We start from the raw sequence: 52,613 nt of genomic DNA on the forward strand, positions 1-52,613 counted from the left end.
GACGGGCGCGGCCGGACGCGCGGGCTGCGGCTTCCTCTGCACCGGCTTCGGTTCGGGCGGTTTGGGTTCCGGCTTCTTCTCCGGCGGCGGCGGAATGTCCACCGGCGGCGGCTCGTCCGGCGGCGGCAGCTCGACCTTGGCCAGCGGGAACTCCGGCGGCGGCAGGTCGGGCGGCGGCGGATCGACAACGGTTGCCAGTTCGACCGGTGGCGGTGGAATCTCAACCGGCGGCGGCGGTTCGGCGTTCTCGATCTCGGGCTGCGGCGGATCTTCCGACGGCACCATGCGCACTTCCATGGGTGCCACATCGCCCACGATCATCTTCACCGGCTCGACCTGGGTCAGCGCCCAGCCGCCGCCGACATGGAAGAAGATAACGAGCGCCAGGATTCCGCGCCGCGCCGCCGTCGACATCGGCTCGCGCGACGGCCCCGGCGGGCCTGGCGGCACGGCCGGCGGAATCGAGGAAGCAGACTTCTCCATCACGATCGTTGCTTACAGTTGAAGCGGACTGACGGCGAGTGCCACCGTAACGGCCACGGATACTGCGAAAATAGTGATGCCGACCATGCGCCGCCGGTGGGTCTCCCACCACAGGATGGCGCCGCTGATCGACAGGAAGATCATGCTGCCGGCAAGAGTATCGATCAACAGGATCCACGGCACAGGCATCGCCGTGCCCTTGTGCAGGTTGGTCAGGGTCGCAATGAAGCCGTTCTGTGTGGTGCGCACGGAGATCGACTTGTTGCCGACCCAGTACTCGGCCTGCACCAGATGATTGGGACCGCCGAAGTTCATCACCCAGCGCTCCGGTTGCTGCAGGGGACGCGCAGCGCCCTCCCCGCCGCCACCGCGCTCGGCTCCGCCCCGCTCGGCGCCACCACGTTCGCCACCGCCACGCTGACCACCGCCGGCCGCGGTGCCCGCCGGACGTTCGGTCCAGGCCACGGGCCGCGCCCGCTCGACGCGCGCGTTGTTGGGCGGCCGGTCGATCTTCAGCGTCTCCTGCAGCCAGGCGCCCATCATCTCGATGGTGTTGGGCGCGGGATCGGGCAAGGCGAGTTGCGCGTTGACGATCTTCTGGTCAGGCAGATCGAGCTTCAGCGTGCTGCGATGATTGAGCCAGATGCCGCTCAGGCCGAAGATCAGCCCCAGCAGCGCGCCCCACAGGCCGAACCAGCCGTGGGTCTTGCGCACCCAGCGCACGAAGGTCAGGCGCCGGTTCACCTTGTTGCTCTTTGCGGCCGTGGCGGACGCGACGGTCATCAGGTCTCGCTCCACTGCCGTACGAGGTTGTGATAGCAGCCGATCAGCGACCGCCGCGCCAACTCGTCGGCGTTGGTTTCGTTCAGCCGTTGGATGGCGTTGTCCATGTCGTGCAGCAAGGATCTCTGCATGTCGTCGCGGATCAGGCTCTGCGTCCAGAAGAAGCAGGCCGTGCGCACCCCGCGTGTGATCGGTGCCACCGAATGCAGGCTGGTCGCCGGATAGACCACCATGTCGCCGGCCGCCAGCTTGATGCTGTGCTGGCCGTACGTGTCCTCGATCAGCAGCTCGCCCCCGTCATAGTCTTCGGGATTGCTGAGGAACAAGGTGGCGGACACGTCGGTCCTGAGCTTTCGCCCGGTGTGCGGATTGATGCGCACGCTGCCGTCGACATGCGGGCCGAACTTCATGCCCTCGCCGTAGCGGTTGAACATCGGCGGATAGATCTCGTTTGGCAGCACGGCGCTGATGAAGATCGGATGGACCTCCAGCGCCGCGCCTACGATACGCTGGCACGCGATCGCCGTTTCAGACCGCTCGTCGATCTGCTGGTTGAACTTCACCGGGGCGCCCTGGTAGCCGGCGGTCACGCGACCGTCGACCCAGGAATTGGAGCGCTCCAGGCGCTCGCGCAGGCTGACAAGCTGCGCGGCGTTGAGGACTTGGGGAACACAGACCAGCATGACGGGCGGCGGCTTCCGTCGATCACAGGCGGTAGTTCAGCGTGATCATGGCCGTGAGGCCCGATCCCACCGTCGCACGACCACCGTCGGATGCGATGACGGCATCGTAGTACTTGGTGTCGAGCAGGTTGATGATGTTGAGACGAACATCATAGTTCGGTTGCTTGTAGGCGGCCGTCAGGTCGAAGCGGGCATAGGCCGGCACGACCACGGTATTCGTGTTATTGGCGTAGCGCTGGCCGACATAGAACACGCCGCCGCCGAGCTCGTAAGTCTCCTTGATCGTGTAGGTCGTCCAGAGGTTCGCCGTGTCCTGCGGCGTGTTGAGCGGCACCTTGCCGGTCGTGTTGCCGATGCCGTTGGTGTTCGTGACGCCGTTCAGGATGACGCCGTTGAGATAGGCGTAACCGCCGAAGACCTGCCATTCCGGCGTGATGCGGCCGGAGATGCCGACACGTCCGCCGCTCACCTGCACCTGGCCGATCGGCGAGAAGGTACCGTCCGGATTCTGCGTCCGGGCGTTGCTCTTGATGGTCGAGAACACAGCGGCGTTGACCGAGAGATTGGCGCCCAGCAGCTCGTATTTGACGCCGGCTTCCCAGCCCGCATTGGTTTCCGGTGGCAGGGTCGAGGCGCCGGTGGTCGAGGTGAGCTGTTCGAGCGACGGATTGAACGAGGTGCTGTACGACACGTAGTACGACTGCGCCGGTGTCGGCTCGAAGATCACGCCGCCGCGGACGCTCAGGAACGTATCCGTCTGCTGCTGGAACGCCACGGTCGTATTGCCCGGCGTATTGACGCGATTGATCGAGTTGCCGATCTGCGCCGTGTAGTAATCCCAGCGCAGGCCGCCCACGAGCTTGAGCTCGGGAATGACCTGGACCGTGTCGTTGGCATAGAAACCGGCGCCGAAGGCCTGCGAGGAGGCGTAGTTGCCCGGCACCTGCGCGACGTTGCCGGGAGTGCCGGCGCCGACCGTGTAGCCCGCCGGCGTGCAGCCGACGGAGCCGGCCGGCAGGGCGATGCCATTGCAGGTGCCGGTACGGCTGGATTGCTTGTTGGTGTAGGACTCGTAGTTGAGGTCGATGCCCATCAGCAGCGTGTGACCGACCGAGCCCGTATCGAACTTGGACAGCACCTCGGTCTGGTTCTCGACCGTGATGTCGTTGATGTTGCGATCACGGCTGAGCTGGCGGACCCAGAGATTGCCGAGCGGCTGCGCGCTGTAGGGGATGTTGTTCGGGCCGTTCTGCGCTGCCACGAAGCCACCGTTGGCGGCGAGCGTGCCGACGAAGCCGCCCGAGGTCTCGCGGACATCCGTGTTCACCCAGATGAATTCCGTCTGGTTGCGCAAGTTCAGGTTCGGCGAGAACTTGTGCTCGATCAGGCTCTGCAGGGCGATGACGTCCTGCTGGGTGTAGTCGTCGCTAAAGCCCCAAGCCGTATTGCGCGGGGCGTTGAGCGGGTAGCCGTTCAGGTTCGGCACGCCGTAGTTCACCTGGTCCTTGCGGTGCTGCAAAATCGCGCCCAGCGTGATCTCGGTCGGAGTGCCGATGCCGAGCTTGACCGTCGGCGCCAGACCGAAATCGAGCATGTTGGTCTGATCGACCGTCGAGGCCTTGCCGACCTGGAACATCGCCGACACGCGGGCCGCGTTGTTCTCGCCGAACGGCGTATTGACGTCGGCGGTGGTGCGCACGAGGCCGTTGGTCGTCGCCTGGGCGCTGAGCTCGGTGGCCTGCTTCAGGAACGGCTTCTTGGTCACCTGGTTGATGATGCCGCCCGTCGAGCCGCGGCCGAACAGCATCGAGGATGGGCCCATCAGCACCTCGACCTGCTCCAGCGCGAACACGTCGCGATAGTACTGGCCGCGGTCGCGCATGCCGTCGAGGTAGATGTCGGTACGGGCCGAGAAGCCGTTGATGTTGATGTTGGTGCCGATGTTGCCGCCCTCGGCCGAACCGATGGTGACGCCCGGCGCGTTGCGGACCGCATCGACAAGGCTCGTGGCGCCCTGGGATTGCATCAGCGCCCGGTTGATGACGACGACCGACTGCGGCACGTCCATCAGGTTGGCGGCGCCCAGCCGGTTGATCGAGGCGCGCGTGACCTGGAAGTCCTCGCTCGGACGATTGCCGGTGACCGTCACGGTCTGCATCGTCGCCGGGGCGCCGGAGGGGTTGGCGGGCTGGTTCTCGGTAGCGGGGTTGGCTGGCGCGGGCGCTGGCGTCTGGGCGGTTTCCTGCTGGGCCATGGCCGACGGAGCCACCAACAACCCAATCAACGCCGTCTTCACGGGCACGCGCTTAGCCATGACTTCTCCCCGGAACAATCTCAATCCCTCCTTAATTGGAGAGAATGCGAGCTATTATCACGGAAAGAAAAAGACACTGAGAATGAATCGCATGCCCAAATGGGAAGCTGCCTTGCAAATGCGTTGCATCTTCACTGAATTCACGGGAAACATGCATCAAATCGGGGCGGAACTTACCCGAACACGAGCATCAGCAGGCCCGATCCTACGGCAGAGTCCGCGCAGACACGGCTTAAGTCGCGGTATTTGGTGCGCCCGGTTGGATTCGAACCAACGACCTACCGCTTAGAAGGCGGTTGCTCTGATCCCCTGAGCTACGGGCGCCTGCCGTCCAAATACCCTACGGCCGATATGGACGCTCAGTGCGTCCAGCGGCCCACGCGCGTGTAGGAAAAATTGTCGGCGTAGGCCTTCGCCCTCACCGGCCGGCTGTGCGGCTGCTCGACCGTGTACTGCCAGCCGTTCTTCTCGGCATGGGCCTTGGCCTCTTCCAGGGTCGGGAAGAACAGGCGGACCTGCTGCATGGTGTTGCGCGAGCTCGTCCAGCCCATCAGCGGGTCGATCTCCTTGCGCGACGGCTCGGGCTCCAGGACCCATTCGTGGGTGTTGCCCGTTCCCGACTGCATGGCCGTCTTGGCCGGCTTGAAGATGCGAACCTGCATGGCTTCCGCTACTCCGTTCTCGGTTCGGGCGTGGTCGGGGCGGCCGGATTCGAACCGACGACCTTCTGCGCCCAAGGCAGACGCGCTACCAGACTGCGCTACGCCCCGCCGATACACCTCTTTGACGCGAGGGTTTCTACCAGCGACCCCGCCGGGTCGAAAGTGCAAATTCCGGATGTTACGGTGACACCATGTTCGATCAGACCCCCGAGGAAGGCCGCCCCGGCCGCGCCCCGTCCATCAATGTGCTGGGCGGCGTGCTGGAGCCCTGCTCCACGCAGCCGGTCACCGGCTTCTACCGCGACGGCTGCTGCAACACCGGTAGCGACGATATCGGCCTGCACACGGTTTGCGTCGTGCTGACCGCGGAGTTCCTCATGTTCTCCAAGTCGCGCGGCAACGATCTCAGCACGCCGATGCCGCAATATGGCTTCCCCGGCCTCAAGCCCGGCGAGCGCTGGTGCCTGTGCGCCAGCCGCTGGAAGGAGGCCTTCGACGCCAACGCAGCCCCCCAGGTGGTGCTGGAGGCAACCCACGCCGTCACGCTCCACGTCGTCTCCTTGGGCGACCTGAAGCAGCACGCCTTACGGCCGCACTAGCCGGCTAGAGCTGCGCCTCGCCGCGCAGCACCGGCACGCACTGGCCGGCAATGGTGGCCCGAATGCCGTCGGCACCGCGCCGCGCCACGACCCGCAACAGGCTGGGCCGCCCCATGACGACACCCTGATAGATGTCGAGGCCAAGCTTCGGCTCGGCGGTCAGCGACAGGAGCAGCGCGCCGAGCGGCCCCGCCGCGCTGCCGGTCGCGGGATCCTCGATCGTGCCGCCCAGGGGGGCGAACATACGGGCCTGAACACTCCCCTGCCCGGCATGGGCGTAGAGATACAGGCCGAGGCGGCCATTCAGCGCCGGCGTCTGCTCCACGGCCTGGCGGAACGACGGGAAGTCGGGTGTCGCGCGCGTCAGGGCCGACGGCTCGACTTCGGCGATGACGAACGGATTGCCGAGCGACGCACCGACGGGCTTGTGCGCTCCGACGCGAACATCCGCCGGCGTCAGCGACGCGCAGGCGGCAATCGTCTCGACCGCAATCTCCGGGCCGAGCGAGAGCGGCTGCGGCGCGGCGATGGTGGCGCCGATCGGCGCGCCCGCCGCGTCGCGCTCGACATCGATTTCGACCAAGCCGGCCAGTTCCTCGAACAGGAGCTTGCCGCCGCGGTCCCTACCCTGCTGCGCCAGCACATAGGCCGTGCCGACATTGGGATGGCCGGCGAACGGCATCTCGCGCGTGCGCGTGAAGATGCGGACCCGAGCCGTGTGCGCCGGATCCTCTGGCGGCAGGACGAAGGTCGTTTCGCTCAGGTTGAACTCGGCGGCGAGCGACTGCATTTCCGCGTCGCTCATCCCCTGTGCATCGGGAAAGACCGCGAGGGGATTTCCGCCGAAGCGCGTGGTCGTGAAGACGTCGACCGTGACGAAGGCGTAGGTGCGCATCTCAGAAGATCCCGTCCACTTCGCCGTTCTCGGTCAGGCGGATCCGCTCGGCCGCCGGCACGCGCGGCAGGCCCGGCATGCTCATGATCTCGCCCGCCATCGCCACGACGAAGCCGGCGCCGGCCGACAGGCGCACTTCGCGGATCGACAGCGTGTGACCCGTCGGGGCGCCGCGCAATTCCGGATCGGCCGCGAAGCTGTACTGCGTCTTGGCGATGCAGACCGGCAGCTTGCCGTAGCCTGCGGCCTCCAATGCCTTGAGGCGCCGCTTCGCCGGCCCGGCGATCGTCACACCCGAGGCGTGATAGATCTCGCGGGCGATGGTCCCGATCTTCTCGGCGAGCGGCAGTTCGTCGGGATAGAGCGGCTTGAAGGCAGCCTTCCCTTCGTCGAGCACGGCGACGACGGCGCCGGCGAGGTCTTCGGCACCGGCACCGCCCTTGGCCCAATGCTCGCAGAGATAGGCCTTGGCGCCGGCCACCGCGCACTGCGCCTCGATCAGCTCCAGTTCGGCAGGCGTATCGGTGAGGAAGCGGTTGATGCCGACCAGGACCGGCAGGCCGAACTTCCGCAGGTTCTCGACATGCCGCAGCAGGTTGGGCAGGCCGCGCTCGACGGCGCCGACATCTTCCTTCTCCAGCGCCTTCTCGTCGGCGCCGCCATGCAGCTTGAGCGCCCGCACGGTCGCGACCACGACCGCCAGCCCGGGCTTGAGCCCGGCCTGCCGGCACTTGATGTCGAGGAACTTCTCCGCGCCCAGGTCGGCGCCGAAGCCTGCTTCCGTGACGACATAGTCGCCGAGCGCCAGGGCCGCGCGCGTGGCGATCACCGAGTTGCAGCCGTGCGCGATGTTGGCGAACGGGCCGCCATGGATCAGCACGGGATTGTTCTCCAGCGTCTGCACCAGGTTCGGCTTGGCGGCGTCCTTCAGCACGGCGGCCATGGCACTCGCCGCCTTGAGATCGCCCGCCGTGATCGGCTTGCCGTCGCGCGTCTCGGCAACGACGATCCGCGCCAGCCGCTCTTCCAGATCCTCGAGATCGGCGGCCAGGCAGAGGATCGCCATGACCTCCGAGGCCGTCGTGATGTCGAAACGTGTCTGCCGCGGAAAGCCGTTGGCCACGCCGCCCAGGCTGACGGCCGTATCGCGCAGCGCCCGATCGTTCATGTCGAGCACGCGCGGCCAGAACACGCGGCGGGCATCGATGCCCAGCGCATTGCCCCAGTAGATGTGATTGTCGAGCATCGCGGCCAGCAGGTTGTGCGCGGTCGTGATGGCGTGGAAGTCGCCGGTAAAATGCAGGTTGATGTCGGCCATCGGCACGATCTGCGCCTGGCCGCCGCCGGTGGCGCCGCCTTTCTGTCCAAAACAGGGGCCGAGGCTCGGCTCGCGCAGCGCGATGGCGGTCTTCTTGCCGAGGCGGCTCAGCGCATCGCCGAGGCCGATCGTCGTCGTGGTCTTGCCCTCGCCCGCCTTCGTCGGATTGATCGCCGTCACCAGGATCAGGTGCCCGGGCTTGCGTCTGGAAAGCGACTTCACATAGTCGCCGTCGAGCTTCGCCTTGTCGCGGCCATACGGTTCCAGCGAGTCTTCTGGAATGCCGAGCCGTCCGGCGACTTCTTTCATGGGCTTCTTGATTGCGCGCCGTGCGATCTCGATATCCGACATAACCACTCCCAAAGCCCGCCAATTCAGGGACGAGACCCTAGCGAGGTGGGAGTGGCCAGCCAACAGCGCTCTTCGAGCCTAGAAATCCGCCGTCAATGAGAGCCGGAAGGTCCGTGGCGCGCCGATGCCCAGCGTCGTGGCGCCAAAGCCGCCCGACCAGTAGTTGGCATCGAAAAGATTCTCGACGTTGAAGCGTACCGCGACCGGATGGCCCGTTGGACTGGCGACATTGTCGAGCACATAGCGAAAGCCGACATCGAAGCGCGTCCAGGCCGGGAGGCTGCGGCGCGGGAACGTCGTGTCGATATACTGCGAGCCCGTGTAGACGACGCGGCCGTTCAGGGTGAGGCCGCGGACGAACGGCGTATCCCATTCGCCGCCCAGCCTCACCTCGACGTTCGGCACCATCGGCGCCGTCCAGCCGTCGGTCAGCCCGCCCTGGGTCTTCGTCAGGACCGCATTGAGGAGCATCAGGCCGCCCAGCAGGCGCACGCCCTCCACCGGTTCCCCGAAGACGTTCAACTCCAGTCCCTGGTTACGCTGCTCGCCGCCCAGATACTGCGTGTTGTTCGTGACGTTCGTCAGGATGCTGGGTTGCGTGATCTGGAAGAGGCTTGCCGTGGTGGTGAACTTGCCCCAGTCGACCTTTGCGCCGATCTCGAACTGCGTCGACTTGTAGGGCGGGAAGATCTCGCCCGCGTTCGTGAATGCCGCCCCGACGACCGTGCCCTGCTGCAGGCCCTGGATGAAGTTGCCGTAGAACGAGACGTTGCTCCACGGCTTGACCAGCAGTGCCACGCCGGGCGTCAGCGCGCTCTGGTCGTAGGTCGTTGTCTGGGCGCCGGTCAGCACGTTGAAGTTCGCCGACTTGACCTGCTGCAACCGTCCGCCGACCGTGAGCTGGACCCGCTTGTCCGCCGCCGTCAGCGTATCGGCGATCGCGATGCTCGAAAGCGTGCTGGTCGCGGTCTTGTTGGCAGCCGGATTGGCAAGATTGGGCCGCGCGACGATCGACGGATTGTAGATGCTCGTCGCATAGGCCGTGCCGTTGATCGCATTGGCGCCCTGGTCCTGCTGCAGGGCCGTGGCGCTTACCGAGAATTCGTGCCCGATCGGTCCGGTATCGGCGGTGCCGCGGATCCCGACCTCCCCGGTGAGCCAGGTCGTGTAGATGTTCTGGGTGCGTGGGGTCGTCGTCGCCGTACCGCTCGCGTTGTTGACCGCCACATTGAACACGCCGAACTGCCCGTTGCGATAGTCGTGCGCGCCGAAGGATGCGTAGGCCGTGATGCGCTCGGTCAGGTCGACCTCGCCCCGGACGACGCCGAACGTGTCCTTGCGCTCGTTGGTGCTCCACGGCTGGCCGCCAGGATTGCTGCGCGCGTTCGGCGCCCAGGGAAGCGGCACGGTGGCGCCGAGCGCCACGAACGGAACGAGCCCGTTGATGAACTGGTACTGGTAGCCGAAGTCGGCCGACAGGCGCACGCGCTCGCCGCGGAAATCCAGCCCGAGAAGCGCCAGGGCCCGCAGGTCGGTGTTCCACTGCATCTCCGTAGGGCCGGCGCGATAGACACCGTTGACGCGCACGCCGAACTGCTTGTCGGGACCGAGCCGGCGAGCGAGATCGACATGGCCGCCGAACTGTGACGACGAATTGTAGGTCGCCGTGAACTGGGTCAGCGGATCGGCGCCGGCGCGCTTGGGGACGATGTTCACCATGCCGCCGATGGAGCCGCTGGGCGGCATGCCGAACAGCATCGCGCTCGGCCCCTTCAGCACCTCGATGCGCTCGGCCATTTCCGGCATCACCGAGAGATAGGGCGCGATGCCCTGCAGGCCGCCGAAGGCCGGCGAATCGAGGACGCTGAAGCCGCGGATATACATGGCGTCGATGCCGGTCGTGCCGTCGGAATAGAACGAGCGCACCGAAGGGTCGTCGATCAGCGCGTCCCTCACGGTCTTCGCCTGCTGGTCCTGAACTTTCTTTGCCGTATAGCTGGTCTGGTTGAACGGCGTGTCCATCACGTCGCGATTGCCGAGCAGGCCGAGCTGGCCGCCGGTCGCCACCTGACCGCCGGCATACGGCGGCGGTATGTTGTCGATCATCGCCTGCGAGGGAACAGCGAAGCCCTGGACCTGCAGGGGATCGAGCTGCAGCGCCCCGCCCGCGCCCGGAGCCGATCGCGTCAGCAGCACGTCGCGGTCGGAGGTGAACTGCGCCACGATGCCGGTGCCGGCGAGAAGCTGGGTGAGCGCCTGCTGCGGCGTCATCGTTCCGGCGACACCCTGTGCCTGCACACCTCTCGCGACGGACGCATCGACAGAGACCTGGATACCGGCCTGCCGGCCGAATGCATTCAGCGCCGTCGCCAGCGATTGCGCGGGAATGTTGAACGTGCGCTGGGCTTCGTTCGCTTGTGCGACAAGCCGGTCGATGCCGGGACTCACGCCACTGCCGGCGTCGTCCGCCGATGCTGCCACTGACACAAACACGGCAGCCACGGCAACGACTGCTCCAGATCTACGCATAGCTCTCCCCCGGCAACGACTTTCGATGACGTTGTGGCGGCGGCTTCACGTCCGGCCATGGACGAAGACCGGCGGCGTATTTTCGATGGAGCGGAAAAAAATCTGCGCAATCGCCTTCAAGGTCCCGAGACGATCCGCAGGAACGGCGTGACCTCCCTCACCCGGCCCCCGAACGGACCGACCAGCACGCGCAGCGCGCGGTCGGGATCGCGCAGGTCGTAGAGGCCGGTCACCTGCTGCGCCGCGAGGCGGCTGTCCTGGAAGACGATCCACTTGCCGCTGTAGCGACGGATGTCGGCGACTACGTCACCCAACGGCACGCTCTCGACGAAGAGCTGATGGCCCCGCCACGACGCCACCTCTTCGGGCGGAATCCGCGATCGGCGGATCGCGCCGCTCTTGCGGTCGAGCGTGACCTGATCGCCCGGCGTCAATCCGAGCGGCTGCATCGGCGATCCGACGCTGCGGACCTTGACGGCGCCGTGCGCCACGCTGACGGTGAGAGCCTCCGCGCTCATGCGCACGTCGAAGGCCGTCCCTACGACTCTGACGGTGAGTTCACCGGCCTGGACCTCGAACGGCCTCAACGGGTCGGGTGCCACTTCGAAGAACGCCTCGCCCGACAGCAGTTTCACCGATCGGCGGCCGGCGACGATCGTGGCGTCGAGCGCGGTCTGCGGCGAGAGATCGATCCGCGTGCCGTCTTCCAGGGCGACCTGGCGCAGTTCGGCCGTCGCCGTCACGAAATCGGCGCGCGGGCCGATGAACTGCATTCCGGCGACCACCAGCATCACGACGGCCAGCGAGACGAACGCGGCGATACGGCCCCTGCCCACAAACCAGCCGGTCCGTGCCGCGGCCACCACCGGCGGCACGGACGGAACGGCCTCGGGCTGGCCGGCGAGCATCTCCCAGGCCCGTTCCGCCCGCTTCCAGGCGCGCGCATGGTCTTCGCTCTCGCGGCGCCAGGCATCGGCGGCCGCCCGCAGCGCCGCGTCATCCGGCGCCGCGTCGAGCCGCAGCAGCCATTCGGTCGCGGCTTCGATGAGGGGATCGAGGGGAGCGCTGTGCGGCATTGAGGTCACTGAATGGCGTCGGCTGCCCCGGCGGAGATCGCCGGTCGCCCCTAGACGGATCAACTGCCGCTTTTTTCGACGGAAGGTGAAATTTTTCTAGTCGTCCGGCTGGGCCAGATGCATGGCCACGCGAGCGATGCCCTGACGCACCCAGCGGTGGGCTGTATTGAGCGACACATCCAGCGTGTCGGCGATCTGCTGCAGGGTGAAGTCGCCGCTGCGATGCATGGTGACGGCGCGACGGACCGATGGCGGCAGTTCGGCCAGCGCGGCTTCGAGCGCATCGAGCTGCTGGCGATGGGAGAGATCCTGCTCCGGCGTGGTCGCGTCGGAAGGCACCTTCCACCACGACCGGTCGTCCTTGAGGGCGCGATCCTCGATCGCGCGGCGCCGGGTGAGGTCGTAGGCCAGGTTGCGGACGATGCGATAGAGATAGCCCAGCGGATGCTGGACATCGGCATCGGCCGAGCCCTGCGGCGCGAAGCGGATGAAGGCTTCCTGCACGACGTCCTCGGCCCTCGTCCGGTCGCCGACGATCGGCAGGGCATACTCGATGAGCGCCGCCCTGTGCGTCGTGTAGAGAACCATCTTGTCGTCGGGCCAGCTCACGCCATGTGCGTTATCTCAGATGCGAACGGCTCGCAAGTCCGGGCAATACCGATGGGGCTTCTTGATTGCGTGCTGTGCGATCTCGATATCCGACGCCGAGCCAACAGGAGAGAGCATGAAGAGCTGGCCGAAAATCCACGGTGCGTTGAGCGACTATGTCGACGCCAACTGGCTGCGTGAGCCGCCGCTGCGCCGTCGGCTGCGCGAGGAAACCGCGACCCTGCCGCGGGCCGGCATGCAGATCTCCGCCCACCAGGGCCAGCAGATCGAACTGCTGGCGCGCGCCATCGGTGCCCGGCGGGCCGTCGAGGTCGGTACCTTCACCGGCTATTCATCGCTTTGCATCGCTGCCGCGCTGCCGGCCGACGGCAAGCTCTGGTGCTGCGATGTCAGTGCCGACTACACCAAGGTCGCGCGCCGCTACTGGAAGGAAGCCGGCGTCGAGAGCCGCATCGAACTCACGATCGGGCCGGCGCTCGGCACGCTCGACTGGCTGCTGGCGCAGGGCCTCACCGGCCAGCTCGATCTCGCTTTCATCGACGCCAACAAGGATGATTACGACGCCTACTACGAGCGCTGCCTGAAGCTCGTGCGGCCGGGCGGGCTTGTGCTGATCGACAATGTCCTGTGGGGCGGCTCGGTCGCCGACCCCGCGGAGGTCGACCGCGACACGCAGGCGCTCCGTGCTCTCAATGCCAAGCTGAAGACCGACCAGCGGGTCGACCTCGCCCTGCTGTCTGTCGGGGATGGCATGACCGTCGCGCTGAGGCGTTAGAGCGGGGCTCTCTCATCGGAGCGCGCAACTCCAGTTGCGCTCAAGCCCTGCAGTTCGACGAAGTATGAGCGCAACTGGAGTTGCGCGCTCCGATGAAGGTCCGGTCAGGCATTCCCGAAGATCGGATGGAGGACCTTGTCGCCCGGCTTGATGCCCAAGAGCTTGGCGCTGCCGCCGTTGATCTCGAGGACGGCGCGCACCGGGAACTGGCTGGGGATCGTCTCGGTCGAATGCGGCACGGCATTGGCGTGGATCGACTTGATCGTGCCGTCGCCGGCGATGAAGACCATGTCGAGCGGGATCAGCGTGTTCTTCATCCAGAAGCTGACCGGGGCATCCTTGTAGAAGTCGAACAGCATGCCCTCGTAGGGGCCGAGCTTCTCGCGGAACATCAGGCCCCGCGCGCGCTGCGTATCGTCCAGCGCCAGCTCGACGTCGAACTTGATCTCGCGGCCGCCGGACACGACCACCAGCGACGAGCGCTTGAAGTGGAAATCGGTGCCGCCCTGCTGCGCTTGGGCAAGACCGCCGACCAGCACGAGGGGCGCCGCGAGGAAGAGACGGCGGCCGAGCGCCGACCTCGAAGAACTCTGGGTAACTGCTTGAACCATGGCCATGGCATAGAGCGTGGACCGCGATTTCGTCAAACCGATGACGCTTGCGTGAACAGGGTCACGTAACCATAGTGGCGGCCGCTCATCGGGGGGAGCCGCCTGGCGGCTGAGAGGTCCGGAAGGACGACCCCGAACCTGATCCGGTTAATGCCGGCGTAGGGACTGGTGGCTTCGTTGACGTCTTCGCCTGCTCTTTCGGTGCGTTCGGCACACATCGTCCTCGACGGCCATGTCGTGGCCGAGAACCTGTCGCTGGAGTTCGCCGCCGGCCGCACGACCTGCCTGCTGGGGCGCAGCGGCGTCGGCAAGACATCCCTGCTGCGCCATCTCGCCGGCCTGCTGCCCGGCACGGAAGCCGCCGGGCCGGTCGCCTACATGGCCCAGCGCGACCTCTTGCTGCCCTGGCTCAGCGTGCTCGACAACGTGCTGCTGGGTTATCGCCTGCGCCGCGACGAGGCGGCCCGCCGCGCCGCCGAACCGCGCGCCCGGGCGCTCCTCGCAGAGGTCGGTCTCGCAGATCGCCTGCACGCCCTGCCGCAAAGCCTCTCCGGTGGCATGCGCCAGCGCGCGGCGCTCGCACGCACGCTCTGCGAGGACCGCGGCATCGTCCTGATGGACGAGCCGTTCGGTCATCTCGACGCGGTGACGCGCTTCGATCTGCAGGACCTCGCCGCACACCTGCTGCAGGGCCGGACCGTCGTGCTGGTGACGCACGATCCCTTGGAGGCGCTACGCCTCGGTCACGAAATCCGCGTCCTCTCCGGTACGCCCTTCGCCATCGGTCCGGTGATCGCGCCGGCCGACGACGTGCCGCGCGATCCGACCGACCCCGACCTGCTCGCCTTGCAGGCCCGCCTGATCGGCCAATTGAGGCACGGCTCTTGAGACCGCTCATCACCGCGATCGGCTTGATGATTGCCTGGGAAATACTGACCTGGGCGACCGGCGTGCCGCCCTACATCCTGCCACCGCCCTCGCGGGTCGCCGTGGTGCTGGTCGAGCGGTTCGATCTGCTGGCCGAGCAGGCCCAGTGGACGGCGGCCGAAATGATCCTGGGCCTGGCGCTCGGTCTCGCGCTGGGTGCCACGCTCGCCGTGATCTTCGCCGCCTCCGTCACATGGCGACGCTGGGCGTTGCCGCTGGTGATCGTCTCCCAGGCCATTCCCGTGATCGCCATCGCGCCGCTTCTGGTGCTGTGGCTGGGCTATGGCATGGCCTCGAAGGTCGCGATGGCCGCCCTGGTGATCTTCTTCCCGGTCGTCAGCAAGCTCTATGACGGGCTGCGCCGGACCGATCCGGGCTGGCTCGAGCTTGCGCGCACGATGGACGCCTCGCCGCGCGCGATGCTGCTGCAGATCAGGCTGCCGGCCGCGCTGCCGGCCTTCGCCTCGGGCGTACGGATTGCCGCCGCCGTTGCGCCGATCGGCGCGGTGATCGGCGAATGGGTCGGCGCCAGTGCCGGCCTCGGCTTCGTGATGACCCAGTCGCTGGCGCGCGGCCAGACGCCCCTCGCCTTCGCCGCCCTCTTCATCCTCTGCCTGCTCGGGCTGGCGCTCTATTACGCGACCGACCGCCTCGCGCGCCGGCTCGTGCCCTGGCAATCGATTCAAGGAGACTGACCATGAAAACGATGATCCGACTGCTCGCCGCGCTGGCACTGTGCTGCGCCGCCCTCCCTGCCGCCGCGCAGGAGAAGGTCCGCGTCCTGCTCGACTGGTTCGTCAATCCCGACCATGCCGCCCTGATCATCGCCAAGCAGCGCGGCCTGTTCGAAAAGCAGGGGCTCGATGTCGAGCTGATCGCGCCGGCCGATCCCAACGCCCCGCCCAAGCTCGTCGCGGCCGGCCAGGCCGACTATGCGCTCTCCTACCAGCCGACCCTGCAGATGCTCGCTTCCGAAGGTCTGCCGCTGGTGCGGGTCGGCGTGCTGGTGGCGCAGCCGCTAAACTCGCTGGTCGCGCTCGAGGACTCGCCCGTGAAGACCATCGCCGACTTCAAGGGCCGCAAGATCGGCTTCTCGGTGTCGGGGGTCGAGGAAGCCGTGCTGGGGGCGATGCTGGAAAGCGCCGGCTTGACGCTCAAGGACGTGACGCTGGTGAACGTCAATTTCGCGCTGACGACCGCGCTCATGAGCAAGCAGGTCGACGGGGTGATCGGCGCCTTCCGCAATTTCGAGCTGAACGATCTCGAACTGAACAAGGCCAAGGGCCGGCTCTGGCTGGTCGAGAAACATGGCGTGCCGGCCTATGAGGAACTGATCATCGTGGCCAAGCGCGAGACGGTCGCCGTTGCCCGCACGAAGAAGCTGCTCGCGGCTCTCGCCGAGGCGACGGCCTGGCTGACCACCAATCAGGCCGAGGCATGGGCGAGCTTCTCCAAATACGGCAAGGATCTCGACAACGATCTCAACCGGCTGGCCTGGAAAGACACGGTCCCGCTGCTGGCGACCGATCCGGCCGCGCTCGACCGCGCACGCTACACCGCCTTCGCGGAATTCCTGGTGAAGCGTGGCCTGATCAAGCAGGCGCCGCCGCTCGACAGCTACCTGCGCGAGATCAAGTAGGAGAAGCTGTCAGGCGCCGCGGATCTCGACGACCTGAAGGCCCTTCTGGCCTTCAGCGACGCGGATCATCACCTTCTGACCCGGTGCCAACGAATCCATGCCGTGCCGCCGCAGCACAGCCGCGTGCACGAAGATGTCGCCCTCGGCCGTCTCGCGAGTCACGAAGCCGTAGCCGCGCTCGTTGTTGTACCATTTCACCAAAGCGCTGATGTAATCGCCCAAGGCGATGCCGTCAGGAATGGGCGGCGGCTTCGCAGTCGTGGCGACGGCCGTCGACGAATCGACGTCGATCACCCTCATGACCTGCCAGCCCTTCGGGCCGCGGACACCGGCGCACACTACGGTTGCACCGGGCTTGAGATCCTCATGCCCGGCTTGGCGCAATGTCGTCACATGCAGGAACGCGTCGCTGTTGTCGATGTCGAGGGCTAGGAATCCATACCCTTTGACAGCGTTGAACCACTTTACTTTACCACGCAGCTCAACAGTACCGACGTCCCCGCTCGTCTCTCCCAGATGGGTCGTCATTCAACGATCCCGTTGTTGTTATGCAGAAATCGTAACCATGCTTTGTCTAGGAAGCAACAGTCCTTGTACGAGATTGCAACCTCACGTTAGACGATTTGCCTGGAGTATTCGCGGGAGGATCAACAAATGTTCAAAACCGACCTGTTCAAGGGCAAGCGATTCCTCGTCACCGGCGGCGGCACCGGCCTCGGTCGCATGATGATGGAGAAGTTCGTCGAGCTTGGTGCAGACTGTGTGATATGTGGCCGGCGCGGCAGCGTCCTCGAAGAGACCGCCAAGCAGGTAATGGAAAAGAATCCGGGCCGGCGGGTCGATTTCCATACGGTCGACATTCGGGTCGCCACGGCTGTCGAGGAGATGATCGAGCAGATCTGGGTGACGGGACCGCTTGACGGCCTGGTGAACAACGCCGCCGGCAACTTCATCTCGCAGACCAAGGACCTGAGTCCGCGCGGCTTCGACGCGATCGCCAACATCGTGCTGCACGGCACGTTCTACATGACCAATGCCTGCGGCAAGCGCTGGATCGCCGAGAAGCGCAAGGCGAGCGTTCTCAGCATTCTCACAACCTGGGTGTGGACCGGCAGCCCCTTCGTCGTGCCCTCGGCCATGTCGAAAGCCGGCGTCGCCGTCATGACCCAGAGCCTCGCCGTCGAATGGGCGCGGCATGGCATCCGCCTCAATGCGATCGCACCAGGCCCCTTCCCGACCGAGGGCGCCTGGGCCCGGCTCAACCCGATGCAGGAAGGCAACGACACCCGCTACAACACGCGCAACCCGATGGGCCGCGTCGGCCGCCCCAGCGAGCTCGCCAACATGGCCGCCTTCCTGATGAGCGAGGAGGTCGAGTACATCAACGGCGAGGTCATCGCGATCGACGGCGCCATGGGCATCATGGGCAACGGCACCTTCTCCAACATGATGGCCTACAGCGAGGAGGATTGGGTTCGCATCCGCGAGCAGATCCAGTCGACCAACTCGGCCGACAAGGCCAAGCGCAGCTGACTAGATGCGTGCCCCCTGCCGACGTGTGGCATTCGCGCCACACGTCGGGGCGATTGTGAAAAAGCACGCAGCCAAAGGGGTAAAGTGGCCGTGGCCATTGGGCTTCAGCCTCAATTGAGCCAAAGTGTCATGGTGTTTTGAGGCTCCCCAAAACGATCAAACATCGGGTCCCCGAGAGATCCAATCGTGCAATCCAGTAGCAAGTCGGTCACCTCCCTCATCCAGCGTTTGCCCCGTCGGCAAATGCTGTTCATGGGCACTGCCATGGCCGGCTTGTCGGTGGTCCCCGCCGTCTTCGCGCAGAGCGTGGATGCCCGCCACTGGCAGGGGGCGACTGCCGTCACCCGTCAGCCCGAGCATGTGGTGGCCACCACGATTGCCGAATGGCGCAGCCTGTGGAGCCGCGTCGGCACCCCCGCGCCCGACATGTTCGAGGCCGGCCGGATGAACGCCGTCGGCATCTTCTTGGGACGGCGCAGCGGCGAAGGCTACGCCGTCAATGTCCTGTCGACCGCCCGCCGCCGCGACCGCATCGTCGTCGTCTTCGAGGAGCGTATGCCGGCCGAGGCGATGATGGCCCAGCGCGGCGTCAGCTCGCGGCCCGTCGCAGGCGGGGTCGCCGCGAACGCCGCTCCCTCCGCCCTGCCGCCGGGTGCATCGGGCTTCGCCGCGCCCGGCGCCACCGCCTCTTTGGCTCCGCCCCCACCGCCCGCTGCCCGCCCCGTCGGCCAGCCGACTTCGCCCTGGGCGATCATCCTCATCAACCGGGCCGATCTCCCGGTTTCGGTCGAGCAGCGCCTCTTCCGCTGATCCACCGGGGCGTCAGTGGGAGTGCCGTGGCACGCCCTTGGTCTTGGCGATCTTCTGGTAGTTCACCGCGAAATCGAGGCAGGCGCCGCTGGCGAGCTGGCCGACGAACTTGCGCTGCAGTTCCTGCCAGGGCGTCTGACTGGGCACGATGTTCGGCTTCCAGGCCTTCTTGCGCCTCGCCAGCTCCTTTTCCGTGATCATGATGTTGGCGGTGCGCTTGCCGATGTCGACGCGGACCTTGTCACCGGTCTTCAGCAGCGCAAGCCCGCCACCCACGGCGGCTTCCGGCGAGGCATTGAGGATCGACGGGCTGGCCGACGTACCGCTCTGGCGGCCGTCGCCGATACACGGGAGCAGCAGCACCCCGCCCTTCACCAAGCGGTCCGGCGGCAGCATGTTCACCACCTCCGCGGCGCCCGGATAGCCGACGGGGCCGGCATTGCGGATGACCAGGATGCTGTTCTCGTCGATCGGCAGCTTGGGGTCGTTGATGCGGTGGTGATAGTCCTCCGGCCCCTCGAACACGATGGCCGTGCCTTCGAATGCATCCCGGTCGCCCTTGCGCTCGAGATACTTCTCGCGGAACTCCGGCGAGATCACCGAGGTCTTCATGATCGCCGATTCGAACAGGTTGCCGCCCAGCACGGCAAAGCCCGCCTGGCCCAGCATCGGCTTGTCGTAGGTCTTGATGACCTCGCCGTCCGCCGGGAGCGCATGGCGGAGGTTCTGCGCCACGGTCTTGCCCGAGACGGTCAGCGCGTCGCCGTGGATCTTCTTTTTGTTCAGGAGCTCCCTCATGACGGTCGGCACGCCGCCCGCACGATGGAAGGCCTCGCCGAGATACTTGCCGGCGGGCATGCAGTTCACCAGCAGCGGGATGTCGTAGCCGACCTTGTCCCAGTCCTTGTTCTCCAGCTTCACGCCGATGTGCCGCGCGATGGCGTTGACGTGCGGCGGGCAGTTGGTCGAGGCGCCGAGCGCGCTGGCCGCCACGATGGCATTCTCGAAGGCCTTTCGCGTCAGGATGTCGGAGGGCTTCAGGTCCTCCCACACCATGTCGACGATGCGCTTGCCGGTCTCGTAGGCCATCTGGCCCCGCTCCTTGTATGGACCGGGGATCGCCGCGCAGCCGGGCAGCGAGAGACCGAGTGCCTCGGCCATGCTGTTCATGGAAAGCGCGGTGCCCATCGTGTTGCAATGGCCGACGCTGGGGGCGCTCGACGCCACCATCTCGATGAACTTCTCCATGTCGATGCGGCCCGCGGCCAGCTCCTGGCGCGCGTACCAGACGATGGTGCCCGAGCCCGCAAGGCCGCCGGCGAAGTGGCCGTCAAGCATCGGGCCGCCGGAGAGCACGATGGCCGGGATGTCGACGGTGGCGGCGCCCATGATCATCGCGGGCGTGGTCTTGTCGCAGCCGGTCGTCAGCACGACGCCGTCGAAGAAGTAGCCGTACAGGCATTCGACGAGGCTGAGATAGGCGAGGTTACGGTCGAGTGCCGCCGTGGGGCGCTTGCCGGTTTCCTGGATGGGATGGACCGGAAACTCGATGGGAATGCCGCCGGCGTCGCGGATGCCGTCGCGCACGCGGGTCGCGAGGTCGAGGTGATGGCGGTTGCAGGGCGAGAGATCGCTGCCGGTCTGGGCGATGCCGATGATCGGCCGGCCACTGCGCAATTCGGCCAGGGTGAGGCCGAAGTTCATGTAGCGCTCGAGATAGAGCGCCGCCATCGTCGGGTCGCCCTTGGCATCGAACCATTCGCGGCTGCGCAGTTGGCGCTTGGCGCCATTCCCGCTCTTCTTGGCCATCCACTTCCTCCAGATTTGTTGGGGCAACCCTGGGAGAAGGCGTGCAGGAAGTCCAGCGCGTCGCTTGAGGTCCGCCACTTGAGCTTCCCTGGGGGTCATGACAATCCTCCTGCCATGACAAGCTCTCCCGACATCGTCTGCCTCGGCGAACCCCTGATCGAATTCAACCGCCCGAAGGAAGGCGACGGCCGCACCTGGCTGCAGGGCTTCGGCGGCGATTCGCAGAACGTGGCGATCGCAGCGGCGCGCCAGGGCGCCTCGACCGGCTACCTGACCGGTGTCGGCCAGGACTGGATGGGCGACGCTTTCCTCGACCTCTGGAAGAGCGAGGGTGTCGATGCCTCGCGGGTCACGCGCCATCCGACAGCGCCGACCGGGGTGAGCTTCGTCACCCACTCCGCCGCCGGCCACAAGTTCGACTATCTGCGCAAGAACTCCGCCGCCTCGCTGATGACGCCCGAGTGGCTTGCCGCCGACTACATCGCGGGCGCCAAGGTCTTCCACCTCTCGGCGATCGGCCAGGCGATCAGCGACAGCGCCCGCGCGACCTGCGAGGCCGCCATCGACGCCGCGAAGAAGGCCGGCGTGAAGGTCTCCTACGACACCAACCTGCGCCTCAGGCTCTGGGAACTCGACCTCGCGCGCAAGGTGATCGACGCCACCATCGCGCGCTGCGACATCGCCCTGCCCAGCCTCGACGATTCCCAGCAGCTCACCGGCCTTCAGAAACCGGAAGCGGTCGCCGCCCACTATCTCGGCCTCGGGGCGCCGCTGGTGGCGCTGAAGATGGGCTCGGAGGGTTCGCTGATCGCCACGCGCGACCGCCAGGTTCGCATTCCGCCGCACAAGGTCGAGGCGGTCGATGCCACGGGTGCCGGCGACACATTCGACGGCGCTTTCCTGACCCGGCTGCTGGCCGGCGACGATCCCGAGACGGCGGCGCGCTACGCCAATGTCGCGGCGGCGCTGTCGACCACCGGCTACGGCGCGGTGACGCCCATGCCGTCCAGGTCGGATGTCCTCAACGCGCTGAAGAAGCCCGGCGGCTGAACTTCGGCAGCAGCGCCCGCACGAAGCGGCCGAACACCGTCACCTGCTGGGTGATCCAGCCGCGACCGTTGTCAGCGTCGGCGGCAGCATCGTCGACGCCGGTCGGACGGTGCTTCTCGTCGTAGATCGCCGTGCCGAACAGGATGTCCCAGATCGGGAAGACCGGCGCGAAGTTGTGGTCCTGGATATGGCGCTCGGTCGGCGTCGACAGGGCGTGATGCAGACGGTGGAAGCGCGGTCCGACCAGCAGGCGCTCGCCCAGCCAACCGAACGACATGTCGACATTGGCATGCGACCAGCTCTCGATCAGGCGGCCGACCATCAGGATCGTGACGTACTCGCCCGGCTGGACGCCGACGAACTGCGAGAACAGGACCAGCGCCAGGGTGACGATCAGGTCGTCGAGCACATGGTTGCGGTCGTCCGTCCAGACCGTCATGCGGCGCTGGCTGTGGTGCAGGCTGTGCAGCGCCCACCACCAGCCGAAGACATGCTGTCCGCGGTGCAGCCAGTAGGCCGCGAAATCGTAGAGCACGAAATAGACGAGGAACGACAGCAGGTCGTTGTCGCCGATCCATGGCAGCAGGCGCTCCAGACGCGGCGGCATGTAGCCCCAGGTCCGCACCGTCAGCTCGATCTCCTGCACCAGCGGATAGGTCAGGATGAAGATGGCGAAGGGAATGATGCCGAGCTTGTTCAGCACCGTGTAGACGCGGTCGACCATGATCAGCCCGTCGTCCTTGCCCGGCTTCTCGAGCGGCCAGCGGCGCTCGAAGAAGCGCATGCCCACGGCGATCACCGTGATCTGGACGAGGCCCAGCATGATGAACTCGACGGCGCTGTAGCCCGGCTCGTACCAGGCCATCAGATGGAAATGGAAAAGAACGGGGCTGACGAGGGTCTCGAACAGCCAGGCCTGGGCGCCGACCCAAAGGTCGATCAGGTCGCGCACCGGGCGCCTACTTGATTTCGCCCGCCGTCGACGCCGCGCGGACCGGCATCCTGCCCGCCGTCACGGTCGCCGTGGACTTCAGCATGAAGACACCGTGCGGGGACTTTCCGACCGGAATGCTGCCGACGACGCGCATCTGATCGATATCGACGATGGAAACGCGACGCAGGAACCGCTGGGTCACCCACAGTTCCTTGCCGTCGGGCGTGATATCCATGCAGTCTGGACCGCCGGGAACACGGACGCTGCCCACCACCTTCGGCTCGTCCTTGGTGTCGATCAGGGAGACCGTGCCCTCGACGCGATTGCTGAGAAAGTAGTGACGACCATCGCCCTTCGGGAAGAAGTTGTGAGCGCCCTTGCCGGTCTGCAGGCTGCTCTTCACCGCGCCATCCTTGGGGTCCACGACGACGACATTGTCCTCGCCGGTCAGGGCGACCAGCAGGCGCTTGTCGTCCGGCAGCATCACGACGCCGGCCGGGGCGTTCCCGACCGGAACGTTCCACTTCAACGTCTGAGTCGCGAGATCGAAAGCGGCGAGCCGCCCGCTCTGCTGCAAGGTCACATAGACGGTCTTGGACTCCGCATCGAAGGCGATGTGGCTCGGCAGGCCGTCGATGAAGATGCGTCCGGCCAGACGGAAGCCGTCGGCATGGTAGATGTCGACATGGTCGAGCCGGTAGGCGGCCGTAACGAACCACTTGCCGTCGGGGCTGAAGCCCAGATGGTAGGGATCGAGGATACCCTTGACGACGCCCTTGCGCTCGCCGGTCTTGATGTCGAGGCTCAACAGCTCGTTGGTGGCGGTCGAGCCGATCAGCACGTCCTTGCCGTCGGGCGAGACGATCAGGTGGTGCGGCTCCCGGCCGACCGGCAGGCGCGCCACTTCGGTCCGCGTGCTGCGGCTCAGGATGCTGTAGGAGGCTTCCTCGGAATTCAGGATGAGCACGGAATCTGCTCGCGCCGCCCCGCTCACCACGAGCGAAAGCGCCAGGGCCGCGATCGACAACCTATTCATTGGGTAGCCGGTACTCCTTGAGAATTGTCTTGAAGCACCTTTCCCGGCGTTTCGCTAGCGGCGTTTGAGTGTCGAAGCCGTGGCAGCCAGCCTCTCGACGGATTGCCAGTCACCTGTGGCCACGGCGCCACGCGGAGCCACCCATGAGCCGCCGACACACGCGACGTTCGCGAGCGCGAGATAGGACGCTGCCGTCTCGGCGGTGATCCCGCCGGTCGGGCAAAAACGTAGATGCGCCAGCGGTGCACCGACCGCCTTGATCCACGTCAACCCGCCGGCCGCATTGGCGGGGAAGAACTTCAGAAGCCGAAATCCCCGGTCCGCCAGCACCATGGCTTCCGAGACCGTCTGCACGCCCGGCAGGAACGGTATGCCAGATGACACTGCCGCCCGGGCGAGTTCGTCCGTGCAACCGGGGCTCACGGCGAAGCGTGCGCCGGCGCGCTGCACCTGTTCGAGCTGCGCCGCATTGAGCACGGTACCTGCGCCGACAATGGCGGCCGGGACTTCGGCGACGATCGCCTTCAAGGCGTCGAGCGCTGCTTCCGTACGCAAGGTGACCTCCAGCACCGGGAGGCCGCCCCTCACCAGCGCCCGGGCAAGCGGCACGGCCGTCTCGCGGCTCTCGACGGTGAGGACCGGAATGACCGGCGCCAGCGCCGCGATCGCCGCAATGTCCACCGTCAGACGCTCCAGCCGCCGTCGATCACGTTCACCGTGCCGGTGGTGAAGGCCGACTCGTCGCTGGCGAGGTAGGTCGCGAGCGAGGCGATCTCCTCGGCGGCGCCGAACCGGCCGGTCGGCTGGCGCTGCAGGAAGAACTGCTTCGCATCCGCACCGCCGCCCAGGGACGAGATGCGCTCGTCGAGCGACGGCGTCTGGACCGTCCCCGGGCAGATCGCGTTGCAGCGGATGCCCTTGGAGACATAGTCGACGGCGACCGACTTGGTGAGGCCGACGACGGCGGCCTTGGTCGTGCCGTAGATGAAGCGCAGCGCCGCGCCCTTCACCGAGGAGGCGGCCGACGACATGTTGACGATCGAGCCGGAGCCCTTGCCGAGCATGCCCGGCAGGAAGGACTGGATCGTCCAGAACATGCTGCGGACATTCAGGTTGAAGGCGAACTGCCACTGATCGTCGGTGGCATCCAGCACCGTGCCGTGATGGACGAAGCCCGCGCAGTTGAACAGCACGTCGACCGCGCCGGTCTCCGCCGCGAGCTGGCCGATGGCTTCCTTGTCGAGCACGTCGAGCTTGCGTGTCGTGATGCCGTCCACGCCCTCCAAAGCCGTGAGCTTGCCCGCATCGACGTCGGTGGCCCAGACCTTGGCCCCTTCGCGCGCGAACGCCCGGGCCGTGGCCGCGCCGATCCCCTGCCCGGCCGCCGTGACGACGCAGGTCTTGCCCTTCAAACGCATATTACTTTTCTCCCCAGATTGGCCTTTTATTTGATCAGGCCCTTTTCCTTGTAGAACTTCTCGGCGCCCGGGTGCAGCGGAATGCCCAGGGCCGCCTGCGACGTCTCGAGCCTGATCACTTTGCCCTTGGAATGGCCCGAATCGAGCAGCTTGCGGGTGCTGGGATTCCACAGCGCCGCCGTGATGGCGTAGATCAGCGCCTCGGGTTGCTTGATCGAGGTCGCCCAGAGCGCATTGACGCTCACCGTCTTCACGCCCGTCGTGTTCTTGTAGGCATCGTCCGGAATCTCGTCGATGGCGAAGAAACTGTAGGTCTTCACCAGCCCTTCCGCCTCGGGTCCAGCGATCGGCACCAGGTCGATACCCGTCGTCACCGCCAGTTCGGCGATCGCGCCGTTGGGCCAGCCGCTCACGCTGAAGAAGGCGTCGAGCTGACCGTCCTTGAGCTTGTCGGCGGCCTGCTGCGTCTTCAGGTATTCGGCCTTCATGTCCTTCTCGGTCAGCCCGTAGGCCGCCAGGATCAGCCGTGCATCGACCAGCGTCCCTGAGCCCGGCTCGTCGAGCGACAGACGCTTGCCCTTCAGGTCCATCACCGACTTGATGCCGGAGCCCTTGCGGGCGACCAGCTGGAAGCTTTCGGGATAGAGGCTGGCGATGGCGCGCAGGCCTTCGGCCTTGGGCCGCCCTTCGTAGATGCCGGTGGCGTTGTAGGCCCAGTAAGCGACGTCCGACTGGACGAAGCCCGACTGCAGGGTGCCGGCGGCGATGCCGTTGGCGTTGGCGACCGAGCCGTTGGAGGCGACCGAGGTGGCGACAAGTCCCGGCACGCCGCACGAGCCGCCGTCGGCGCAGGCCCGCGAGCCCGGCGGATTGGAGATGGCGTTGGCGATCAGGCCACCGATCGGGAAATAGGTGCCGGCGGTGGCGCCGGTCCCGATGCGGAAGAAGGTGATGTCCTGCGCCCGGGCCGGCATGCCGCCCAGTACAGCGGCGCCCAGGCCACCCAGCAGCGCAGTCCTGCGATTGATCCGCATCCGACCCTCCCTGGTCCGGGTCGATTAAATCGCGTCCCGTGTGACGCCGCAATGATCGCCCATCAATTCACGCCGATGGCCCGGCTCAGGGTCGGTCCGATCTCCTTGTGGATCACCAGGTCGGCATCGGCGTCCTGATCCGTCGGCTCGCGATTCAGGATCACGAACTTGGCGCCGTTGCGCCTGGCCAACTGGGGAAAGCCGGCCGCCGGATAGACGACCAGCGAGCTGCCCAGCACGATGAACAGATCGCAGGCCAGCGTTTCCTCCTGTGCCCGCAGCATCGGCACCTCGGGCATTGCCTGCCCGAAGGAAATCGTCGCGGTCTTCACGATACCGTCACACTTCTCGCAAAGCGGCAGCGTACCCTTTTCCAGGAACGCCCTGCGGATCGGCGCCAGCTCGTGGCGATGGCCGCAGTCGAGGCAGGTGGCGTAGGTCGTGTTGCCGTGCAGTTCGATGATCTTCTGGTCCGGCACACCGGAGCGCTGATGCAGCCCGTCGACATTCTGGGTGATGATGGCGCTCATGCGTCCCTGCTCCACCAGCTTGGCGAGCGCACGGTGACCGGCATTGGGCTCGGCCTTCAGCATGGTCTCGTCGGTGGCGAACTTGCGGTTCCAGGACTCGCGGCGCATCTCGTCGGAGGCCATGAAGTCGTCGAAGTAGATCGGCTTGTAGCGGGTCCAGATTCCCCCGGGGGACCGGAAATCCGGGATGCCCGACTCGGTCGAGATCCCCGCTCCCGTGAAGGCCACGATCCGCTTGGCCGCATCGACCATCTCGCGCAGGCGTTCGGCTTCATCCATCGCTGTCCTCCCTATGCCGTCAGGATAGCATCCGGCGATGGGCGCGCACGACAAACCGGCCTAAGCTCCGCCGGACCGTTGCCCAGTCCCCGCCGGAGCCGCCGCCATGCCGCGCCACATCGTCTGCCTGACCTTCGACCACGATCATCTCTCGGGCTTCATCGCCCGCGGCATGACCTCGCCGACGGCGATCTCGCGCGGCGAATACGACGTCGTGGTCATCCCGCGGCTGGTCGCCCTGATGGAACGCTACGGCATAAAGGGCACCTTCTTCACGCCGGGCCATACGATCGACAGCACGCCGCAGGCCGTGGCGCCCTATGTCGAGGCCGGGCACGAGCTGGCGCATCACGGCTGGACCCACCGCCTCCCCGTCACCCTCTCGCGCGAGGAGGAGGAAGAGGAGATCGTCCGCGGCAACGAGTCGATCAAGCGCATCAGCGGCCGCACCGCGCGCGGCTACCGCTCGCCGGCCTGGGACCTGTCGCCCCATTCGATCGAGCTCTTGCTGAAGCACGGCATCCAGTACGACAGCTCGATGATGGGCCATGATTACGATTGCTACTTCGCGCGCCAGGGCGACGTCGCCGAGCTGATGAAGCCCTTCGTGCGCGGCCGCGAGACGCCGCTGCTCGAGATGCCGATCAGCTGGTCGCTCGACGACTTCCCGCACTTCGAATACATGCGCCTGCCCAATGGCTCGGTGCAGCAGGGCCTGATGAATGCCACGAACGTCCTCGACAATTTCGTCGACGACTTCACTTACATGACCCGGGTGCAGCCCGATTTCGGCATCCTCACCTACACCTTCCATCCCCACGTGATCGGCCGCGGCCATCGCATGATGATGCTCGAACGCCTGATCCAGCGCCTGATCGAAGGCGGTGCGGTATTCATGACGATGGAACAGGCGATGGGCGAATGGCTCGCGCGCAATCAAGGTGCACGTAAAGCCGCAGAGTAGCTTCGACGAAGCCTATCAATGGAGCGCGCCACTCCAGTGGCGCTCAAGCTTCAGCGATCGGCAAGGCATGAGCGCCACTGGAGTGGCGCGCTCCTATGAGAGCGGCTTGCCTCGGGCCGTTCGGATCGCGCGGCAGATCGTGACCATCTTGCCGATGGCGTGGTCGACGAACAGGCCGACGGCCTCCTCGATCTCCGCGGCGAGCACGGGCCGCTTGGCCGAGACTTCCCGGGCGATCCTGCTCGAAAGCTCCGCCGCGACCTGACGGTTGCCCATAATCGCCCGACGCAACGAGCCGTCGGCGGCTACCGGCGCCAGGGCGCCCTCGACGCGCTGCAGGAACGACGGCGCATGGGCCAAGTGGCGGTACATGCTGGCCAGGATCAGCGGCTGCGGCTCGTCGCCGAACTTGTTGAGGCGCAGGACCAGCGCCCAGGTCGCGGCGTCCACGTCTTCCTCGGACGCGAGCTTGGGCAAGGCCAGGTCGGGCGCCGCCTTGCGCAGGCCCGGCGCAACCGTGCCGTCGCGGGCCACCTCGCCCCTCAGCCAGGCGCGCAGGGCGCCCAGGGCGAACAGGTTGATCGTGTTGGAATGGTCGTAGCTCGCCAGCACGGCATCGACGCTGGCGGGCTCGTCGCCGGCGAGTGAAGCGAGCTTTGGAATATCCATGGTCTCGTGGAACGTCGCCATCGCGGCGTCAGGCAGCCCCTTCAGGTAGAGCGGCTTCACGGCGGCCCAGGCCCAGGGCAGCGCCCCGTCCATGGTGGCAAGATGGCGCCATACCAGGTTAACCACGCGCACGCCGACGGTGGTCCGGATGTCGGCAAAGAGGTCGGCGATCTCGCCGGTGGCCGCAGCCTCCGTGATCGCCGGCAGCGGATCGCTCACTGAGCAGCCTGCTTGGATTCCTGGCCGATGACGGTGAAGAACGAGGCTGTCTTGGGTTGCTTGGGCAACTCGACCATTCCTTCCTTGAGGCGGGCAAAGCGCGCTTCTTTGCCACGCACGATGCGGCCCTCGTTGAGGCTCGGCATCGGGTTGCGCGCAATCGGCACGGCATCGGCCGCAGTGTAGACGCAGATATAGAGGCCGCGCGACGTGTCGGCGCCGTTGGCGGCCGAGCCGTGCAGCAGGCGGGTGTGCATCAGGCAGACGCTGCCGGCCTTGCCGAGGCAAGGCACCGACTGGCCGAGCGCCCTCTTCTCCTCCTCGGCCGCGACGGCGCCGGCGAAGCGCTCGCCCTCGAACAACGAGAGGACAGGTCCCTTGTGCGAACCGGGCACGACGGTGAGGCAGCCATTGTTCTCATCGATATCGTCGAGGAACAGCAGCGCCGTCACGATGTCGTCGTTGGTGTGCGGCGTGTAGGCGAAATCCTGGTGATAGTTCACCTCGGTCCGCGCGCCCGATAGCTTCAGGTTGATCTTGCAGTGGTGGAACTTCACGTCCGGCCCGATCAGGTCGGCCACCATGTCGACCGTGCGGGCGTCGAGCATGACCTCGCGATAGGCGTCGGAAATGTCGGACGGATTGTTGATCCGGCGCAGCGCCGGCTTCTCCGCGCTGTGCTCGGCACCCATGTCGAAGCGCGGGCGGCCGTCAATCGTCGGCGGGCCGAACGGGGCGGTGTGGGCCCGGCTCTGCTCGACCCAGCCCGCGATCTCGGCCTTGAGGGCCGCGAGCTGGGCCGGCGTGACGGCGTCCTCCACCATGAGATACCCGTCGCGCCAGAACGCGTCGCGTTGCTCCTGTGTCAGCGCCGTCATGGCCGTCTCCTGTTCAGCGTCCCTTGAAGGCCGGTTTACGCTTCTCCATGAAGGCCGTGCGGCCCTCGATATAGTCTTGCGAATCGAAGCACTGCTTCACCAGCCCGTTGAGGCGGGCGAAATCCGGCTCGCCGTCGAGTCGCGTCAGCTCCTCGATGGTGCGCTTGGCGGCATGCATGGTGAGCGGCGCATTCTCGCCGATCATCCGGCAGTAATTGTCGACGTAAGCATCGAGCTCGGCGTCGGGCACGACGCGCGTGACCAGGCCCATGCCGAAGGCTTCCTGCGCATTGAAGTGCCGGGCGGTGAAGAAGATTTCCTTGGCGTGGGACGGGCCCACGAGGTCGGTCAGGATCTTCAGGCCGCTGGCGCGATAGCCGAGTCCGAGCCGCGCCGCCGGCACGCCGAACCGGCTGTTCTCCGAGGCGATGCGGATGTCGCAGAGCAGCGACACCGCCAGCCCGCCGCCGATGCAATAGCCGCGGATGCGGGCGATCGTCGGCTTGGAGCACTTGTTGAGGCGCCGGTTGGCCTCCTCTCCGATCTTGTCGTAGTAGGCGACCTGCTCGGGCGTGTTGCGCGCCTTCTCGAACTCCGAGATGTCGGCGCCCGAGACGAAGGCCTTGTCGCCCGCGCCGGTAACGACCACGACGCGGATGTTCGGGTCGTTCTCGAAATCGTCGAGAATGACCGGGATCGCCTCCCACATGTCGGTCGAGGTGGCGTTGTGCTTCTGCGGCTTGTTGAAGACGAGCCGGCCGACCGGCCCCACCTTCTCCGCGATCATGTTCGGGGTGGGGCTGATCGACATCAGATCACGCCGCGCTTGCGGAAGTCGGCGATGGCGGCGGCGTCGAAGCCCGCTTCCTTCAGCACGTCGTCGGTATGCTCGCCCTGCTCCGGTGTGGCCGTCTTCATCTCGAACGGCGTGCGGCTCATGTTGATCGCCTGGCCGATCACCTCGATGTCGCCGAGCTTCGGCGAGTGCACGGGATGCGCCATCTTCAGGTGCTTGACCTGCGGATCGGCGAACATCTCGTCCATCTTGTAGATCGGACCGGCGGGCACGCCCGCCTTGTTCAGCTTCTCGACGAGGTCGGCGCTGCTGTACTTCGCGACCCGCTTGTTGATCTCGTCGTTCAGGGCGTCGCGATTCTTGGCGCGCGCCTTGTCCGTGCTGAACCGCTCGTCGGTGTGGAGTTCCGGTGAACTGACGGCCTCGCAGAAGCGCTTGTAGATATGGCCGCCCGACGCCGCGATGTTGATGTAGCCGTCGCTGGTCTTGAAGACGCCGGTCGGGATCGAGGTCGGGTGATTGTTGCCGGCCTGGCCGGGCACGTCCTTGGCCAGGGTCCAGCGCGCGGCCTGGAAGTCGCACATCGAGATCATGGCCTGCAGCAGCGAGCTCGACACCCACTGGCCCTGGCCCGAGGTCTCGCGCTCCAACAGCGCGATCAGGATGCCGATGGCGCAGTGCAGGCCCGCGCCCACGTCGGCCACGGCGATGCCCGCACGCATCGGGCCCTCGCCCGGGTTGCCGGTGACCATCATCAGGCCGCCCATGCCCTGGGCGATCTGGTCGAAGCCGGCGCGCTCGGCATAGGGGCCGTCCTGGCCGAAGCCCGAGATCGATCCGAGGACGATCCGCGGGTTCACCTTCTTCAGGCTCTCATAGTCGATGCCGAGGCGGAACTTCACGTCGGCGCGGTAGTTCTCGACCACCACGTCGGCCTGCTCGACCAGCTTCATGAAGACGGCCTTGCCGTCCGGCTCCTTGAGGTTGAGCGTGATCGACCGCTTGTTGCGGTGCAGGTTCTGGAAGTCCGGTCCATGGCGCGGACCGCCCATGTCCATCTCGCCGGCGGACGGCGGCATCTCGACCTTGATGCAGTCGGCGCCCCAGTCGGCGAGGTAGCGGACGGCGGTCGGACCGGCGCGCACGCGTGTCAGGTCAAGGACTTTGAAACGGGCTAACGGTCCTGCGGTCATGGTCTCACTCTACGTTTGGAAGCTTATTCTACCCGTACCATGGCGGACGGCGCGATCTCCAGCCAGACGCGGCTGCCGACCTCGAATACGGTGGTCGGGGCCGTCGACACGCGCAACGGCTTCGAACCGCTGAGCGGACGGACCTGGTAGTCCCAGTATTCGCCCAGATAGGAACGGTCGACGATTTCCGCCTCGACCGACAGGCTGCCGCCGTTGCTGCGCTGCGTCGACAGGCCGATCGCCTGCGGGCGCAGCGAATAGGACAGCTTGCCGCCAGCACTTGCCCCCTCCAGCGTGCTTGCAGCCGCCGTGAAACCGTCGAAGCGCACGTCGTTGCCTTGCGCCGTCCCTTCGACAAAGTTCGTGCGGCCGATGAAGCCCGCCACGAAGCGGCTCCTGGGGCGACCGTAGAGGATGTGCGGCGCGTCGATCTGCTCGATCTTGCCCTTGTTCATCACGACGATGCGGTCCGAGGTCACCATCGCCTCGGACTGGTCGTGGGTCACGTAGACCGTCGTGATCTTGAACTCGTCGTGCAGGCGACGGATCTCGAAACGCATCTCCTCGCGCAGGTTGGCGTCGAGGTTGGACAATGGCTCGTCGAGCAACAGCACCTCGGGTTCGACGACGATGGCGCGGGCCAGCGCCACGCGCTGTTGCTGGCCGCCCGACAGTTCGGCGGGATAGCGGCCCTTGAGGTTGCGCATCTGGACGACGTCCAGGATCTTGTCGACCCGCCGGTCGATCTCGGCCCGCGACAGCTTGCGGATCTGCAGGCCGAAGCCGACATTCTCGCCGACCGTCATGTTCGGCCAGATGGCATAGCTCTGGAAGATCATCGACATGCGGCGATGCTCGGGCGGAACGACGCCCGAGGCCGACGAGATCTGCTTGCCGTCCATCTCGATGCTGCCGCCGCTCGGCGGCATGAAGCCCGCAATCATGCGCAAGGTCGTGGTCTTGCCACAGCCCGAGGGGCCGAGCAGCGACACGAACTCACCCTTCGCCAGTTCCAGGGAGAAATCGGCCACCGCCTCGAAGGCGCCGTAGCGCTTGGCGACATTCTTCAAAACGAGCTTGCTCATGTCGCGGTACGCCTCAGCATGAAGTCACGGCCCAAGGCCTTTTGGCCGATCCACAGGAGCGGCAGGGTCAGGACCTGCAAGACCAGCGCCAGCGCGGCGAGACGTTCGAAGTTCCCCTCCTCGCTCATGTCGAAGATCATGACCGATGCCACCTTGGTGTTGGGGCCGTACAGGAAGATCGCCGCCGACAGTTCGCGCGTCGCCGGAATGAAGATCAGCAGCCAGGCGCCCATCATGTTGCGCTTGAGCAGCGGCGCCACCACGCGACGCAGCGCCGTCAGCCGGCTGCCGCCCAGTACGCGGACCGCCTCCTCCATCTCGGGATTGAGGCTGTTGATGGCCGCGCTGGCGTTGACGTACCCCACCGGCAGGAAGCGGGTCGTGAAAGCCAGGATCATGATCAGCGCGGTGCCGTAGAGCGCCAGCGGCGGCGGCGCATAGGCGGCGTAGAAGCCGATCGCCAGCACGACGCCCGGGATCACGAACGGCGCCACGCACAGGAAGCCCAGCACGCCGCCGAACGGGATCAGCCGGCGCGCGACGATGTAGGCCACGCCCAGGGTCAGGAACACCGCGACCGTGGCACTGATGCCGGCATAGACGAAGCTGTTGATGACCGACTGGGCGGCCGTCGCATGCTCGAACAGGATGAAGCGGAAGTTCGCGATGGTGATGTTGTCGAGGCTGAAGCCGCGGCCCCAGGCCTTCGCGAAGGCCGACTGGATCAGGAAGATGTAAGGCAGGAACACCGCGAGGGCTGCCACGAACATCGAGTAGCCGAACATCACCCAGCGCCAGCGCCCAAGCAGGATCGGCCGGCGCTCGCCGCCTTTGCCCGTCAGCGCCACAAAGCCCTTGCGCCGCACGATCAGGCGCTGGACGAGCACCAGCAGGATGGTGACGCCCAGCAGCGGCATGGCATAGGCCGCCGCGACCTCGACCCGCACGGGATTGCCGAAGAACTGGAAGAGTTGTGTCGTTACCACGTTGAAGCGCGCCGGAATGGCGATCATGGCGGGCGAGCCGAACAGCGCGATCGCTTCCAGGAAGCAGATGATCAGGCCGCCCAGGATGGCCGGCAGGGCCAGCGGCAAGGTTACCTTGCGCATGGTCCGCCAGGGACCCGCGCCCAGGATGTTGGCGGCGTCCTCCATCTCCGACGAGACCAGCTCGAGCGCCGCCGTCGTGAAGATGAAGATATAGGGAAAGGAATAGAGCGCGATGACGACCGCGAGGCCGGTAAAGCTGTAGATGTTGAACGGCCCCGCCTCTGCGCCCGTGGCCATCATGTAGAAGCGGTTGAGCCAGCCGGCGTTCGGCCCGGCCAGCAGGATCCAGGCAACCGCGCCGGTGTAGGGCGGCGTGATGAAAGTCGCCAGCACCAGCATGCGGGTAAGCCCGCGGCCCGGCATGTTGGTGCGCGCCACGGCCCAGGCCAGCGGCACCGCGAAGACACCGGCCAGAAGCGCGGACACGGCGCCGAGCTTCAGCGAGTTGACCAGCGCATCGATGTAGCGCGCCCGGCCATAGGCCGTGGCGTAGTTGGCGAAGGTGAAGTCGCCCGTGCGCTCGGCCTGGAAGCTGGTGATGACCAGGTAGACGAACGGACTGACCACCAGGAACAGGAGGACCGCGATGATCGCGATCCACAGGAGCCAGGACGAATCGAACCGGCTGGCGCGCACAGGACGCACCGGCATCGAATCGATCGCCGGAACCGTTACCGACATGCTGAGCTTTCGATCAGTTGCCGAACGTGTCGCGCCACTGCTCGATCACCTCGGGAATGCCCCTGTCGACTTCCGCCACGGTCGGCCGGATCACCTTGATCTCGCTGATCGGCTTGGCGCCCGGGGGCGACGGCACTTCCGGCCGCAGCGGGATCAGGAAGTGCTTGGCGCTGATCTTCGCGGCTTCGACCGTGTAGAGATATTCCATGAAAAGCTTGGCGGCATTCGGACGCTTGGTGCCCTTCATGATCGCCGACGGCGAGATGATCAGGACCGATCCGTCGCTGGGATAGACGATCGCCAGCGGATTGCCGCGCGACGCGCTGAACAGCGTCGAGCCGTCGGAGCCCGCCGCCACCTGGCGTTCGCCGGCATTGAGCGCGGTCACCGTATCGTTGATCGAACGGCCGATCTGCGGCTTGTTCTTCTCGAGCTTGTCGAAATACTGCCAGCCATAGAGCTTCTTCATCGACAGCACCCAGGTGCCGACATAGCCGGAGAAGCCCGGATGTCCGGTCGAGACCTTGCCCTTCCACTTGATGTCGAGCAGGTCCTCCCACTTCTTGGGCGCGTCCTCGGGCTTCACTTTCGTGGTGTTGTAGGTGAGCACGACCAGACCGGCCGCGGTGGTCTGATAGAAGCCGTCGGGATCGAAATTCTGGAAGACCGGAGAGATCTTGGACATGTTCTCCGGCACGAACTTGTCGAACCGGCCTTCCGACTTCAGCCGCGCATAGTGGCCGAGGTCGGTCGACGAGAAGACGTCGCAGATCGTCTGGTTGTTCTTGATGTCCTGCAGGAGCCGCTGGTAGGCGACCTGTGCCGTCGTGCGCACGACGTTGACCTTGATGCCGTACATCTCGGTGAAGCCGCGGCCCAGATCCTCCGCCCCTTCGGACGTGTAATGGGCGACGTACCAGGTGATCTCGCCTTCCTTCTTGGCCGCTTCGGCCAGCGCATTCAGGTCCGCGCGCGCCGCCAGCGGCAGGAACGCAACGGCCAGCGCAAAGGCCACGACAAGGCTTCCCAACCTCTTCATCAATTCCTCCCGGTTCGGTGGTTCATTATTTGTGAGGTGCGATACGATCACACGAGGCGCCATACGACAAGCGCCGGAGGCCAAGAGAACGCGCATGACGGAAAGTAATCGTTCGGCAGGATGGGCTGCGTATTACCAGCAGCTCCGCGATCGCCCGCCGCGCAAGACGCTGCTCGCGGCGCTCGATGCGTTCGGCGACGCACCGCCTGACGCCCTCGTCATCGATCTCGGCTGCGGCGATGGCCGCGACGTGATCGAGGAACTGCGGCGCGGCTGGAAGGTGGTCGCGGTCGATGCCGAGCCCGAGGCACTGCGGCAGTTGCAGGCGAGGCCCCTGCCCGATGGTTGCGAGATCACGCCTGTGAATGCACGCCTCGAAGAGGTGCCGATCCCGCTCGGCGTCCATCTGGTGAATTCGAGCTTTGCCATGCCCCTCTGCGAACCCGAAGCCTTTCACCGGACGTGGGAGCGCATCCGCGAGGCGCTTCCCATGGGCGGCCGCTTCTCCGGCCAATGGTACGGACCGCGCGACAGCTGGGCCGGGCGGCCGGGCATGACCTTCGTCTCACGCGAGGAAGCGCTCGTCCTGCTCCAGGGCCTCGACCTCGAGATGTTCGACGAGGAGGAAGCCGACGGCGTCACGCCGCGCGGCAATGCCAAGCACTGGCACATCTTCCATATCGTCGCACGGAAGCCCTAGCCGGGTTTACGACTCGGCTTCGCTATGCGAGGCTCGACGTCCCATCAACATCGAAAGGAGGTGATCCTGTGAACTACACCATCACGACGCCGGCGATCTCTGCAGTTGCCGCCACCAGGATCGTTCCTGCTTTGGCTTGCTGCTGTGACTGACGGATCGACGATAGTCGGCACAAAGCCGCCTCCGGGCGGCTTTGTTGTGTCTGGGCCATATCGTTGCGCGAAAGCCCCGATAGTGGACAAGGCAGCGGCTGGTGGCCGACACTTGCGCCCCTAAATCCAGGAGGAAAACATGCCAGCCGTCGTTCCGGTCACGGCCGAAATCGCCAAGCGCGCCGCCGCCCTTGCCTGGCAGGACCTTCCCGACGATCTGGTCGAGCGCACCAAGCAGTGCCTGCTCGACTGGTTCGCCGTCACCATTGCCGGCGCGCAGGAAGACCTCACCAGCATCCTGATCGCCGAGGCGCTGGAGGACGGCGCCAAAGGCCCCGCGACGCTGGTCGGCCGTTCCGAGACCGTGCTGCCCTCGACCGCCGCGCTGATCAATGGCGCCGCCAGCCACGCGCTCGATTATGACGACGTGAACTTCTCGATGGGCGGCCATCCCACGGTCACCGTCGTCCCCGCCCTGCTGGCGCTGGGCGAGCAGACGAAGGCCTCGGGCCGGCTATTCATCGAAAGCTTCGTGGCGGGCTACGAGACCTCGGGCCGCGTCGGCCGGCTCGTCTCGCCCAGCCACTACCAGAAGGGCTTCCACGTCACCGGCACGGTCGGCTCCTTCTCTGCGACCGCCGCGGCGGGCCGCATGCTCGGCCTCACCGACGAGCAGCTCGCCGTCGCCTTCGGCATCGCGGCCACCCAGGCGGCCGGCCTCAAGTCGAATTTCGGCACGATGTGCAAGCCGCTGCATGCCGGCACCGCCTCGGAGCATGGTCTGCGCGCGGCGCGCCTCGCCGCCAGGGGTTTCACAGCCCGTGGCGATTCGCTGGAGTGTGACCAGGGCTTTGCCTCGTCGCAGAGCGATCACCTGAATGCTGAAGCGGCGTTGGGCGAGCCACCGTCGGGCTGGCACCTGCGCAACAACCTCTTCAAGTACCATGCCGCCTGCTACCTGACGCACGCGCCCATCGAGTGCGCCAAGGAAATCCGGCTGAAGAACAATTTCCCGCCCGAGCGGGTGCAGAAGATCCTGCTGCGGATCGACTCCGGCGCCGACAAGGTCTGCAACATCCCCAACCCGACCACCGGCCTCGAAGCCAAGTTCTCGCTGCGCCAGACCGTGGCGATGGCGCTGACCGGCGTCGATACGGCCAACCTCGAATCCTACAACGAGGCGGTGACGCAGGAGCCGCTCATCAAGGACCTGCGCGACAAGATGGCGATCGAGTTCCAGCCCCATTGGGCGCACTCGCTGGCCGAGATGGCGATCCAGCTCGACGACGGCACGACCATCGAGGTCACGCATGATTCGGGCATCCCCTGGGCCGACCTCGAGAAGCAGCGCCAGGCGATCGAAACCAAGTACGACAGCCTCGTCACGCCGCTGCTCGGCGCCGCGGGCGCCCGCCGCCTGCACGATGCCATCGAGCGCATCGACAGCCTCACCGACGTGGGCGAACTGGTGCGTGCGTCGGCGAAGAATTGATCGTATTCCTCGCCCCCGCCAGGGCGAGAAGCGTAGACAGGAGTAGGAATGACAGAGGATTTCAGGGCCCGCGCCCGGCTGGTGCCCAAGGGTAACCGCTATGAGGATTTCGAGGTCGGCCGCGTGTTCCGGCACCATTGGGGCCGCACGATCACCGAGTCGGAGAGCACGCTCTTCTCGACGCTGACCTTGCACTTCAACCCGCACTACTACAATGCGGCCTACGCCCAGGCGCACGGCCACCCCGGCATCGTGGCCAATCCCCTGCTCGTCTTCACGACGGTGTTCGGCCTCACGGTCGAGGATCTGAGCGAGGGCGGCGGGCCGTTCCTCGGCGTCAACGAACTCACCTATCACCAGCCCGTCTATCCCAGCGATTCGCTGCGCGCGGAATCGGTCGTGCTCGACCGGCGCGTCTCGGACTCCCACAAGGGGTTCGGCATCGTCAGCTGGCACAGCAAGGGCTTCAACCAGCGCGAAGAACTCGTCATCGACTTCAAGCGCACCAATCTCGTCCGTCTCAGGAATCCCCAATAATGCCTTTCCTTACCGAAGAACGCCGCATGATCCAGGAGCAGGCGCGCGAGTTCACGCTGAACGAAGTGCTGCCGGTCGCCAACAAGCTCGACCCCGAGAAGGGCGACATCCCGATGGAGCTGCGGGAGAAGATGGCCGAGCTCGGCTATTTCGGCATCCTGATCCCGGAGGAATACGGCGGCCTGGGCCTCGGCTGTTCCGAGTACTGCCTCGTTACCGAGGAACTGTCGCGCGGCTGGATGAGCGTCGCGTCGATCATCGCGCGTGGCAACCTGCTGATCGGCTCGCATGAGATGAGCGAGGAGCAGCGCAAGCGCTACCTGCCGCGCATGGCCAAGGGCGAGTTCCTCGGCGCCTTCTCGATGTCCGAGCCCAATGCCGGCTCCGACATCTCCAACATCTCCTGCCGCGCCAAGAAGGACGGCGACGGCTACCTGATCAGCGGCAACAAGTACTGGTGCACCTTCGCCGACGGCGCCGACTTCATGATCATCATCGCGCGCACGTCGGACGCGCCGGCGGGCAAGCGCCATATGGGCCTCTCGATGTTCTTCGTCGAGAAGAAGCGCGGCGAGCTGCCCAAGGGCGTCAACGGCGCACCCATTCCCAAGATCGGCTATTTCGGCTGGAAGACCTGGGAACTGGCCTTCGACAATTTCCGCGTCGAAGCCGCCGACATGATCGGCAAGGAAGGCCACGCCTTCTACTACGCGACCTCGGGCCTCGAGACGGCCCGCGCCCACACCGCCGCCCGCGCCATCGGCCTCGCCCAGGGCGCGCTCGACGATTCGATCCAGTACGCCAACGACCGCAAGCAGTTCGGCCACTCGATCTCGGATTTCCAGGCCATCCGCTTCAAGATCGCCGACATGGCGACCCAGATCGAGGCGGCGCGCCAGCTCATGTATTTCGTCTGCGAGCAGATCGACACCGGCCAGCGTTGCGACAAGGAAGCCTCGATGGTGAAGCTCTTCGCCTCGGAGATGGCCGAGCGCGTCACCAGCGAAGGCCTGCAGATCCATGGCGGCGCCGGCTATACCACGTTGCACGCCATCGAGCGCCACTGGCGCGATGCGCGCCTGACCAAGATCTTCGAGGGCACCTCCGAGATCCAGAAGCGCATCATCTCCGACCGGCTGCTGGGCCGGGGCCGAAACTAGGAGTGAGGAACTGATGAAAGTCTCCGCTCTCACCGGCAAGACCAACTACTTCGAGGACTTCACGGTCGGCGACGTGATGAAGCACGCGCGCGGCAAGACCGTGGAACCGATGGAGCAGGTCTGGATCACCAACGTGACCATGAACACGGCCGAGGCGCACTTCAACGAGCACCTGACCCAGTCGATGCCCTACGGCAAGCGCCTGGGCTTCGGCGGCGTCACCATCTCCATGTGCATCGGCCTCGCCGCCGAGGACACGGCGGAGAACGCGCTGATGGAACTCGGGATGGACAAGATCCGTCTCAAGGGTCCGCTCCACCACGGCGACACGCTCTACTGCTACACCGAGGTGCTGGAGAAGAAGGATGCCAAGCAGGACGATGCCGGCATCGTCCGCTTCAAGCATTACGGCGTGAATCAGGACGACAAGAACATCTTCGAGGGTGAGCGCACCGTCCTGATCAAGCGGCGCAGCCACTGGGGAGACAAGTGACGCTGGGGGCGCGCCACTCCAGTGGCGCGATCTTCGCTGGCATCGCCCAAAGACGCGCGACTGGAGTCGCGCGCACCCAGCCATGAGCGACTCGTCCGTCCTTGGAGCCCTCGACGGTGTCCGCATCGTCGACCTCACGCAGATGCTGGCCGGCCCTTACTGCACGATGCTGCTGGCCGACCAGGGCGCGGAGGTCATCAAGGTCGAGCCGCTCGACGGCGACCACACGCGCATCATTGGCCCCTATCATGCCGACGATAAGCTCAGGGCATTCGGCGGCTACTTCGCCTCGGTGAACCGCAACAAGAAGTCGATCGCCATCGACCTCAAGACGGCGGCCGGCCGCGAGCTGGTCCTTAAGCTCTGCGACAATGCCGATGCGGTGGTCGAGAACTATCGCGGCGGCGTCATGGATCGCCTGGGCCTCAGCTACGAGACGCTGCACGCGCGCAACCCGAAGCTGGTCTACGCGACCATCCGCGGCTTCGGCGACGTCCGCACCGGCAAGAGCCCCTATTCGGACTTTCCGGCCTACGACGTGATCAGCCAGGCGATGGGCGGCATCATGGCCATCACCGGGCCCGACAAGGACACGCCGATGAAGGTCGGTCCCGGCGTCGGCGACATCGTGCCGGCGATCACCTGCGCCTTCGGCATCGTCTCGGCGATCCTGCGGGCCTACAAGACCGGCAAGGGCCAGTTCGTCGACGTCGGCATGGTCGACGCGATCCTCGCGGTCTGCGAGCGCATCATGCACCAGCATTCCTATGCGCAGACGCTGCCGCATCCCGAGGGCAACCACCATCCCCTTCTCTGCCCGTTCGGCATGTTCCCGGCCAAGGACGGCTTCGTCACGATCGCCGCGCATGCCGACGCGCACTTCCCGATCCTGTGCCGGCTGATCGACAAGCCCGAGTTCGCGACCGATCCGCGGTTCATCACCGTGCAGGACCGCCGCGCCAACCAGGACGTGCTGATCGCCACCGTCTCCGACTTCACGCGCCAGCGCACCAAGCAGGAGCTGCTGACGCATTTCGGCGGCAAGGTGCCCTTCTCGCCCGTCTACAACGTGCGGGACATCGTGGCCGATCCGCACTTCGCGGCACGCGAGATGCTGCCCTGGGTGCCGCATCCCGGCCTCGACCACGAGGTCCAGATCGCGGGCGTCGCGGTGAAGATGACCGAGACGCCGGGCAAGGTACGCCATCGCGCGCCGTTGCTGGGCGAACATACCGACGACTATCTCAAAACCATCGGCCTCGGTGCGGGCGACATCGCCCGCCTGCGCGCCGACAAGATCGTAGCTTAAGGAGAAGATTGATGACCGACCGTCCCAAGCGCGCCCGCCGCGTCCAGCTCTCGACGCCCGGCTCCAGCGAGAAGATGATCCAGAAGGCGTCGGAGTCGAAGGCCGATCACGTCTTCCTCGACCTCGAGGATGCCGTCGCTCCCAGCCAGAAGCGCGACGCCCGCAAGAAGATCATCCAGGGCCTCAAGGAGCTGAACTGGACGGGCAAGACGCGCTGCGTGCGCATCAACGACCTGACGACCGAATATGCCTACGAGGACATCATCGAGATCGTCGAGGGCGCGGGCGAGCATCTCGACACGATCATGATGACCAAGGTCCAGACGGCCGCCGACGTGCTGTTCGCCGACAAGCTGCTTCACCAGATCGAGAAGAAGCTGAAGATGAAGCGCAAGATCGGCCTCGAGGCGCTGATCGAGGAAGTCGAAGGCATGCAGAACGTCGACGAGATCGCCGCCTGCACGCCGCGCCTGGAATGCCTGGTGTTCGGCATGGGCGACTTCTCGGCCTCGATGGGCGTGATGAACAAGAATGTCGGCGCCGCCGACGGCTATCCCGGCGACGTCTGGCACTATGCCCGCTTCCGGCTGGTGATGGCCTGCCGCGCCGCCGGCATCGACCCGGTCGACGGCCCGTTCGCCGACTTCAAGAATCCGGACGCCTACCGCGAGGAATGCCGCCGCTCGATGATCCTAGGCTGCGTCGGCAAGTGGGCGATCCATCCCTCGCAGATCGACCCGGCGCTGGAAATCTACTCACCCAAGGCCGAGGACATCGTCCGCGCCCGCAAGCTCGAGAAGGCCTATGCCGAGGCGGAAGCCGCCGGCCTGGGCGCGATCAACGTCGATGGCATCATGGTCGACGTCGCCTCGATCCGCATCCTGCGCAACACCATTCTGAACAAGGCCGACCTGTACGGCCTGTAGGCCGACGCCATGAAACGCGTGATCGTACCGGTGGCCAGCATGCTGGCCATCCAGGTGATGATCTCGCTTTCGGTGATATCGCTCAGCGTGATGATGCCCGAGGTCGCCCGCGACCTCGCCATCGATCCCAAGCTGGTCGGCATCTTCACGGCGATCATCTATGCCGTTGCAGCCAGCGTCGCGCTGGCTGCCGCGGCGCCGATCGTGCGACTGGGCGCCGTCCGGGTCTGCCAAGCCGCCCTGCTCATGGCCGCGATCGGGCTCGCTTTCAACGCCGTATCGGCGGTCGCTGCGACCGTGGTGGCCGTCATCTTCATTGGCGCGGCCCAGGGGCCGATCAACCCTGCCTCGGCGCATGTCCTGTCACAGCGCGTACCCCGCGAATATTTCGGCATGGTCTTCTCGCTGAAGCAGACCGGCGTGCCGATCGGCTTCGGCCTCGCCGGGATCATCTTTCCCTTCCTGCTCTCGGAGATCGGCTGGCGCGGTGCCAGCCTCGTCGCCGCCGGCGCCGCCGTTCTGGCGGCGCTGATCGTCGAGCCCCTGCGCCCCAGCCTTGACGTGACCGCGACCGTCGGCGGGCCGTCGCGCAGCATCTGGAAGTCGATCCGCTTCGTGCTGGGTCACCCCCAGCTGCGGGTTCTGGGCTGGTCGGCCTTCATCTACGTGGTCGCCCAGCACACCTTCACCTTCTATCTCGTCACCTATCTCTACGAGCATTGCCGCCTGTCGATCGCCGAGGCCGGCGCGCTGTTGACGCTCTCGCAGCTTGTCGGCACCGGCGTGCGCCTGTTGAGCGGTGGCGCCGGCGACCGTTTTCCGCGCATGGCATTATTGGGGTGGACCGGCGTCGCCATGACCGTCGGCTGCGTCGCCACCGGCCTGCTGGACGCCGACACGCCCTTCTGGCTGATCGCGCTGGTGGTGATGGGCTACGGCTCGGTCGTCATCAGCTGGAACGGCACGTCACAGGCCGAATTCGCCCATCTCTCGCCGCCCGGCGAAGCGGCCCCCATCGCGGCGGTGCAGACCGCCCTCGCTTTTTCCGGCGCGGTGTTCGGCCCGCCGATTTTCGCGCTGATCGCCTCTATGGTCAGCTACCGGATGGCCTTCTTCGCCGTCGCGGCCTGCGTCTTCGCGGCGGCGATCTGGCAGATCGTAGCCGCCCGGAGGCCGGTGGCCTCATAGGAGCGCGCCACTCCAGTGACGCTCAGAACGCCGTCGACACGCCGTGAGAAGAGCGCCACTGGAGTGGCGCGCCCCATTGAAGCCTAGGGTTCCTTCATGCCGGCGATCGACACGATCTCCGCCCACTTCTTGGTCTCGCTGGCCTGGAAGGCCGCCAGCTCCTCGGGCGAGCCGACAAACGACATCCCAAAGTTCGCCTTCAGCAGGTTGAGATAGCCCTGCGATTTGGCCGCCTGCCGCACCAGTGCATTCAACTTGTCGATGATCGGCTTCGGCGTGCCGGCCGGCGCATAGATCGCCGTCCAGGCCCACATCTCGAAGCCCGGAACACCGCTCTCTTCCACCGTCGGGAACTGGTCGAGGCCGGGGATGCGCTCCTTGCTGGTGACCGCAAGGCCGCGCGCGCGTCCATCGAGCACGGGCGGCAGGCCGACGGTGAAGTCGGAGAAGATGACGTCGATGCGGCCGCCCATCAGGTCGGTGATGGCCTGCGGCTGGGTCTTGTAGGGCACGCCCAGAATGTCGGTCTTGGTCATGATGCGGAACAGCTCGGCGCCGCCGCGGCTCGACCCGTTGCCGCTGCCAAAGCTCAGCTTGCCCGGCTGCGCCTTCGCGAGTGCAATGAATTCCTGGAGGGTCTTCACCGGAAGGTCGTTGCGCACCATCACGATCTGCGCGCCGAGGATGATGCCGGAGATCGGCGCGAAGCTCTTCACCGGATCGTAGGTCAGCGACTTGTAGACGTGCGGGTTGATCGCCTGGGTCGTCTGCGTCGTGAAGAACAGCGTGTAGCCGTCGGGCGCGGCCGCCGCCGCGGACTGGGCTGCGATCTGGCCTTCCGCACCGGGCTTGTTCTCGATGACGACACTCTGGCCGGTCTGCACCGCGATATCCTGGCCGATCGCGCGCGCGGCAAGGTCGGTCGCCGTTCCGGGACCGAAGGCCGTGATGATCTTGATCGGCTTGGTTGGATAATCCTGGGCGACAGCCGGCAATGCGAGAAGCATTCCGACCAGCAAACTGAAGATTCTCATGAGCCGGTTTATGCCGCAGCGAAGTGCTAGCGTCATCACAAAGAAGAGGAGGAAACGAAAGAATGCGAAACTGTTCGCTGCCGCTCGTCGCGGCAATCCTGGCCCTGGTCGCGGCGCCGTCCGCCTGGGCGCAGAAATCCGGTGGCACCCTCAAGATCGCCCACATGGACAATCCGCCGAGCGCGTCGATCCACGAGGAAGCGACCATCTCGACCGTCATGCCGTTCATGTCGGTCTACAACAACCTCGTGATGTTCGATCCCAAGACCAAGCAGAACACGCCGGACAACATCATCCCCGACCTCGCCACCGAGTGGAAATGGAGCGACGACGGCAAGGACCTCACCTTCAAGCTGCGCGACGGCGTGAAGTGGCATGACGGCAAGCCGTTCACCAGCGCCGATGTGAAGTGCACCTGGGACATGCTGATCGCCGACGAATCCAAGCTGCGCAAGAACCCGCGCAAGACTTGGTACTTCAACCTGGAGAAGGTCACCGTAAACGGCGACCGCGAGGCGACCTTCCACCTGAAGCGCCCGCAGCCGTCGCTGCTCACCATGCTCGCCGCGGCCTTCTCGCCGGTCTACCCCTGCCACGTGCCGACCGCGCAGATGCGCACCAAGCCGATCGGCACGGGCCCGTTCAAGTTCGTCGAGCTGAAGCAGAACGAGTCGATCAAGCTCGCGCGCAATCCGGATTACTGGAAGCCGGGCCGCCCCTATCTCGACGCGATCGAGTTCTCGATCATCCCCAACCGCGCGACGTCACAGCTCACCTTCGTGGCCGGCAAGCTCGACATGACCTTCACCTCGGTCATCACGCCGGCCATGGTGAACGACCTCAAGACCCAGGCGCCGACGGCGATCTGTGAGACGCAGCCGACCAACACCCAGGCCAACCTGCTGGTCAATCGCGAGAAGGCGCCGTTCGACGATGCCAGGGTGCGCCGTGCCATGTCGCTCGCGCTCGACCGTCCCGCCTTCAACGAGATCCTGGGCCAGGGCAACTTCCGCATCGGCGGCGCCATGCTGCCGCCGCCGGAAGGACTCTGGGGCATGCCGACGGAGTTCCTGTCGACCGTGGCGGGCTACGGCCCCGATGTCGCCAAAGCGCGCGAGGAAGGCCGCAAGATCATGGCCGAACTCGGCTATACGGCCGAGAAGCCGCTGAAGATCAAGGTCTCGACCCGCAACATCCCGAGCTATCGCGACCCGGCGGTGATCCTGATCGACCATCTGAAGCAGGTGAACATCCAGGGCGAGCTGGAGCCGCTCGAAACCGCGGTCTGGTACAATCGCATGGCGCGCCGCGACTTCACGATCGGCATGAACGTCCAGGGCGTCGGCGTCGACGATCCGGACGTGGTCTTCTACGAGACCTTCCGCTGCGGCTCGGAGCGCAACTACACGAACTATTGCAATCCCGAGGTCGAGAAGCTGTTCGACCAGCAGTCGAGCATGCGCGACTTCGAGGCACGCCGGAAGCTCGTCTGGGAGATCGACAAGAAGCTGCAGGAAGACGGCGCCCGCCCGGTCATCCAGCATGGCTGGGGCGGCACCTGCTGGCGCCCCGAGGTCAAGGCCGTGAACCTGGCGGTCAACACGATTTATAACCACTGGCGCTTCGAGGACGTCTGGCTCGACCGCTAGGACGGCGCTAGGCTCAGGCAGGCGATCCGATCGGAGGTTTCGATGATCAAGGGCCTGCACCACAATGCCTATCGCTGCCGCGACTCGGAGGAGACGAGGAAGTTCTACGAGGACTTCCTCGGTCTGCCTCTGGTCCACACACTCAGGATCGACGAGACCAAGACCGGCCGTACGACTGGCTCAGGCGTGCTGCACACCTTCTTCCAGTTGGACGACGGTTCCTGCCTCGCCTTCTTCGAGGCGCCGGACATGCCGTTCGCCTTCAAGGACCAGCATGATTTCGACCTCCACATAGCTCTGGAAGTCGAATCCGACCATCTCGACCGCATGTTCGCCAAGGGCAAGGCGGAAGGCCGCGAAGTCCGTGGCGTCTCGGACCATCATTTCATCCGGTCGATCTACTTTCGCGATCCCAACGGTTACGTGATCGAACTCGCGGCCAAGGTTCCGGGACAGGAATCGGCGCTGGACCCGGCAAAGAACCGGGCGCGCGGCAAGCTCGACGAATGGCAGGCAAGCAAGCCCAAGCCAGCAAAAGCGGCCTGAACGCCGCAGGAGGAAACGATGAGACTGGTACACTGGGCGCTTGGCGCCCTGATGGCGTTTGCGTTCGTTTCAGCGGCCGGCGCCCAGACGGTGCCGCAGTTCCAGGTCGATCCGTTTTGGCCGAAGCCTTTGCCCAACAACTGGCTGTTCGGCCAGGTGGCGAGCGTCGCCGTCGATTCGCAGGACCATGTCTGGATCCTGCAGCGCCCGCGCTCGCTCACCGAGGATGAGAAAGGCGCCTCGCTCAAGCCGCCGCGCAACGCCTGCTGCGTCCCCGCGCCTTCGGTCATGGAGTTCGATGCCGACGGCAACTTCATCCAGGGCTGGGGTGGACCTGCCAACAATCCCTGGGTCGGACGCGAGCACGGGCTTTATGTCGACCGCAAGGGCTTCGTCTGGCTGAGCGGAAATGCCGACATCGACAGCGCCGTCTTCAAGTACAGCAAGGACGGCAAGCTCGTGCTGACGATCGGCAAGCTTGGCCCCTCGGGCGGCAGCAACGACACGACCCTGCTCGGCAAGCCCGCCGACATCCAGGTCGATGAGGCTGCCAACGAAGTCTACATCGCCGACGGCTACGGCAACCGCCGGGTCATCGTGTTCGATGCCGATACCGGCGCCTACAAGCGCCACTGGGGCGCCTACGGCAACAAGCCGAGCGACGACAAGACGCCGAAGTACGATCCGGTGGCCGCCGTATCCCAGCAGTTCGGCAATCCCGTGCACTGCGCCAAGGTGTCGAAGGACGGCATGGTCTATGTCTGCGACCGGACCAACAACCGCATCCAGGTGTTCAAGAAGGACGGTACCTTCGTGACCGAGTGGTTCTACGACAAGAGCACCTTGGGCAACGGCGCGGTCTGGGACCTCAACTTCTGGCCCGATGCCAACCAGACCTGGCTGTTCAACATCGACGGCGAGAACAATCTGATGCGCATCCTGAACCGCGCCGACGGCAAGGTCGTCGGCACGGTCGGCCGCTCGGGTCGCTACGCCGGCCAGTTCCACTGGGTCCACACGATCGCCGTCGACTCGAAGGGCAATGTCTATACCGGCGAAGTCGACAACGCGAACCGCGTGCAGAAGTTCAAGCCGACGAACGGGGAACCAAAGTAGGCGGTCGTTCGTTGGAGCGCGCCACTCCAGTGGCGCTCAAGCTTCGTCAGTAAGACAAGGTATGAGCGCCACTGGAGCGGCGCGCTCCATTGCTCCGTCGTGCGCTACGCCAGGTTCTTCTTGAAGAACGCGATGGTGCGGTCCCAGGCGATCTTGGCCTGGGCCTCGTTGTAGCGCGGCGTCGAATTGTTGTGAAAGCCGTGCAGCGTGCCGGGATAGATGAACATCTCGTAGGGCACGCCGTTGGCCTTCAGCGCCGCCTCGTAGGCCGGCCACATCGCATTGATGCGCTCGTCGCTCTCGGCGTACTGCACCATCAAAGGTGCCTTGATGTTCGGCACCGACGCAGTCTCCGCCGCCGGGCCGTAGAACGGCACGCCGGCATTCATCTCCGCGCCCAGGGTCGCGGCCAGGAAGTTGGTCGTGCCGCCGCCCCAGCAGAAGCCCGTCACGCCGAGCTTGCCGGTCGACATCGCATGGGCTTTCAGGAAGCGCGCGCTGTTCACCATGTCGGTGCGCAGCTTGGCCTGGTCGAGCTTGGCCTGCAGCGTGCGGCCGTCATCGTCGTTGCCGGGATAGCCGCCGACCGGGAACAGCCCGTCCGGCGCCAACGCCAGGAAACCCTCGGTCGCCGCGCGACGCGCCACGTCCTCGATATAGGGATTGAGGCCGCGATTCTCGTGAACCACCAGCACCACCGGGAACGGGCCGTTGCCCTTCGGCTGCACCAGATAGCCGCGCATCGTGCCCGACGTGCCGCCCGGCGACGGATAGGTCACATACGTTGCCTTGATGCGATCGTCCGTGAACGAGATCGTCTGGGCCTGCACGTAGCGCGGCAGCAGGGCCTGCGCCATGGCAAGCCCGCCGACCGTCATCGCGGCGGCGCGCGCCAGGAAGGTCCGGCGGTCCATGCCGCCGTGGCAGTACTCGTCGTAGAGATCGAAGACGCGCCGATCGATCTCCATCTGGGTCAGGTTCTGTCCGTCCATCGTGAGCCCCTTGCTTTGTTGTCAGCCGAGGTTCCGACGGTAGAGGGCAATCAGACGCTCCCAGTGTCGCTCGGCCGCTGGCTTGTCGTAGCACCACCGCTGCGGGAAGGCGAAGCCGTGATGCACGGTCGGCTGGATCTCCAGCTCACCCTTCGCGCCAGACTTGTCGAACAGGGCCTTGAGTTCCTTGACCATGTCGGGCGGCGCCAGCTCGTCGTGCTCGGCACAGGAAATGTAGAGCTCGCCCTTGGCCTTGCCCAAGGTCAGGTGCGGGCTCTCGACCGCGTCGCTCACCAGCCAGGTCCCGTAGAACGAGGCCGCCGCCGCGATCCGGTCGGGATAACGTGCGGCCGCCGCCAGCGAATAGGGACCGCTCATGCAATAGCCGTGGGTGCCGACCGGTCCCTTCTTGGATTCCTTTTGTGCATCCGCGAAGGCGATCATCGCCGCCACGTCGTCCATCACCGGCGGAATGGTCATCTTGGTGCGGACCGCCCGCATGCGCCCGTGCTCCTCGCTGCCGTGCTTCAGCACGTCGGGCCCGTACTTCGTGTCGGTGCCGGCGCGGTAGTAGAGGTTTGGCAGCATCACGTAATAGCCGACCGTCGCCAGCCGCCGCGCCATGTCGTAGAGCTCCTCGCGGATGCCCGGCGCGTCCATCAGGAACAGTACCGGCGGGTACGGCCCGCCCCGCTCCGGATGGCAGATGAAGGTCTCCATGCCCCCGTCGTTGGTCGGGATGTCCAGAATTTTCTCGATCATCTTGTGTCTCCTCCGGCTTTGCGGCGCGCCAGCCACTTGCTAGGCTTCGCTCAATAACAAAGCCTAGGGAGAGAAACGATGAGACGTAACCTGTTCAGCACGGCCGCATTCTGCCTTGCGGCCCTGGCCGCATTGCCGGCGGCCGCCCAGCTTTCCGACAACACGCTCAAGATCGGCGTCGCCACCGACCTGTCGAGCCTCTATGCCGACATCAACGGCCCCGGCGCGGTACTCGCCACCCAGATGGCGATCGAGGATTTCGGCGGCACGGTGCTCGGCCAAAAGATCGAGTTCATTTCCGGCGACATCCAGAACAAGGCCGACGTCGCGGCGACCACGGTCGGCCGCTGGTACGACAACGAGAAGGTCGACATGATCATGGGGGCCGGCGCCTCCTCCTCGTCGATCGCGGGCGCCCGTGTCGCCGGCGACAAGAAGAAGATCTTCATCGCGCCCGACCCCGCCTCGTCGGACCTCACCGGCAAGCTCTGCAATCCCTACCTGATCCACTGGGTCTACGACACGGCGGCTCTCGCCAACGGTACCGGCTCGGCGGTCGTGAAGGCCGGCGGCAAGAGCTGGTTCTTCCTCACCGCCGATTACGCTTTCGGCTATGCGCTGGAGCGCGACGTCTCCGCCGTGGTGAAGGCGGCCGGCGGCACCGTGGTCGGCGGCGTCAAGCATCCGATCAACACCAACGACTTCTCGTCGTTCCTGCTGCAGGCCCAGAGCTCCAAGGCGCAGGTCATCGGTCTCGCCAATGCCGGCGGCGACACGATCAACTCGATCAAGCAGGCATCGGAATTCGGCATCACCAAGGGCGGCCAGAAGCTCGCGGGCCTGCTGGTCTTCATCTCGGACATCCATTCGCTAGGCCTCGAGCGCGCGCAGGGCCTGAACCTGACCGAGGCCTTCTACTGGGATCTCAACGACCGCACACGCGCCTTCTCCAAGCGCTTCGCCGCCAAGTTCAACGGCAAGATGCCGACCAGCGTGCAGGCCGGTTTCTACTCGGCCACGCTGGCCTACCTGAACGCGGTCAAGTCGACGGGGACCGACGATCCCGACAAGGTGATGGCCGCCATGAAGGCCGCCAAGTGGGACGACCCCATCTTCGGACCGAGCTACGTCCGTCAGGACGGCCGCAAGATGCACAACATGTATCTCTTCGAGGTCAAGAAGCCGTCGGAGTCCAAGGGGCCGTGGGATTACTACAAGCTGGTCGCCGAAATCTCCGGCGAGCAGGCGTTCCGCCCCCTGGCCGACAGCGAGTGCCCGCTGGTCAAGAAGAACTGAACCCGGGAAGTCCCGTCATGGCCGAACACCGGTCGTGACGGGATGCCCTCCCCTAACGCCGCGTAACATGTACCCACCCGAACGCATCGTCTGCCTGACCGAGGAAACCACCGAGACGCTCTACCTGCTGGGCGAGCAGCACCGGATCGTCGGTGTCTCCGGCTATACCGTCCGGCCACCGCAGGCACGCAAGGAGAAGCCGCGTGTTTCGGCGTTCATCTCTGCCGACATTCCCAAGATCCTCGATTTGCGGCCCGACCTGGTCCTCACCTTCTCCGACCTGCAGGCCGACATCGTGGCGGCGCTCATCCGGGCGGGCGTGGCCGTCCATGCTTTCAACCAACGGACCGTCGCCGAGATCTTCGCCATGATCCGCACGCTCGGCGCGCTGGTCGGCGCCCACGAGCGTTCGGAAGCCCTTGCGAATCGCCTTGCCGCCAACCTTGAGGATACGCGCCGGCGCGCGGCGCAGAGAGGCAATCGTCCCAGGGTCTATTTCGAGGAATGGGACGAGCCCATGATCTCAGGCATCGCCTGGGTCTCGGAACTGATCGAGGCCGCGGGAGGGACGGACATCTTTCCCGAACTCGCGACCTGCAAGTCGGCCAAGGACCGGATCGTCACACGCGAGGAGATCATTCGCCGGGCGCCCGACATCATCGTCGGCTCCTGGTGCGGCAAGAAATTCAAGCAGGAGAAGGTCGTCGCCCGGCCGGGATTCGAGGCCATCCCTGCCGTCAGGAGCGGGCGACTTCACGAGATCAAATCACCCCTGATCCTGCAGCCCGGCCCTGCAGCTCTAACAGACGGACTTGCGGCTCTCGAAGCGATAATATCGTCGCCAAACGACCTAAAGAAAATCGGAGGAAACCCATGAGCAAGGGAACGGATCTGTCCAACATCTACGTCGGCGTCGCCGGCTATTTCGGGAAGCCTGACCATACGGGCCGGGTCGGCATCTTCCGCCGCGGAACCGCGGGTGGCGACTGGGAGCATGTGCTTGGTGCCGTCCAGGCCTTCACCGTCTTCGTCCATCCGCAGAATCCGGAGACGGTCTTCGCGGGCACCAACGACGGTGTGTGGCGCAGCACCGACCGTGGCGCGACCTTCCGCCGGACGGCCTTCCCCGATGCCGGCAAAGAAGTCTGGTCCTTCCTGGTCGATTCGCGCGATCCCAACCGCATCTTCGCCGGCGCCTCGCCGATCGGCATCTATCGCAGCGACGATGGCGGCGCCTCCTGGCGCTACCTGCCGACGCCGAACATCGACACCCATTGCAAGGGCCCCTTCGCTTCGCGCGTGATGCGGCTGGTCCAGCACCCCAAGCGCCACGACGAGATCTACGCCGCGCTCGAGATCAACGGCGTCATGCGCAGCATCGATCTCGGCCGGACCTGGACCGACTGCAGCGCGGGCCTGCTGAAACTCGCCGAACAGGAGCATCTCAAGAGCAAGATCGTGAGCGACACCACGGCCGAGGGCATGCTCGACGGCCATGCCGTGACCATCAACCCGGCCGATCCCGACGGGCTGTGGCTCGCCGTCCGCATGGGCCTGTTCCGCAGCAGCGACCAGGGCCACACCTGGAAGGACATGGAGGTCGGCCGCTTCTCGCCCACCACCTACGGCCGCGACATCCGCGTCTCGCCGGTCGAGCCCAACACGCTCTACTCCGCCCTGTCGGTCGCCGCGTCCAGCAAGGACGGCGGCCTCTATCGCAGTGAGGATGGCGGCGAGAGCTGGAAGCGCTTCGACAAGGTCCAGGTGCACGGCACCATCATGTCGATCGGCCTGCATCCGACGGACGCCGGGCAGGTCTATATCGGCGCCCGCTACGACGGCGAGGTCTTCGGCACCCGGGACGCCGGCAAGACCTGGCAGGCGATGCCGCTGCCGGGAGAGGTCCAGCACATCTACTCGCTGGCGTGTGGGTGAGGTCGTTCATTGGAGCGCGCCACTCCAGTGGCGCTCATGATCATGATTGCGCCACTGGAGCGAAGC

At 65.8% G+C, this 52,613-nt stretch carries 52 protein-coding genes, 2 tRNA genes and 1 riboswitch (1 of these 55 running past the window's edge); of the genes, 23 read left to right on the top strand and 31 right to left on the bottom strand.

Going from position 1 to position 52,613, the window contains the following annotated elements:
- From AC1ROX_RS08640 to AC1ROX_RS08670, 7 genes are all read right to left on the bottom strand, one after another.
- Positions 1-483: the 5' portion of an energy transducer TonB gene (locus AC1ROX_RS08640; protein ID WP_493124403.1), read on the bottom strand. The gene continues 327 nt to the left of window position 1, outside the view; only the first 483 of its 810 coding nucleotides appear in the window; it begins with the start codon at positions 481-483; its stop codon lies beyond the left edge, outside the window.
- 12 nt (positions 484-495) lie between these two features.
- A complete protein-coding gene (locus AC1ROX_RS08645; protein ID WP_493124405.1) occupies positions 496-1,266 on the bottom strand; it encodes a PepSY-associated TM helix domain-containing protein in 771 nt (256 codons plus the stop codon).
- Entirely contained in the window at positions 1,266-1,949 is a 684-nt protein-coding gene (locus AC1ROX_RS08650) for a Fe2+-dependent dioxygenase (protein WP_493124407.1), read from the bottom strand. Before AC1ROX_RS08650 ends, AC1ROX_RS08645 begins: the two co-directional genes overlap by 1 nt.
- Before the next feature lie 22 nt (positions 1,950-1,971).
- Positions 1,972-4,263, bottom strand: a complete 2,292-nt coding sequence (locus AC1ROX_RS08655; RefSeq protein ID WP_493124408.1) for a TonB-dependent receptor — start codon at positions 4,261-4,263, stop codon at positions 1,972-1,974.
- Between the two features lie 247 nt (positions 4,264-4,510).
- Positions 4,511-4,587, bottom strand: a tRNA-Arg gene (locus AC1ROX_RS08660).
- A 35-nt stretch (positions 4,588-4,622) separates the two neighbouring features.
- On the bottom strand, positions 4,623-4,925 hold the full coding sequence (locus tag AC1ROX_RS08665) for an ETC complex I subunit (protein WP_493124410.1): 303 nt from the start codon (positions 4,923-4,925) through the stop codon (positions 4,623-4,625).
- Between the two features lie 31 nt (positions 4,926-4,956).
- Positions 4,957-5,033, bottom strand: a tRNA-Pro gene (locus tag AC1ROX_RS08670).
- 83 nt (positions 5,034-5,116) lie between these two features.
- Between AC1ROX_RS08670 and AC1ROX_RS08675 the strand changes: the two genes are divergently transcribed.
- Complete coding sequence (locus tag AC1ROX_RS08675) at positions 5,117-5,524, top strand: DUF2237 family protein (RefSeq protein WP_493124412.1); 408 nt, start codon at positions 5,117-5,119, stop codon at positions 5,522-5,524.
- 4 nt (positions 5,525-5,528) lie between these two features.
- Here the strand turns inward: AC1ROX_RS08675 and AC1ROX_RS08680 are convergent, their stop codons facing one another.
- From AC1ROX_RS08680 to AC1ROX_RS08700, 5 genes are all read right to left on the bottom strand, one after another.
- Entirely contained in the window at positions 5,529-6,419 is an 891-nt protein-coding gene (locus tag AC1ROX_RS08680; protein WP_493124414.1) for a PhzF family phenazine biosynthesis protein, read from the bottom strand.
- Between the two features lies 1 nt (position 6,420).
- A complete protein-coding gene (locus tag AC1ROX_RS08685; protein WP_493124416.1) occupies positions 6,421-8,088 on the bottom strand; it encodes a formate--tetrahydrofolate ligase in 1,668 nt (555 codons plus the stop codon).
- Positions 8,089-8,166: 78 nt separating this feature from the next.
- Complete coding sequence (locus AC1ROX_RS08690; protein WP_493124418.1) at positions 8,167-10,590, bottom strand: TonB-dependent siderophore receptor; 2,424 nt, start codon at positions 10,588-10,590, stop codon at positions 8,167-8,169.
- A gap of 143 nt (positions 10,591-10,733) precedes the next feature.
- A complete protein-coding gene (locus AC1ROX_RS08695; protein ID WP_493124420.1) occupies positions 10,734-11,693 on the bottom strand; it encodes a FecR family protein in 960 nt (319 codons plus the stop codon).
- A 96-nt stretch (positions 11,694-11,789) separates the two neighbouring features.
- The gene (locus AC1ROX_RS08700) at positions 11,790-12,302 is read right to left on the bottom strand and encodes an RNA polymerase sigma factor (RefSeq protein ID WP_493124422.1); all 513 of its coding nucleotides are present in this window, start codon (positions 12,300-12,302) and stop codon (positions 11,790-11,792) included.
- Positions 12,303-12,417: 115 nt separating this feature from the next.
- Between AC1ROX_RS08700 and AC1ROX_RS08705 the strand changes: the two genes are divergently transcribed.
- Positions 12,418-13,077 (top strand): O-methyltransferase, encoded by a 660-nt coding sequence (locus AC1ROX_RS08705; protein ID WP_493124424.1) that lies wholly within the window; start codon positions 12,418-12,420, stop codon positions 13,075-13,077.
- A 104-nt stretch (positions 13,078-13,181) separates the two neighbouring features.
- Here AC1ROX_RS08705 and AC1ROX_RS08710 read toward each other — a convergent pair whose 3' ends face one another.
- Positions 13,182-13,688, bottom strand: coding sequence for a DUF192 domain-containing protein (locus AC1ROX_RS08710; protein ID WP_493124426.1), 507 nt, complete (start codon positions 13,686-13,688; stop codon positions 13,182-13,184).
- 81 nt (positions 13,689-13,769) lie between these two features.
- Positions 13,770-13,871: riboswitch (TPP riboswitch) on the top strand.
- Here AC1ROX_RS08710 and AC1ROX_RS08715 point away from each other — a divergent pair.
- The 3 genes from AC1ROX_RS08715 (at position 13,857) to AC1ROX_RS08725 (ending at position 16,254) form a co-directional block, all read left to right on the top strand.
- A complete protein-coding gene (locus AC1ROX_RS08715; RefSeq protein ID WP_493124428.1) occupies positions 13,857-14,576 on the top strand; it encodes an ABC transporter ATP-binding protein in 720 nt (239 codons plus the stop codon). Its footprint overlaps the riboswitch before it by 15 nt.
- Positions 14,573-15,310, top strand: coding sequence for an ABC transporter permease (locus tag AC1ROX_RS08720; protein WP_493124430.1), 738 nt, complete (start codon positions 14,573-14,575; stop codon positions 15,308-15,310). The genes AC1ROX_RS08715 and AC1ROX_RS08720 overlap by 4 nt, the downstream gene beginning before the upstream one ends.
- A gap of 2 nt (positions 15,311-15,312) precedes the next feature.
- The gene (locus tag AC1ROX_RS08725; protein WP_493124432.1) at positions 15,313-16,254 is read left to right on the top strand and encodes an ABC transporter substrate-binding protein; all 942 of its coding nucleotides are present in this window, start codon (positions 15,313-15,315) and stop codon (positions 16,252-16,254) included.
- A gap of 9 nt (positions 16,255-16,263) precedes the next feature.
- Here the strand turns inward: AC1ROX_RS08725 and AC1ROX_RS08730 are convergent, their stop codons facing one another.
- On the bottom strand, positions 16,264-16,782 hold the full coding sequence (locus AC1ROX_RS08730; protein ID WP_493124434.1) for a cold-shock protein: 519 nt from the start codon (positions 16,780-16,782) through the stop codon (positions 16,264-16,266).
- 126 nt (positions 16,783-16,908) lie between these two features.
- Here AC1ROX_RS08730 and AC1ROX_RS08735 point away from each other — a divergent pair, with 126 nt between their 5' ends.
- Both AC1ROX_RS08735 and AC1ROX_RS08740 read left to right on the top strand, forming a co-directional pair.
- Positions 16,909-17,787: an SDR family oxidoreductase gene (locus AC1ROX_RS08735; RefSeq protein ID WP_493124436.1), complete on the top strand. Its 879-nt coding sequence runs from the start codon at positions 16,909-16,911 to the stop codon at positions 17,785-17,787.
- Positions 17,788-18,015: 228 nt separating this feature from the next.
- Complete coding sequence (locus AC1ROX_RS08740) at positions 18,016-18,597, top strand: hypothetical protein (protein WP_493124438.1); 582 nt, start codon at positions 18,016-18,018, stop codon at positions 18,595-18,597.
- 12 nt (positions 18,598-18,609) lie between these two features.
- Here the strand turns inward: AC1ROX_RS08740 and AC1ROX_RS08745 are convergent, their stop codons facing one another.
- The gene (locus AC1ROX_RS08745; RefSeq protein WP_493124440.1) at positions 18,610-20,406 is read right to left on the bottom strand and encodes an IlvD/Edd family dehydratase; all 1,797 of its coding nucleotides are present in this window, start codon (positions 20,404-20,406) and stop codon (positions 18,610-18,612) included.
- Positions 20,407-20,520: 114 nt separating this feature from the next.
- Here AC1ROX_RS08745 and AC1ROX_RS08750 point away from each other — a divergent pair, with 114 nt between their 5' ends.
- Positions 20,521-21,456 (top strand): sugar kinase, encoded by a 936-nt coding sequence (locus tag AC1ROX_RS08750; RefSeq protein WP_493124442.1) that lies wholly within the window; start codon positions 20,521-20,523, stop codon positions 21,454-21,456.
- On the opposite strand, the gene AC1ROX_RS08755 is transcribed toward AC1ROX_RS08750, so the two are convergent.
- The 6 genes from AC1ROX_RS08755 to AC1ROX_RS08780 form a co-directional block, all read right to left on the bottom strand.
- On the bottom strand, positions 21,428-22,408 hold the full coding sequence (locus AC1ROX_RS08755; RefSeq protein WP_493124444.1) for a sterol desaturase family protein: 981 nt from the start codon (positions 22,406-22,408) through the stop codon (positions 21,428-21,430). The genes AC1ROX_RS08750 and AC1ROX_RS08755 overlap by 29 nt on opposite strands.
- Before the next feature lie 7 nt (positions 22,409-22,415).
- On the bottom strand, positions 22,416-23,426 hold the full coding sequence (locus tag AC1ROX_RS08760) for a YncE family protein (protein WP_493124446.1): 1,011 nt from the start codon (positions 23,424-23,426) through the stop codon (positions 22,416-22,418).
- 54 nt (positions 23,427-23,480) lie between these two features.
- Positions 23,481-24,113 (bottom strand): bifunctional 4-hydroxy-2-oxoglutarate aldolase/2-dehydro-3-deoxy-phosphogluconate aldolase, encoded by a 633-nt coding sequence (gene eda, locus AC1ROX_RS08765; protein WP_493124529.1) that lies wholly within the window; start codon positions 24,111-24,113, stop codon positions 23,481-23,483.
- Positions 24,110-24,844 carry an SDR family oxidoreductase gene (locus tag AC1ROX_RS08770; RefSeq protein ID WP_493124448.1) on the bottom strand — a complete coding sequence of 245 codons (735 nt, stop codon included), beginning with the start codon at positions 24,842-24,844 and terminating at the stop codon, positions 24,110-24,112. Before AC1ROX_RS08770 ends, eda begins: the two co-directional genes overlap by 4 nt.
- A 26-nt stretch (positions 24,845-24,870) precedes the next feature.
- Positions 24,871-25,878 carry a TAXI family TRAP transporter solute-binding subunit gene (locus AC1ROX_RS08775; RefSeq protein ID WP_493124450.1) on the bottom strand — a complete coding sequence of 336 codons (1,008 nt, stop codon included), beginning with the start codon at positions 25,876-25,878 and terminating at the stop codon, positions 24,871-24,873.
- 62 nt (positions 25,879-25,940) lie between these two features.
- Positions 25,941-26,687, bottom strand: a complete 747-nt coding sequence (locus tag AC1ROX_RS08780; protein ID WP_493124452.1) for an SIR2 family NAD-dependent protein deacylase — start codon at positions 26,685-26,687, stop codon at positions 25,941-25,943.
- 106 nt (positions 26,688-26,793) lie between these two features.
- Between AC1ROX_RS08780 and AC1ROX_RS08785 the strand changes: the two genes are divergently transcribed.
- Positions 26,794-27,651: a polysaccharide deacetylase family protein gene (locus AC1ROX_RS08785; RefSeq protein ID WP_493124454.1), complete on the top strand. Its 858-nt coding sequence runs from the start codon at positions 26,794-26,796 to the stop codon at positions 27,649-27,651.
- Between the two features lie 93 nt (positions 27,652-27,744).
- On the opposite strand, the gene AC1ROX_RS08790 is transcribed toward AC1ROX_RS08785, so the two are convergent.
- Genes AC1ROX_RS08790 through AC1ROX_RS08820 form a run of 7 tightly spaced genes read right to left on the bottom strand, consistent with a single transcriptional unit; the run spans position 27,745 to position 35,260 of the window.
- The gene (locus AC1ROX_RS08790) at positions 27,745-28,539 is read right to left on the bottom strand and encodes a hypothetical protein (RefSeq protein ID WP_493124456.1); all 795 of its coding nucleotides are present in this window, start codon (positions 28,537-28,539) and stop codon (positions 27,745-27,747) included.
- A complete protein-coding gene (locus AC1ROX_RS08795; protein WP_493124458.1) occupies positions 28,536-29,417 on the bottom strand; it encodes a phytanoyl-CoA dioxygenase family protein in 882 nt (293 codons plus the stop codon). The genes AC1ROX_RS08790 and AC1ROX_RS08795 overlap by 4 nt, the downstream gene beginning before the upstream one ends.
- 13 nt (positions 29,418-29,430) lie before the next feature.
- Entirely contained in the window at positions 29,431-30,228 is a 798-nt protein-coding gene (locus AC1ROX_RS08800) for an enoyl-CoA hydratase (protein WP_493124460.1), read from the bottom strand.
- The gene (locus AC1ROX_RS08805; RefSeq protein WP_493124462.1) at positions 30,228-31,406 is read right to left on the bottom strand and encodes a CaiB/BaiF CoA transferase family protein; all 1,179 of its coding nucleotides are present in this window, start codon (positions 31,404-31,406) and stop codon (positions 30,228-30,230) included. The genes AC1ROX_RS08800 and AC1ROX_RS08805 overlap by 1 nt, the downstream gene beginning before the upstream one ends.
- A gap of 23 nt (positions 31,407-31,429) precedes the next feature.
- Complete coding sequence (locus tag AC1ROX_RS08810) at positions 31,430-32,491, bottom strand: ABC transporter ATP-binding protein (RefSeq protein ID WP_493124464.1); 1,062 nt, start codon at positions 32,489-32,491, stop codon at positions 31,430-31,432.
- Positions 32,488-34,221: an ABC transporter permease gene (locus tag AC1ROX_RS08815; RefSeq protein ID WP_493124466.1), complete on the bottom strand. Its 1,734-nt coding sequence runs from the start codon at positions 34,219-34,221 to the stop codon at positions 32,488-32,490. Before AC1ROX_RS08815 ends, AC1ROX_RS08810 begins: the two co-directional genes overlap by 4 nt.
- Before the next feature lie 13 nt (positions 34,222-34,234).
- The gene (locus AC1ROX_RS08820) at positions 34,235-35,260 is read right to left on the bottom strand and encodes an ABC transporter substrate-binding protein (RefSeq protein WP_493124468.1); all 1,026 of its coding nucleotides are present in this window, start codon (positions 35,258-35,260) and stop codon (positions 34,235-34,237) included.
- A 94-nt stretch (positions 35,261-35,354) separates the two neighbouring features.
- Here AC1ROX_RS08820 and AC1ROX_RS08825 point away from each other — a divergent pair, with 94 nt between their 5' ends.
- The 8 genes from AC1ROX_RS08825 (at position 35,355) to AC1ROX_RS08860 (ending at position 43,217) form a co-directional block, all read left to right on the top strand.
- The gene (locus AC1ROX_RS08825; protein WP_493124469.1) at positions 35,355-35,960 is read left to right on the top strand and encodes a class I SAM-dependent methyltransferase; all 606 of its coding nucleotides are present in this window, start codon (positions 35,355-35,357) and stop codon (positions 35,958-35,960) included.
- A 291-nt stretch (positions 35,961-36,251) separates the two neighbouring features.
- Positions 36,252-37,604, top strand: a complete 1,353-nt coding sequence (locus tag AC1ROX_RS08830) for an MmgE/PrpD family protein (RefSeq protein ID WP_493124471.1) — start codon at positions 36,252-36,254, stop codon at positions 37,602-37,604.
- A gap of 48 nt (positions 37,605-37,652) precedes the next feature.
- Positions 37,653-38,141 (top strand): MaoC family dehydratase, encoded by a 489-nt coding sequence (locus tag AC1ROX_RS08835; protein WP_296329337.1) that lies wholly within the window; start codon positions 37,653-37,655, stop codon positions 38,139-38,141.
- Positions 38,141-39,301 carry an acyl-CoA dehydrogenase family protein gene (locus tag AC1ROX_RS08840; RefSeq protein WP_493124473.1) on the top strand — a complete coding sequence of 387 codons (1,161 nt, stop codon included), beginning with the start codon at positions 38,141-38,143 and terminating at the stop codon, positions 39,299-39,301. The genes AC1ROX_RS08835 and AC1ROX_RS08840 overlap by 1 nt, the downstream gene beginning before the upstream one ends.
- A 13-nt stretch (positions 39,302-39,314) precedes the next feature.
- A complete protein-coding gene (locus tag AC1ROX_RS08845; protein ID WP_493124475.1) occupies positions 39,315-39,794 on the top strand; it encodes a MaoC family dehydratase in 480 nt (159 codons plus the stop codon).
- A gap of 82 nt (positions 39,795-39,876) precedes the next feature.
- The gene (locus AC1ROX_RS08850) at positions 39,877-41,103 is read left to right on the top strand and encodes a CaiB/BaiF CoA transferase family protein (protein WP_493124477.1); all 1,227 of its coding nucleotides are present in this window, start codon (positions 39,877-39,879) and stop codon (positions 41,101-41,103) included.
- An 11-nt stretch (positions 41,104-41,114) separates the two neighbouring features.
- A complete protein-coding gene (locus tag AC1ROX_RS08855; protein WP_493124479.1) occupies positions 41,115-42,029 on the top strand; it encodes an HpcH/HpaI aldolase/citrate lyase family protein in 915 nt (304 codons plus the stop codon).
- A 9-nt stretch (positions 42,030-42,038) separates the two neighbouring features.
- Positions 42,039-43,217 carry an MFS transporter gene (locus AC1ROX_RS08860; RefSeq protein ID WP_493124481.1) on the top strand — a complete coding sequence of 393 codons (1,179 nt, stop codon included), beginning with the start codon at positions 42,039-42,041 and terminating at the stop codon, positions 43,215-43,217.
- Between the two features lie 83 nt (positions 43,218-43,300).
- Here AC1ROX_RS08860 and AC1ROX_RS08865 read toward each other — a convergent pair whose 3' ends face one another.
- The gene (locus tag AC1ROX_RS08865) at positions 43,301-44,251 is read right to left on the bottom strand and encodes a Bug family tripartite tricarboxylate transporter substrate binding protein (RefSeq protein ID WP_493124483.1); all 951 of its coding nucleotides are present in this window, start codon (positions 44,249-44,251) and stop codon (positions 43,301-43,303) included.
- 62 nt (positions 44,252-44,313) lie between these two features.
- On the opposite strand from AC1ROX_RS08865, the gene AC1ROX_RS08870 reads away from it, so the two are divergent.
- The 3 genes from AC1ROX_RS08870 to AC1ROX_RS08880 are packed head-to-tail and all read left to right on the top strand — an operon-like array spanning position 44,314 to position 47,562.
- Entirely contained in the window at positions 44,314-45,900 is a 1,587-nt protein-coding gene (locus AC1ROX_RS08870; RefSeq protein WP_493124485.1) for an ABC transporter substrate-binding protein, read from the top strand.
- Positions 45,901-45,942: 42 nt separating this feature from the next.
- Positions 45,943-46,446: a VOC family protein gene (locus tag AC1ROX_RS08875; protein ID WP_493124487.1), complete on the top strand. Its 504-nt coding sequence runs from the start codon at positions 45,943-45,945 to the stop codon at positions 46,444-46,446.
- Positions 46,447-46,464: 18 nt separating this feature from the next.
- Positions 46,465-47,562 carry an NHL repeat-containing protein gene (locus AC1ROX_RS08880; RefSeq protein ID WP_493124489.1) on the top strand — a complete coding sequence of 366 codons (1,098 nt, stop codon included), beginning with the start codon at positions 46,465-46,467 and terminating at the stop codon, positions 47,560-47,562.
- A gap of 104 nt (positions 47,563-47,666) precedes the next feature.
- Here the strand turns inward: AC1ROX_RS08880 and AC1ROX_RS08885 are convergent, their stop codons facing one another.
- Both AC1ROX_RS08885 and AC1ROX_RS08890 read right to left on the bottom strand, forming a co-directional pair.
- Positions 47,667-48,554 (bottom strand): dienelactone hydrolase family protein, encoded by an 888-nt coding sequence (locus tag AC1ROX_RS08885; protein ID WP_493124491.1) that lies wholly within the window; start codon positions 48,552-48,554, stop codon positions 47,667-47,669.
- Between the two features lie 21 nt (positions 48,555-48,575).
- Entirely contained in the window at positions 48,576-49,316 is a 741-nt protein-coding gene (locus tag AC1ROX_RS08890) for a dienelactone hydrolase family protein (protein WP_493124493.1), read from the bottom strand.
- A gap of 78 nt (positions 49,317-49,394) precedes the next feature.
- Here AC1ROX_RS08890 and AC1ROX_RS08895 point away from each other — a divergent pair, with 78 nt between their 5' ends.
- The 3 genes from AC1ROX_RS08895 (at position 49,395) to AC1ROX_RS08905 (ending at position 52,547) form a co-directional block, all read left to right on the top strand.
- Entirely contained in the window at positions 49,395-50,612 is a 1,218-nt protein-coding gene (locus AC1ROX_RS08895; RefSeq protein ID WP_493124495.1) for an ABC transporter substrate-binding protein, read from the top strand.
- A gap of 67 nt (positions 50,613-50,679) precedes the next feature.
- Positions 50,680-51,489 carry a cobalamin-binding protein gene (locus AC1ROX_RS08900; RefSeq protein WP_493124497.1) on the top strand — a complete coding sequence of 270 codons (810 nt, stop codon included), beginning with the start codon at positions 50,680-50,682 and terminating at the stop codon, positions 51,487-51,489.
- On the top strand, positions 51,486-52,547 hold the full coding sequence (locus AC1ROX_RS08905; RefSeq protein WP_493124499.1) for a WD40/YVTN/BNR-like repeat-containing protein: 1,062 nt from the start codon (positions 51,486-51,488) through the stop codon (positions 52,545-52,547). The genes AC1ROX_RS08900 and AC1ROX_RS08905 overlap by 4 nt, the downstream gene beginning before the upstream one ends.
- The last annotated feature ends 66 nt before the right edge of the window (positions 52,548-52,613 follow it).

The organism is Reyranella sp. GW821-FHT14A01 (genome assembly GCF_058803965.1).

What these genes read in the sequence shown, in the direction of transcription:
- AC1ROX_RS08875 (WP_493124487.1), top strand. Translation starts at nt 45,943, where the DNA reads ATGATCAAGGGCCTGCACCACAATGCCTATCGCTGCCGCGACTCGGAG.
- AC1ROX_RS08805 (WP_493124462.1), bottom strand. Translation starts at nt 31,406, where the DNA reads ATGACCGCAGGACCGTTAGCCCGTTTCAAAGTCCTTGACCTGACACGC.
- AC1ROX_RS08885 (WP_493124491.1), bottom strand. Translation starts at nt 48,554, where the DNA reads ATGGACGGACAGAACCTGACCCAGATGGAGATCGATCGGCGCGTCTTC.
- AC1ROX_RS08780 (WP_493124452.1), bottom strand. Translation starts at nt 26,687, where the DNA reads ATGGATGAAGCCGAACGCCTGCGCGAGATGGTCGATGCGGCCAAGCGG.
- AC1ROX_RS08800 (WP_493124460.1), bottom strand. Translation starts at nt 30,228, where the DNA reads ATGTCGATCAGCCCCACCCCGAACATGATCGCGGAGAAGGTGGGGCCG.
- AC1ROX_RS08650 (WP_493124407.1), bottom strand. Translation starts at nt 1,949, where the DNA reads ATGCTGGTCTGTGTTCCCCAAGTCCTCAACGCCGCGCAGCTTGTCAGC.
- AC1ROX_RS08890 (WP_493124493.1), bottom strand. Translation starts at nt 49,316, where the DNA reads ATGATCGAGAAAATTCTGGACATCCCGACCAACGACGGGGGCATGGAG.
- AC1ROX_RS08865 (WP_493124483.1), bottom strand. Translation starts at nt 44,251, where the DNA reads ATGAGAATCTTCAGTTTGCTGGTCGGAATGCTTCTCGCATTGCCGGCT.
- AC1ROX_RS08785 (WP_493124454.1), top strand. Translation starts at nt 26,794, where the DNA reads ATGCCGCGCCACATCGTCTGCCTGACCTTCGACCACGATCATCTCTCG.
- AC1ROX_RS08675 (WP_493124412.1), top strand. Translation starts at nt 5,117, where the DNA reads ATGTTCGATCAGACCCCCGAGGAAGGCCGCCCCGGCCGCGCCCCGTCC.
- AC1ROX_RS08725 (WP_493124432.1), top strand. Translation starts at nt 15,313, where the DNA reads ATGAAAACGATGATCCGACTGCTCGCCGCGCTGGCACTGTGCTGCGCC.
- AC1ROX_RS08770 (WP_493124448.1), bottom strand. Translation starts at nt 24,844, where the DNA reads ATGCGTTTGAAGGGCAAGACCTGCGTCGTCACGGCGGCCGGGCAGGGG.
- AC1ROX_RS08760 (WP_493124446.1), bottom strand. Translation starts at nt 23,426, where the DNA reads ATGAATAGGTTGTCGATCGCGGCCCTGGCGCTTTCGCTCGTGGTGAGC.
- AC1ROX_RS08855 (WP_493124479.1), top strand. Translation starts at nt 41,115, where the DNA reads ATGACCGACCGTCCCAAGCGCGCCCGCCGCGTCCAGCTCTCGACGCCC.
- AC1ROX_RS08655 (WP_493124408.1), bottom strand. Translation starts at nt 4,263, where the DNA reads ATGGCTAAGCGCGTGCCCGTGAAGACGGCGTTGATTGGGTTGTTGGTG.
- AC1ROX_RS08705 (WP_493124424.1), top strand. Translation starts at nt 12,418, where the DNA reads ATGAAGAGCTGGCCGAAAATCCACGGTGCGTTGAGCGACTATGTCGAC.
- AC1ROX_RS08870 (WP_493124485.1), top strand. Translation starts at nt 44,314, where the DNA reads ATGCGAAACTGTTCGCTGCCGCTCGTCGCGGCAATCCTGGCCCTGGTC.
- AC1ROX_RS08730 (WP_493124434.1), bottom strand. Translation starts at nt 16,782, where the DNA reads ATGACGACCCATCTGGGAGAGACGAGCGGGGACGTCGGTACTGTTGAG.
- AC1ROX_RS08895 (WP_493124495.1), top strand. Translation starts at nt 49,395, where the DNA reads ATGAGACGTAACCTGTTCAGCACGGCCGCATTCTGCCTTGCGGCCCTG.
- AC1ROX_RS08830 (WP_493124471.1), top strand. Translation starts at nt 36,252, where the DNA reads ATGCCAGCCGTCGTTCCGGTCACGGCCGAAATCGCCAAGCGCGCCGCC.
- AC1ROX_RS08905 (WP_493124499.1), top strand. Translation starts at nt 51,486, where the DNA reads ATGAGCAAGGGAACGGATCTGTCCAACATCTACGTCGGCGTCGCCGGC.
- AC1ROX_RS08850 (WP_493124477.1), top strand. Translation starts at nt 39,877, where the DNA reads ATGAGCGACTCGTCCGTCCTTGGAGCCCTCGACGGTGTCCGCATCGTC.
- AC1ROX_RS08795 (WP_493124458.1), bottom strand. Translation starts at nt 29,417, where the DNA reads ATGACGGCGCTGACACAGGAGCAACGCGACGCGTTCTGGCGCGACGGG.
- AC1ROX_RS08860 (WP_493124481.1), top strand. Translation starts at nt 42,039, where the DNA reads ATGAAACGCGTGATCGTACCGGTGGCCAGCATGCTGGCCATCCAGGTG.
- AC1ROX_RS08735 (WP_493124436.1), top strand. Translation starts at nt 16,909, where the DNA reads ATGTTCAAAACCGACCTGTTCAAGGGCAAGCGATTCCTCGTCACCGGC.
- AC1ROX_RS08685 (WP_493124416.1), bottom strand. Translation starts at nt 8,088, where the DNA reads ATGTCGGATATCGAGATCGCACGGCGCGCAATCAAGAAGCCCATGAAA.
- AC1ROX_RS08825 (WP_493124469.1), top strand. Translation starts at nt 35,355, where the DNA reads ATGACGGAAAGTAATCGTTCGGCAGGATGGGCTGCGTATTACCAGCAG.
- AC1ROX_RS08645 (WP_493124405.1), bottom strand. Translation starts at nt 1,266, where the DNA reads ATGACCGTCGCGTCCGCCACGGCCGCAAAGAGCAACAAGGTGAACCGG.
- AC1ROX_RS08900 (WP_493124497.1), top strand. Translation starts at nt 50,680, where the DNA reads ATGTACCCACCCGAACGCATCGTCTGCCTGACCGAGGAAACCACCGAG.
- AC1ROX_RS08745 (WP_493124440.1), bottom strand. Translation starts at nt 20,406, where the DNA reads ATGGCCAAGAAGAGCGGGAATGGCGCCAAGCGCCAACTGCGCAGCCGC.
- AC1ROX_RS08845 (WP_493124475.1), top strand. Translation starts at nt 39,315, where the DNA reads ATGAAAGTCTCCGCTCTCACCGGCAAGACCAACTACTTCGAGGACTTC.
- AC1ROX_RS08680 (WP_493124414.1), bottom strand. Translation starts at nt 6,419, where the DNA reads ATGCGCACCTACGCCTTCGTCACGGTCGACGTCTTCACGACCACGCGC.
- AC1ROX_RS08835 (WP_296329337.1), top strand. Translation starts at nt 37,653, where the DNA reads ATGACAGAGGATTTCAGGGCCCGCGCCCGGCTGGTGCCCAAGGGTAAC.
- AC1ROX_RS08880 (WP_493124489.1), top strand. Translation starts at nt 46,465, where the DNA reads ATGAGACTGGTACACTGGGCGCTTGGCGCCCTGATGGCGTTTGCGTTC.
- AC1ROX_RS08840 (WP_493124473.1), top strand. Translation starts at nt 38,141, where the DNA reads ATGCCTTTCCTTACCGAAGAACGCCGCATGATCCAGGAGCAGGCGCGC.
- AC1ROX_RS08710 (WP_493124426.1), bottom strand. Translation starts at nt 13,688, where the DNA reads ATGGTTCAAGCAGTTACCCAGAGTTCTTCGAGGTCGGCGCTCGGCCGC.
- AC1ROX_RS08665 (WP_493124410.1), bottom strand. Translation starts at nt 4,925, where the DNA reads ATGCAGGTTCGCATCTTCAAGCCGGCCAAGACGGCCATGCAGTCGGGA.
- AC1ROX_RS08815 (WP_493124466.1), bottom strand. Translation starts at nt 34,221, where the DNA reads ATGTCGGTAACGGTTCCGGCGATCGATTCGATGCCGGTGCGTCCTGTG.
- AC1ROX_RS08820 (WP_493124468.1), bottom strand. Translation starts at nt 35,260, where the DNA reads ATGAAGAGGTTGGGAAGCCTTGTCGTGGCCTTTGCGCTGGCCGTTGCG.
- AC1ROX_RS08750 (WP_493124442.1), top strand. Translation starts at nt 20,521, where the DNA reads ATGACAAGCTCTCCCGACATCGTCTGCCTCGGCGAACCCCTGATCGAA.
- AC1ROX_RS08810 (WP_493124464.1), bottom strand. Translation starts at nt 32,491, where the DNA reads ATGAGCAAGCTCGTTTTGAAGAATGTCGCCAAGCGCTACGGCGCCTTC.
- AC1ROX_RS08775 (WP_493124450.1), bottom strand. Translation starts at nt 25,878, where the DNA reads ATGCGGATCAATCGCAGGACTGCGCTGCTGGGTGGCCTGGGCGCCGCT.
- AC1ROX_RS08695 (WP_493124420.1), bottom strand. Translation starts at nt 11,693, where the DNA reads ATGCCGCACAGCGCTCCCCTCGATCCCCTCATCGAAGCCGCGACCGAA.